Source organism: Vibrio genomosp. F10 str. ZF-129 (assembly GCF_000287055.2).
Lineage (GTDB): Bacteria > Pseudomonadota > Gammaproteobacteria > Enterobacterales > Vibrionaceae > Vibrio.
Genome location: NZ_AJYQ02000089.1, coordinates 57,672 through 115,342, shown reverse-complemented (window position 1 = coordinate 115,342; position 57,671 = coordinate 57,672). Strand labels below are relative to the sequence as shown.

General features: G+C 42.9%; 50 protein-coding genes (2 of these 50 cut by a window edge). 33 read left to right on the top strand and 17 right to left on the bottom strand.

Annotation, left to right across the window (positions count from 1 at the left end; all coding sequences use genetic code 11):
• The 3 genes from A1QO_RS09350 to A1QO_RS09340 all read right to left on the bottom strand — a co-directional run.
• A protein-coding gene (locus tag A1QO_RS09350) for a PqiB family protein (protein ID WP_017041218.1) crosses the window boundary here: on the bottom strand, positions 1-1,632 show its 5' portion. It extends 999 nt beyond the left edge of the window; the window shows 1,632 of its 2,631 coding nt (coding positions 1-1,632); the start codon lies at positions 1,630-1,632; its stop codon lies beyond the left edge, outside the window.
• A complete protein-coding gene (locus A1QO_RS09345; RefSeq protein ID WP_017041217.1) occupies positions 1,625-2,872 on the bottom strand; it encodes a paraquat-inducible protein A in 1,248 nt (415 codons plus the stop codon). The genes A1QO_RS09350 and A1QO_RS09345 overlap by 8 nt, the downstream gene beginning before the upstream one ends.
• A 78-nt stretch (positions 2,873-2,950) precedes the next feature.
• On the bottom strand, positions 2,951-4,753 hold the full coding sequence (locus tag A1QO_RS09340; RefSeq protein WP_017041216.1) for an ABC transporter ATP-binding protein: 1,803 nt from the start codon (positions 4,751-4,753) through the stop codon (positions 2,951-2,953).
• Positions 4,754-4,870: 117 nt separating this feature from the next.
• On the opposite strand from A1QO_RS09340, the gene A1QO_RS09335 reads away from it, so the two are divergent.
• The 14 genes from A1QO_RS09335 (at position 4,871) to rmf (ending at position 25,664) form a co-directional block, all read left to right on the top strand.
• Complete coding sequence (locus A1QO_RS09335; RefSeq protein WP_017034245.1) at positions 4,871-5,344, top strand: GAF domain-containing protein; 474 nt, start codon at positions 4,871-4,873, stop codon at positions 5,342-5,344.
• A gap of 98 nt (positions 5,345-5,442) precedes the next feature.
• Positions 5,443-6,069 (top strand): RNA chaperone ProQ, encoded by a 627-nt coding sequence (gene proQ, locus A1QO_RS09330; RefSeq protein WP_017034246.1) that lies wholly within the window; start codon positions 5,443-5,445, stop codon positions 6,067-6,069.
• Between the two features lie 17 nt (positions 6,070-6,086).
• Complete coding sequence (gene prc / locus A1QO_RS09325; protein ID WP_017034247.1) at positions 6,087-8,081, top strand: carboxy terminal-processing peptidase; 1,995 nt, start codon at positions 6,087-6,089, stop codon at positions 8,079-8,081.
• Between the two features lie 175 nt (positions 8,082-8,256).
• Positions 8,257-8,919 carry a hypothetical protein gene (locus A1QO_RS09320; RefSeq protein WP_017034248.1) on the top strand — a complete coding sequence of 221 codons (663 nt, stop codon included), beginning with the start codon at positions 8,257-8,259 and terminating at the stop codon, positions 8,917-8,919.
• Between the two features lie 230 nt (positions 8,920-9,149).
• Positions 9,150-11,756: an aminopeptidase N gene (pepN, locus tag A1QO_RS09315; RefSeq protein WP_017041215.1), complete on the top strand. Its 2,607-nt coding sequence runs from the start codon at positions 9,150-9,152 to the stop codon at positions 11,754-11,756.
• Between the two features lie 104 nt (positions 11,757-11,860).
• On the top strand, positions 11,861-12,079 hold the full coding sequence (locus A1QO_RS09310) for a DUF2835 domain-containing protein (protein ID WP_017034250.1): 219 nt from the start codon (positions 11,861-11,863) through the stop codon (positions 12,077-12,079).
• A gap of 188 nt (positions 12,080-12,267) precedes the next feature.
• Positions 12,268-17,109, top strand: coding sequence for an NAD-glutamate dehydrogenase (locus A1QO_RS09305; RefSeq protein WP_017038611.1), 4,842 nt, complete (start codon positions 12,268-12,270; stop codon positions 17,107-17,109).
• A 48-nt stretch (positions 17,110-17,157) separates the two neighbouring features.
• On the top strand, positions 17,158-18,168 hold the full coding sequence (pyrD, locus tag A1QO_RS09300; protein ID WP_017034252.1) for a quinone-dependent dihydroorotate dehydrogenase: 1,011 nt from the start codon (positions 17,158-17,160) through the stop codon (positions 18,166-18,168).
• Between the two features lie 216 nt (positions 18,169-18,384).
• On the top strand, positions 18,385-18,927 hold the full coding sequence (locus tag A1QO_RS09295) for a cell division protein ZapC (protein WP_026026720.1): 543 nt from the start codon (positions 18,385-18,387) through the stop codon (positions 18,925-18,927).
• A gap of 469 nt (positions 18,928-19,396) precedes the next feature.
• Positions 19,397-21,523, top strand: coding sequence for a bifunctional 23S rRNA (guanine(2069)-N(7))-methyltransferase RlmK/23S rRNA (guanine(2445)-N(2))-methyltransferase RlmL (gene rlmKL, locus A1QO_RS09290; protein ID WP_017034254.1), 2,127 nt, complete (start codon positions 19,397-19,399; stop codon positions 21,521-21,523).
• Positions 21,524-21,537: 14 nt separating this feature from the next.
• On the top strand, positions 21,538-21,780 hold the full coding sequence (locus A1QO_RS09285; RefSeq protein WP_017034255.1) for a glutaredoxin family protein: 243 nt from the start codon (positions 21,538-21,540) through the stop codon (positions 21,778-21,780).
• Entirely contained in the window at positions 21,758-23,674 is a 1,917-nt protein-coding gene (locus tag A1QO_RS09280; RefSeq protein WP_017034256.1) for an ABC transporter ATP-binding protein, read from the top strand. Before A1QO_RS09285 ends, A1QO_RS09280 begins: the two co-directional genes overlap by 23 nt.
• Positions 23,675-23,680: 6 nt before the next feature.
• Positions 23,681-25,324 (top strand): DUF3466 family protein, encoded by a 1,644-nt coding sequence (locus A1QO_RS09275; protein ID WP_017039970.1) that lies wholly within the window; start codon positions 23,681-23,683, stop codon positions 25,322-25,324.
• Positions 25,325-25,490: 166 nt separating this feature from the next.
• Positions 25,491-25,664 carry a ribosome modulation factor gene (gene rmf / locus A1QO_RS09270; RefSeq protein ID WP_017034258.1) on the top strand — a complete coding sequence of 58 codons (174 nt, stop codon included), beginning with the start codon at positions 25,491-25,493 and terminating at the stop codon, positions 25,662-25,664.
• Between the two features lie 134 nt (positions 25,665-25,798).
• Here rmf and fabA read toward each other — a convergent pair whose 3' ends face one another.
• Entirely contained in the window at positions 25,799-26,317 is a 519-nt protein-coding gene (gene fabA, locus A1QO_RS09265) for a bifunctional 3-hydroxydecanoyl-ACP dehydratase/trans-2-decenoyl-ACP isomerase (RefSeq protein ID WP_026026719.1), read from the bottom strand.
• 72 nt (positions 26,318-26,389) lie between these two features.
• The gene (locus A1QO_RS09260) at positions 26,390-28,036 is read right to left on the bottom strand and encodes a S16 family serine protease (RefSeq protein ID WP_017038605.1); all 1,647 of its coding nucleotides are present in this window, start codon (positions 28,034-28,036) and stop codon (positions 26,390-26,392) included.
• A 158-nt stretch (positions 28,037-28,194) separates the two neighbouring features.
• Between A1QO_RS09260 and matP the strand changes: the two genes are divergently transcribed.
• From matP to A1QO_RS09245, 3 genes are all read left to right on the top strand, one after another.
• Positions 28,195-28,644, top strand: coding sequence for a macrodomain Ter protein MatP (gene matP, locus A1QO_RS09255; protein WP_017034261.1), 450 nt, complete (start codon positions 28,195-28,197; stop codon positions 28,642-28,644).
• A 22-nt stretch (positions 28,645-28,666) separates the two neighbouring features.
• On the top strand, positions 28,667-28,978 hold the full coding sequence (locus A1QO_RS09250; RefSeq protein WP_017034262.1) for a DUF3634 family protein: 312 nt from the start codon (positions 28,667-28,669) through the stop codon (positions 28,976-28,978).
• Between the two features lie 123 nt (positions 28,979-29,101).
• Complete coding sequence (locus A1QO_RS09245) at positions 29,102-29,428, top strand: hypothetical protein (RefSeq protein WP_017034263.1); 327 nt, start codon at positions 29,102-29,104, stop codon at positions 29,426-29,428.
• 324 nt (positions 29,429-29,752) lie between these two features.
• Here A1QO_RS09245 and A1QO_RS09240 read toward each other — a convergent pair whose 3' ends face one another.
• Positions 29,753-31,483, bottom strand: a complete 1,731-nt coding sequence (locus A1QO_RS09240; RefSeq protein WP_017041214.1) for a response regulator — start codon at positions 31,481-31,483, stop codon at positions 29,753-29,755.
• Positions 31,484-31,487: 4 nt separating this feature from the next.
• Positions 31,488-32,606, bottom strand: a complete 1,119-nt coding sequence (locus tag A1QO_RS09235) for an FIST signal transduction protein (protein ID WP_026027058.1) — start codon at positions 32,604-32,606, stop codon at positions 31,488-31,490.
• A 778-nt stretch (positions 32,607-33,384) separates the two neighbouring features.
• Here A1QO_RS09235 and ccoN point away from each other — a divergent pair.
• From ccoN to ttcA, 11 genes are all read left to right on the top strand, one after another.
• Entirely contained in the window at positions 33,385-34,812 is a 1,428-nt protein-coding gene (gene ccoN / locus A1QO_RS09225; RefSeq protein WP_017034267.1) for a cytochrome-c oxidase, cbb3-type subunit I, read from the top strand.
• Positions 34,813-34,824: 12 nt separating this feature from the next.
• Positions 34,825-35,445 (top strand): cytochrome-c oxidase, cbb3-type subunit II, encoded by a 621-nt coding sequence (ccoO, locus tag A1QO_RS09220; protein ID WP_017034268.1) that lies wholly within the window; start codon positions 34,825-34,827, stop codon positions 35,443-35,445.
• Positions 35,446-35,456: 11 nt separating this feature from the next.
• The gene (locus tag A1QO_RS09215; RefSeq protein WP_017034269.1) at positions 35,457-35,633 is read left to right on the top strand and encodes a cbb3-type cytochrome oxidase subunit 3; all 177 of its coding nucleotides are present in this window, start codon (positions 35,457-35,459) and stop codon (positions 35,631-35,633) included.
• Positions 35,630-36,610, top strand: a complete 981-nt coding sequence (ccoP, locus tag A1QO_RS09210; RefSeq protein WP_017034270.1) for a cytochrome-c oxidase, cbb3-type subunit III — start codon at positions 35,630-35,632, stop codon at positions 36,608-36,610. Before A1QO_RS09215 ends, ccoP begins: the two co-directional genes overlap by 4 nt.
• 84 nt (positions 36,611-36,694) lie before the next feature.
• Positions 36,695-37,174 carry a FixH family protein gene (locus A1QO_RS09205; protein ID WP_017034271.1) on the top strand — a complete coding sequence of 160 codons (480 nt, stop codon included), beginning with the start codon at positions 36,695-36,697 and terminating at the stop codon, positions 37,172-37,174.
• A 4-nt stretch (positions 37,175-37,178) separates the two neighbouring features.
• Positions 37,179-39,551 (top strand): heavy metal translocating P-type ATPase, encoded by a 2,373-nt coding sequence (locus A1QO_RS09200; protein ID WP_017041213.1) that lies wholly within the window; start codon positions 37,179-37,181, stop codon positions 39,549-39,551.
• Positions 39,551-39,745, top strand: coding sequence for a cbb3-type cytochrome oxidase assembly protein CcoS (ccoS, locus tag A1QO_RS09195; RefSeq protein WP_017039974.1), 195 nt, complete (start codon positions 39,551-39,553; stop codon positions 39,743-39,745). The genes A1QO_RS09200 and ccoS overlap by 1 nt, the downstream gene beginning before the upstream one ends.
• Positions 39,745-40,419 (top strand): sulfite exporter TauE/SafE family protein, encoded by a 675-nt coding sequence (locus A1QO_RS09190; protein ID WP_017034274.1) that lies wholly within the window; start codon positions 39,745-39,747, stop codon positions 40,417-40,419. The genes ccoS and A1QO_RS09190 overlap by 1 nt, the downstream gene beginning before the upstream one ends.
• An 88-nt stretch (positions 40,420-40,507) precedes the next feature.
• Positions 40,508-41,254, top strand: a complete 747-nt coding sequence (locus A1QO_RS09185; protein ID WP_017034275.1) for an FNR family transcription factor — start codon at positions 40,508-40,510, stop codon at positions 41,252-41,254.
• A 133-nt stretch (positions 41,255-41,387) separates the two neighbouring features.
• Positions 41,388-42,335: a universal stress protein UspE gene (gene uspE / locus A1QO_RS09180; protein ID WP_017034276.1), complete on the top strand. Its 948-nt coding sequence runs from the start codon at positions 41,388-41,390 to the stop codon at positions 42,333-42,335.
• A 177-nt stretch (positions 42,336-42,512) separates the two neighbouring features.
• Positions 42,513-43,445, top strand: a complete 933-nt coding sequence (gene ttcA, locus A1QO_RS09175; protein WP_017041212.1) for a tRNA 2-thiocytidine(32) synthetase TtcA — start codon at positions 42,513-42,515, stop codon at positions 43,443-43,445.
• A 116-nt stretch (positions 43,446-43,561) separates the two neighbouring features.
• Here ttcA and A1QO_RS09170 read toward each other — a convergent pair whose 3' ends face one another.
• Genes A1QO_RS09170 through A1QO_RS09160 form a run of 3 tightly spaced genes read right to left on the bottom strand, consistent with a single transcriptional unit; the run spans position 43,562 to position 45,874 of the window.
• A complete protein-coding gene (locus A1QO_RS09170) occupies positions 43,562-44,218 on the bottom strand; it encodes a DUF2987 domain-containing protein (RefSeq protein ID WP_017041211.1) in 657 nt (218 codons plus the stop codon).
• A gap of 11 nt (positions 44,219-44,229) precedes the next feature.
• Positions 44,230-45,066, bottom strand: coding sequence for a glucosaminidase domain-containing protein (locus A1QO_RS09165; RefSeq protein ID WP_017041210.1), 837 nt, complete (start codon positions 45,064-45,066; stop codon positions 44,230-44,232).
• Positions 45,059-45,874 carry a membrane protein gene (locus A1QO_RS09160; RefSeq protein WP_026027057.1) on the bottom strand — a complete coding sequence of 272 codons (816 nt, stop codon included), beginning with the start codon at positions 45,872-45,874 and terminating at the stop codon, positions 45,059-45,061. The genes A1QO_RS09165 and A1QO_RS09160 overlap by 8 nt, the downstream gene beginning before the upstream one ends.
• 300 nt (positions 45,875-46,174) lie before the next feature.
• On the opposite strand from A1QO_RS09160, the gene potA reads away from it, so the two are divergent.
• From potA to A1QO_RS09135, 5 genes are all read left to right on the top strand, one after another.
• On the top strand, positions 46,175-47,317 hold the full coding sequence (gene potA, locus A1QO_RS09155; protein ID WP_017034281.1) for a spermidine/putrescine ABC transporter ATP-binding protein PotA: 1,143 nt from the start codon (positions 46,175-46,177) through the stop codon (positions 47,315-47,317).
• Positions 47,301-48,158, top strand: a complete 858-nt coding sequence (gene potB / locus A1QO_RS09150) for a spermidine/putrescine ABC transporter permease PotB (RefSeq protein ID WP_017038596.1) — start codon at positions 47,301-47,303, stop codon at positions 48,156-48,158. Before potA ends, potB begins: the two co-directional genes overlap by 17 nt.
• Positions 48,158-48,937: a spermidine/putrescine ABC transporter permease PotC gene (gene potC, locus A1QO_RS09145; RefSeq protein ID WP_017034283.1), complete on the top strand. Its 780-nt coding sequence runs from the start codon at positions 48,158-48,160 to the stop codon at positions 48,935-48,937. The genes potB and potC overlap by 1 nt, the downstream gene beginning before the upstream one ends.
• Positions 48,938-49,104: 167 nt before the next feature.
• Entirely contained in the window at positions 49,105-50,142 is a 1,038-nt protein-coding gene (locus A1QO_RS09140) for an extracellular solute-binding protein (protein WP_017041208.1), read from the top strand.
• A 119-nt stretch (positions 50,143-50,261) separates the two neighbouring features.
• The gene (locus tag A1QO_RS09135; protein WP_017041207.1) at positions 50,262-51,002 is read left to right on the top strand and encodes a GGDEF domain-containing protein; all 741 of its coding nucleotides are present in this window, start codon (positions 50,262-50,264) and stop codon (positions 51,000-51,002) included.
• Between the two features lie 46 nt (positions 51,003-51,048).
• On the opposite strand, the gene cobB is transcribed toward A1QO_RS09135, so the two are convergent.
• The 7 genes from cobB to A1QO_RS09100 all read right to left on the bottom strand — a co-directional run.
• Positions 51,049-51,780 (bottom strand): Sir2 family NAD+-dependent deacetylase, encoded by a 732-nt coding sequence (cobB, locus tag A1QO_RS09130; RefSeq protein WP_017034286.1) that lies wholly within the window; start codon positions 51,778-51,780, stop codon positions 51,049-51,051.
• 262 nt (positions 51,781-52,042) lie between these two features.
• Positions 52,043-52,459 carry a hypothetical protein gene (locus A1QO_RS09125; protein WP_017034287.1) on the bottom strand — a complete coding sequence of 139 codons (417 nt, stop codon included), beginning with the start codon at positions 52,457-52,459 and terminating at the stop codon, positions 52,043-52,045.
• Entirely contained in the window at positions 52,443-53,483 is a 1,041-nt protein-coding gene (locus A1QO_RS09120) for a formate dehydrogenase subunit gamma (protein WP_017041206.1), read from the bottom strand. The genes A1QO_RS09125 and A1QO_RS09120 overlap by 17 nt, the downstream gene beginning before the upstream one ends.
• A gap of 12 nt (positions 53,484-53,495) precedes the next feature.
• Entirely contained in the window at positions 53,496-54,104 is a 609-nt protein-coding gene (gene fdh3B / locus A1QO_RS09115; protein WP_017034289.1) for a formate dehydrogenase FDH3 subunit beta, read from the bottom strand.
• An 11-nt stretch (positions 54,105-54,115) separates the two neighbouring features.
• Positions 54,116-56,971: a formate dehydrogenase subunit alpha gene (locus tag A1QO_RS09110; protein ID WP_017041205.1), complete on the bottom strand. Its 2,856-nt coding sequence runs from the start codon at positions 56,969-56,971 to the stop codon at positions 54,116-54,118.
• Between the two features lie 10 nt (positions 56,972-56,981).
• Complete coding sequence (locus tag A1QO_RS09105; RefSeq protein ID WP_017038589.1) at positions 56,982-57,188, bottom strand: twin-arginine translocation signal domain-containing protein; 207 nt, start codon at positions 57,186-57,188, stop codon at positions 56,982-56,984.
• Between the two features lie 76 nt (positions 57,189-57,264).
• A protein-coding gene (locus A1QO_RS09100) for a TorD/DmsD family molecular chaperone (protein WP_017038588.1) crosses the window boundary here: on the bottom strand, positions 57,265-57,671 show its 3' portion. The gene runs 226 nt beyond the window's last position; only the last 407 of its 633 coding nucleotides appear in the window; its start codon lies off the right edge, out of view; it ends in the stop codon at positions 57,265-57,267.

Genomic DNA, 57,671 nt, shown 5'->3' with positions numbered 1-57,671 from the left:
AACTTGTAGGTTTCGATAGAGGAGTGGACTGCCTTTTGAAATAGGTGGTAGCTCTTCTGCAAACAGAGTAATACTTTTAGAACCAGACAAATTATATTTGGCAAGTTCGGCGAGCGATTGGCTTGCGTACAAGGTGTAATTTTTGTTCGCTCTACTCTTTCCTTCACTGACAAAGCTAATGGAGCCCGTTAACAATTGCTTGGCAGGGGGAACTGAAATATTAAGCCCAGATTCTGTAAGCTCTGCCGTCGCACTTCCTGTGACATAAAAACGATTATTAGCGCGAATAAGGTGAGCATAACTGTTGTCGATTAATGCACCTAGGTGGACACGGTCGTTCACCAGTTGAACATGGGTAATCGAGCCGACTTCAATGCCTTTATAGAGTATGCCGGCCCCCACATCGAGACCAAAAGATTGGTCGGCAATAAGGTTGATTGTGACAGAGCGGGATTGAAGTTTATTAAACTCGTTTTTACGTACTGCCGTAAAGCTACGAGCTCGGCTGCCTTCTTCAGGTACAACCGAGAGGTAGTTCCCTTTCACTAAGTTGGCAATGTTCTGTACACCACTTAAAGAGACCTTCGCTTCTTCTAATAGGAATGCGGTATTCGTGGTCAACATATCACTGAAAGCAGGTTGAATAGCGGCTGATGCGATGATTTTTTCTCTCCCATCACTCAGTTGCAGGCGAGTAATTTGCCCAACTTCGAGACCGCGATACATGATAGGTGCACCAGAAGCACTGATGTCGCTGTTATCGGGTAATTCAATTTTAATGGGTATTCCGCGGCCCGCGGTTTTCAGATCTCTATAAAGCTTAAACTCCGTCGTTTCAGTGATGGGCTCCCCTCCATCCGGTGAGTCTACGGCGATGGAACCTGAGAGTAGGGCACTGAAGCTTTCCAGTCTCACATCGACCCCTTGAAAGCCGATATTGGCGCCCACACCACTTACATTCCAGAAACGGCTTTCATTGGTAATGATGTGCCTATAATTATCTTGGATAGACGCTTTGATGATGACGTTTTTAGACGCTTCATCGAGTTGATAATTGTAGACTTCACCAATGGGTATTTTTTTATACACAATTTGAGAGCCAATTGAAATTCCACCTAAGTCTCTGGCTTTGAGTCGGATATTGAGTCCAGTATGAGTCATCAGGTCTGAAGGCGGGCGATCAAGAGCGGTGAACGTTGTTTCTTCTTCACTTGACGCCTCACTTGGATAAATGGATATGTAGTTACCCGATACCAGCGCATCCAAACCAGACACACCCGTTAGGCTAGCCGTTGGTTTAACCAGCCAAAAACGCGTCTCTTTCGACAACAACTTCGTCGCTTCTGGGTAGATATCGGCATCCACATAAATGCTTTCTAAATCCTCAGTGAGATTGATATCCCTCACCATACCGACTTCAAGCCCTTGATAGCGGATGGTGGTTCGCCCGGAAACCAACCCTTGCGCATCAGAAAAATAAATTTGGATACGTTGCCCTGCATCCTGAACGGATTTAAAGACAAGCCAGCCCGCCAAAGCAAACGTTAGGATTGGGAGTAGCCAAAGGGGAGAGATTCCTTTGTTACGTTTAACATTGGGTGAAAACGAGGGTTGTGTTGAACCATTACTCATTATTTGACTCTTTTCGTTTTGACTCTGGGAAATTGTCCCATATTAATCTGGGGTCTAAGCTTTCTGCTGCGAGCATCGTCATAACAACAACCAAACCAAAAGCAACAGCACCGAATCCTGGGGTGAAATTAAGTATTTGTCCTCTGTCCACCAAGGTTAACATGATGGAGATAACGAACAAATCGAGAACCGACCATTTGCCAATCCATTTTACGGCAAAATAAATCATCATACGTTGTCGGTGAAAGATGCGTCGTTTGAAATGAATGGCCAATAATAAATACGCGATACCGAATATCTTTGCGATCGGAACCACGATACTGGCGATAAAAATGATGGCAGCAATGCCCCACATATCGCTTTCAACCAAAGAAATAACACCGGACATGATAGTGTCTTCTTGGAGCAATCCATTGGTGATAACAATGGAAATAGGGACCAAATTAGCAGGAAATAGGGCGATGGTGGCCGCGATCAAATACGCCCAAGTTTTTTGGATGGATTTTGGCTTACGGTGATAAATCGGTTTATGGCATCGGATGCATTGTTCTGATTCATCTTGTGACAAATGGCAATGGTGGCAATGCATGGTCTTCTCGGCAAAATCATACGTTTTTTCTTGTTTCCATATTTCCCAGTAGCGTCTAACACTGACTCTACTCAAAAGTAGCACAGTAAAAAGCTGCAGTAAGATTAAAGCGAAAAGGCCTGGGCCCACATGAATATCCGAATAGTCTTGAAGCTTAAAACATGACACTGCGACGCTAAAGAGAAACACATCGATCATAACCCAATGCTTTAATCCTTGAATCACGGAAAGCGAAAACTTCAGTAACCCAAACATTCGAAATGCTGTCGCTGCATGCGCCATAACGACGGATAAGCAGACGGCAAGGGGCGCTAATGAACTGCAAAAGAAAATCAACAGCCCTAACAAAGGAAAGCCTTCATCAAATAGAAGGAAAATACCAGAAGGTAGGGTTGCTGGAATCATGACGCCAACGAGCCTAATGCTGATATAGTCGAAAAAGTGGGAAGGGATGAACAACAATAGACAAGTGACCGCTAAGGCGAAATTGCCCGATAGCGAAGGGGTTCCGCCCCGATAGAGTCGGGTACCGCATCTTGGGCAATAAGCGGAGCTTCCTTGTTTAACAGGGACAATGTCGACAGGCAGCTCACAGCCTGGACAGAGGCGAATGTCCGTTTGTTCTGAAGGGTGTCCAGTTAGCGATGCCACTTTGTGCCTATTTCCTTAATTATCATTTCCTTGATTGCTATTTCCCTTGTTCGTAATGCACAACAAATTGTGACGCCGTCACAAGGTGGCGTGGGTTTGTGCGGTACCATACAGTGTTTGATACAACCCTTGTTGTGTTAAAAGCTCACCGTGAGTACCGGTTTGACTGACTTGACCATCTTCAAGTACGTAAATTAGATCGGCTTGCTTCACGGCAGAGAGCCTGTGAGCGACGATCAGTGTCGTGCGGCCAGCCAAAAATGTATTGAGCGCTTTATGCAAGGCTGCCTCGGTAGCCGTATCAAGAGCCGATGTTGCTTCGTCTAAAATGACAAACTTAGGGTTACTCAATACCATGCGCGCAATAGCGAGCCGTTGGCGTTGTCCCCCAGAAAGACGAATACCGTTACGGCCCACTTGTGTCTCGAGCCCTTGATCAAGTGTCTCTATGACATCTTGTAGCTGAGCAACGTCGAGCGCCCGCCACAAAGACAAATCATCAACATCACTGCCAAGAGTCAGATTATGCCTCAACGTGTCATTAAAGAGTATAGGTTGTTGTAAAACAACAGCAATATGTTCGCGGATGATCTCATAACTGATATCGGTAGCAGAGGCACCGTTGAATCGAATGATTCCCGATGATTGCTGATATGCTCCAATCAGCAATTGAATCAATGTCGACTTACCACCGCCACTTGCACCCACCAACGCCACCTTCTTTCCTGCAGGTATGGTAAGAGACAAGTTGTTAAGTACTTGGTTTTCTTCGTTATACGAGAAATTGATGTTGCTTATCTCGACGTCTACCTCTCGGTCAGCCGTGAATGGATCGATTTTACTTTGTGGCCTGTCTTCTTCTTCCAAAGAAAGTAATGCATTGATTCTAATCAACGCTGCTTTCGCACTGTACCAGGAAAACTGAATACTCAGCAGTTCTTGTACTGGCCCAAGCATAAACCAGAGATAAGAAAAGACGGCAAATATCTGTCCAATAGTAAGGTCACTAAACAGCACCATTAACATAGCCATGGCTCTAAATAACTCAAACCCAAGTAAAAACAGCAAGAAAGAGAAACGACCTGCCGCTTCAGACTGCCAAGCGTACTTGTCTGCGTCGATACGAATTTGATTGGCGTCTTTTTTTAGTTCCTCTAAGAACAACTTCTCTTTGTTGGCCGCGCGCAATTGATAAATACCATCGAGCGTTTCAATCAGCCGATTTTGAAACCGTTCAAACGATTGGTTCTCATATTTCTTTAAATGTTTAACTCGGTTACCCAGTTTACGAGAGAAATAGATAACAATGGGGTTCACTAATAGAATAAACAGGCCTAAGCGCCATTCCAGCCAAAGTAAAACCAGCGCGGTTCCAAGCACGGTGAGCAGACTGACAATAAACTTACTTAAGGTGCCACCAATAAATTTATCGATGGTCTCAATATCTGTCACTAAATGGGAATTTATCCCACCGCTTCCTTTGGTTTCATATTGTTGAATACTTATTCGGCCCAGTTTATCGATCATCCGAGTCCGGATGTTATATGTGATGGTTTTTGAGGCCAACGTAAACTGACGGCTTTGCAGAATATTGAGTGCCTGACTTAGGGTACGCATCACGATTACCGCCAGCAGAGTCAGAACGATGTAACCAGTGGGCGTTTGAAATTCTGTCGGTAAGAACTGATTCATTATGGCTAAGCCAGAACCCGGTTGTTCAAGCAGCACTTCATCAACCATCAGTGGCATTAACAATGGGATAGGGACACTAATTAGCGCGGCGACGATAGCAATAGAATTTGCAAAGATGAGCAAGGACTTATGCTTTTTTACTTGAATTAACAGCCAAGAGCGGCTAATAGTATCGTTTGATGTTGTCATAGAGTCGAAATATCCCTATTTCAGTATTGAAAAACTCGCACTATTTAAAACCAAGCAGTCTAGAAAACCTAGCGTATTTTGTTGAGTTCATGCTCAAATTTCCAATTGGAACCATTAATGAAAATAGAACATTACCACCGACTAACCAAACAAGCAGTATCACTTTTAGAGTCAGAAACCGATCTCGTCGCCAATTTAGCGAATCTTAGTGCTTTATTGAACATGGAATTGGCTGACATAAATTGGGTTGGATTCTACCTACTAAAAGATGAAGAATTGGTGTTGGGGCCATTTCAAGGTAATCCAGCTTGTGTAAGAATTCCAATCGGTAAAGGTGTGTGTGGCACTTCGGTGGCAACAAACAGTGTCCAACGTATTTACGATGTGCACCAATTTGAAGGTCACATTGCTTGCGACGCCGCCAGTAACTCAGAACTGGTCATTCCATTTTCGATAAATGGAGAAATAGTCGGAATACTCGATATTGATAGCCCAAGTATTGGCCGCTTTAGTGAAATCGATGAACAAGGATTAACTTTTTTAATGCAAGAAGTGGAAAACCTGCTCAATTCGCACGCTAACAAAGCATAAATTATCTATCTGGTGTGGTTTTTCCTTTTTAGGTCACTATAATACCACCCATATTTACCTTATTGCTTGCGGAAAGACCGCAATAACCAGGAACCCTCATGGAAAATACTGAAAAGTTAAAAAACAGCAAAGAAGTTATCGCATATATTGCTGAATGTTTCCCTAAGTGCTTTACTTTAGAAGGTGAAGCAAAACCTTTGAAAATTGGTATTTTTCAAGATCTTGCAGAACGCTTGAATGAAGATGAAAAAGTAAGCAAGACTCAGCTTCGTGCAGCATTAAGACAGTACACGTCTTCTTGGCGCTATTTACACGGAGCCAAAACAGGCGCTACGCGTGTTGACCTAGATGGCAATGCATGTGGTGAGTTAGAAGAAGAACATGTAGAGCACGCGAAAACGGCATTAGCAGAAAGCAAAGCTCGAGTTCAAGCTCGTCGTAAAGAACAAGCGCAGAAAGCGCGTGAAGAAGGTAAAGCGGCTAAGCCAAAAGCGAAGAAGCCTCAAGCTCGTCGTCCTGCGCCTAAAGCACAAAAAACAGAAAGTAAGCCTGTAGAAACGCGCGCTTTAGTCGCTGACGATATGATCGTTGGTAACAATGTGAACGTAAATATGGGTAAAGGAAACATGGCAGCGACCATTGTTGAAATTAATAAGGAAGACGTGCGAGTTCAACTAGCAAACGGCCTGCAAATGGTTGTGAAAGCGGAGCACTTGCGCGCATAAAGGAGATACTCCTACGCATGAAATGCCGTTCAAAATTGACTCTGATTGCTGCTGGCCTTTGGCTAGCAGTGTCATCAGCTCAGGCTCTTGAAGCCAAATTAAGCAAAGAGGACTTACCCGTTCTCGCTCCTGAAGTTCAGCATGAAACCGCTAGCAAGCGCGTCACCTCACGCTTTACTCGTTCTCATTATAATCACTTCACTTTAGACGATCAGTTCTCCCAAGCGATATTCGCTCGTTACATTGAAATGCTCGATTACAATCGAAATATTTTCACGCAGGCAGACATAAACTCGTTTAATCACTGGTCTGCGGGTCTTGATGAGCAGCTAAAAGCGGGTAACAATCAAATAGCGTTTGATGTCTATAATATTTCGTTGAAGAAACGTTATGAACTGTTTCAATACGCGCTAACCCTTCTTGATACAGAAATGAAGTTCGATGTTGATGAATTTATCGAACTTGATCGCTCAGACGCCGCTTGGCCGGTAGATGACGCCGAAGTGAAAGAGCTGTGGCGAAAACGTGTTAAATACGATGCCCTTAATCTTAAAATGACGGATAAAGAGTGGCCTGAAATCAAAGAGGTATTGGGTAAACGTTATAACAACGCGATTAAACGCTTGAGTCAAACCAACAACGAAGATGCTTTTCAGCTATACATGAATGCATTTGCCAGAGAAGTTGATCCTCATACCAGTTACCTTTCTCCACGTAACGCTGAACAATTCCAATCTGAAATGAACCTTTCGTTAGAAGGGATAGGCGCTGTACTTCAAATGACCGATGACTATACCGTTATTCGCTCTTTAGTCGCGGGTGGGCCTGCTTCTAATAGCAAGCAGCTGGGTGAAGGTGATCGAATTGTTGGGGTGGGTCAAGATGGCAAAGATATCGTCGATGTTATTGGATGGCGACTTGATGATGTCGTACAACTGATTAAAGGACCTAAGGGTACCAAGGTTAACTTGCAGATTTTACCCGAAGGTAAGGATGCAAAAAGTCACGTTGTAACAATTGTTCGAGATACGATTCGCCTTGAAGATAGAGCGGTTAAATCTGAGGTAATCGAGAAAGATGGTAAGAAAATTGGTGTACTAGAAGTCCCAAGTTTCTATGTTGGTCTTTCTAAAGATACCGATAAACTGATCTCTGAGTTAGTGGCTGACGGTGTCGATGGCATTATTGTTGATTTGCGTAACAATGGCGGGGGCGCGTTAACAGAAGCGACCGCACTGTCTGGCTTGTTTATAGAGAGTGGCCCGGTCGTTCAGGTTCGTGATAGTTATGGCCGTGTTAATGTCAACAGTGATACTGATGGAAAAATCAGTTATCAAGGGCCACTAACCGTCTTAGTGAACCGATACAGCGCTTCTGCATCAGAAATTTTTGCTGCGGCACTGCAAGATTATGGTCGCGCGATCATTTTAGGGGAAAACTCATTTGGTAAAGGCACAGTTCAGCAACATCGGTCTTTGAATCATATCTATGATTTATTTGAGAAGGAGCTGGGTTATGTCCAATACACCATTCAAAAATTTTACCGAATTAACGGCGGAAGTACTCAGAACAAAGGTGTGATTCCCGATATTCCTTACCCGACACCGATTGATCCTGCAGAAACAGGTGAGAGCGTTGAAGATAATGCATTACCTTGGGATCAGATTGATCCAGTGAAATTTGATTCTTTGCAGGATAACGCTGCATTGATTGGCAAGTTAACCGCCAAGCATGATGTACGTATCGCGAAAGACATGGAGTTTCAGTTTATTGCTGAGGATATTGAAAGATATTTGGCTGAAAAAGACGATAATGCGATTTCTTTGAATGAGAAAGTAAGGCAAGAACAAAGTGATAAAAATGACGATCTTCGTTTAGCCCGCGTTAATCTGCGCCAAAAAGCAAGTGGTGACGAGCTCTTTGCTACTTTAGACGATATTCCTAAAGATTATGATCTTCCAGATGCTTACCTAGATGAATCTGTCGCTATAATGGTCGATATGTTGCGTTAGTAAGTCTATTGCTTAGCGTGAAAAACACAAAAAACGAGTACATTCAGTGCTCGTTTTTTTTGCTTAAATTACTTTTCACTCGGTGCTTTGTTGATATTTTTGTGTAATGAAAATCAAAATAATGGCGATTTTTGTGATGTGTGCCTAAACTTTAATAAAAGTAAGGGGGCGTATTATGAGATGGATAATCGTTTTAGCAATGTGTGTAAGTTTTTCTGTATTTGGCCAAGACAACAATCAAGGGTCTGATCTCTCACAGTTTGACCAGCCCTTTTTATTAGGGGACTGGTACTTAATCAACTCAGACCCAGAAAACGCCAACGATAACTTCATGGCAATAAAACTTTCGCTCGATTCAAATTACTCATTCCAGATCGATATTCAAAAGAAAGATTACAGCGTCGACCATTGGGAAGGCCTTTATGCGGCCAATGACGATACGATTATTCTCGGTCTTAATACCTCCGACCCTCAAGTCTACAAGTACTCGGGTAACCATAACCTGCTGAGCATGAATGGCGTTATGTTTACAAAAGGTTTGTCTAACGCGCTTGCGGGAATGTGGTCGAGTGAACAACTTGCAGGGCATGATTTACTGGCGAGTAATGTGAGCAAGATGGACCTGGTGTTGCAGCCTGATTTTGTGTTCATGTTTAAAGCAAGCAACCTTGAAGGCATGGAAACGGTGCATCAAGGTGTCTACTACACAGAGGGTGATCAATTGGTTCTTCTGTATGAAAAGGGTGAACATGAAACTCGATACACACTTAAGAACGATAGGCTAACGCTTGAAGCAGAAGAAGGTGGGATGTATGCCGTGCTCAATAGGATACGTTGATGGGAATACGAGAATACGCTAACGGTTTCTACTGAATGAGATCCCATAGCCCAGATAAGTATGTCACTAAAGTTAAATTCAGTAGCGTTATCTAACAAATGTGCTGCATAAATCGGCACTTAAACGAGGTATTTAAATTAAATACCTCGTTTTTTTTCAATAGGGGTTGTAACTCGTGGCGACACATCGTAGAAATAGAGCAGATGTTTTCAGTCATAAGGACAAAGACAATGGCGCATACTCCTCAAGCCAAATACCGTAAAGATTACCAGTCACCTTCTTTCACGATCAGCGATCTAGACCTTACTTTCGATTTATTCGATACCCAAACCGTTGTAACCGCAACGTCATCGTTGAAAAAACTGTCAGACAGCACAAGTCTTTACCTAGATGGTGAAGGGTTAACGCTGAAAGAAATCAAGATAGACGGTAAAACTTGGAACGACTTTGAGCAGAATGACACGGGATTAACGATTCACTCTATTACTCGCGATTGCGAACTGATGATCGTGACTCAATTGAACCCTGAAGAGAATACGGCTCTTGAAGGTCTGTATAAGTCGGGAGGCGCATTTTGCACTCAGTGTGAAGCAGAAGGGTTCCGTCGCATTACCTATTATCTAGATAGACCGGACGTTCTTGCGAAATTTACGACCACAGTGATCGCGGATAAAGCACAATACCCGTTTTTATTGAGTAATGGTAACCGTATTGATCAAGGTGATAGCGCAAATGGCCGTCACTGGGTTAAATGGCAAGACCCGCATCCTAAACCTGCGTATCTCTTTGCTTTAGTAGCCGGAGATTTTGATGTTCTACGCGATAATTACACGACACAATCGGGTCGAAACGTAGAATTAGAAATCTTTGTGGATAAGGGGAATCTGAACAGAGCCACTCATGCGATGGTTTCACTTATTAACTCAATGAAATGGGACGAAGAGCGATTCAATCTTGAGTACGATCTAGACATCTATATGATTGTTGCCGTCGATTTTTTCAATATGGGCGCAATGGAGAATAAAGGGCTGAACGTCTTTAACTCTAAGTACGTCTTGGCGAACGATCAAACCGCAACGGATACTGATTACCTTGGCATTGAAGCAGTGATTGGTCATGAGTATTTTCACAACTGGACCGGCAACCGAGTGACTTGTCGAGATTGGTTTCAACTGAGCTTGAAAGAAGGCTTAACTGTTTTCCGCGATCAAGAATTCTCGTCTGATTTAGGGACTCGATCCGTTAATCGGATCAACAACGTCCGTATTATCCGTGGCCCGCAATTTGCGGAAGACGCAAGCCCAATGTCACATCCTATTCGCCCAGATAAAGTGATTGAAATGAATAACTTTTATACGCTAACCGTGTATGAAAAAGGCAGTGAAGTTATTCGAATGATGCATACATTACTCGGTGAGAAGGCGTTCCAACAAGGTATGGCTTTGTACTTTGAACGACATGACGGTACGGCCGCAACGTGTGAAGACTTTGTGTCAGCGATGGAAGATGCATCTGGCGTTGATCTTAAACAATTCCGTCTGTGGTATAGCCAATCCGGAACACCAACACTCACTGTGAGCAGTCATTTTGACCAACAGGCTAAGACATATGCGTTAACGGTAGAACAATGCACCCCAGCGACAACGGATCAAACAGAGAAACAAGCGCTGCACATTCCGTTTGATATTGAACTATACGATCAAAATGGTGACGTCATACCTTTGCAGGTGAATGGTGCTAGTGTGCCAAATGTACTTAATGTGACAGCAACCAAGCAAACTTTTGTGTTTGACCATGTAGATTCTCAGCCGATACCATCACTACTTCGCGAGTTTTCTGCCCCTGTTATTCTTAAGTATGACTACACAGACGAAGAACTTATTTTCCTGATGAGCCACGCTCGCAATGAGTTTGCACGTTGGGATGCTGGGCAGATGTTGCTGGCAAAATACATCAAGAGTAATGTGGCTCACGTAGAACAAAATCAAAAAGTGGCCATTGATATGCCCGTTATTGATGCATTCCGTGGTGTATTGCTGAGTAAAACGTTAGACCCTGCATTCATTGCTGAAATGCTGGTTTTGCCAAGTCACAACGAAATATCAGGTTGGTATGAGCAAGTCAACGTTGATGCGATTGCTCTCGTGTTGAAGCATATTAAAGCAATTTTGGCTGAAGAGTTAAAAGATGAATTAAGTGCGATGTATCATGCGATGGCTCAAAAGACTTACACCATTGCTCATAGTGCCATTGGGCAACGCGCGCTTCGTAACACATGTTTAAGCTATTTGTCACATACGGATATTGGTGAGCAACTTGTTATCGCTCAGTACCAAGATTCCGATAATATGACCGATACCATTGCCGCGATGACTTGTGCCAATAATGCGCAGCTAGCTTGTCGTGAGAGATTGATGTCAGATTACAGCGAGAAGTGGAGCCATGATGGCTTGGTAATGGATAAATGGTTTGCACTGCAAGGGACCAACCCTTCTTCTGGTGCGCTTGAAGTGATCAAGCAAACCATGGAACATGCGGCATTTAGCATTAAAAACCCTAACCGTACACGCAGTTTAATCGGCGCATTCTTAAATAATAACCCGGTACAGTTCCACGATAAATCTGGATTAGGTTACCAATTTGCAGGAGAGATCATTGCTAAGTTAAACAGCAGTAATCCACAAGTGGCCTCGCGTCTCATTGATCCACTGCTTAAATTTAAAAAGTACGATCAACAAAGACAAGCTTTGATAAAAGAACAGCTTCTTTCTTTACAGTCTTTAGACAACTTAGCCAAAGATCTGTATGAAAAAGTCACCAAAGCTTTAGACTGCTAATATCTTTAGGCTGATTTTGAAGTTGAAGTGGCGGACATCGCCACTTCAACTTATGTCAATACCTAAGGTTAACGATTGAGATTAAGTATTTAGAACCATTACCGATGAAACACTACACCTTTTCCTTAAACATAACATACCAAGCATTTTTGGATCACTATTCCGGTGCGGCTAGTGTCGTCCATGTGGTCACCGATACTGGTTTAAGACTTCAATTACCGGCTGTAAAGTTTCGCGGCTTTCTCAGTCAAATAGGCGTGAAAGGGCGATTTAGACTAACAACCGACCAAAACAACAAGTTTTTAAAGTTAGAAATGCTATGAATAACTAATTTGTTAGCGGTTTAAACAGAACGCCTATCACATTATCAAACATTCCTGCTGTTACATGAACAAATCCATTAACTATTTGCTAATAAAACTTTTACAATAAAATCATGCATTACCTGCTTTAAGCACTATGCTTACAGCATTCCCTATAAAAATGACAATTCTAATTGTGGAGCGTGATTATGACCGTGCGTGATACTTTAATGCCGGTTCTTCTTGAAAAGGTATATAAGCTAATTCAAGACAAACTAGAGCTTGCCCATCAACCCTTAGTGACTCAACTTGCCCAGCATCTTTTTAGCAATATTGCTCAAGAAGATCTGATCGAAAGGAACGAATCCGATTTGTACGGTGCTGTCGTGAGTTTATGGCACCACATTAATGAAAAGAAACCGGAAGATATCTCGGTTCGTGTATTTAACCCTACTGTCAGTCGCCAGGGTTGGCAATCAACACACACCATTGTCGAAATGGTGGTTCCAGATAGCCCGTTCTTAGTGGATTCTGTAAAAATGGCATTAAGCCGTTTAGATCTCTCTTCCCACTTTATGCTCCATGGGCCGACTCAAGTAGAGCGTGATAAGAAAGGGAAAACGATAGGAATTAACAGTGGCGATGGTGTGTTCCAATCCCTGTTCCATATCGAGGTAGACAGACTCAGCAGTAAGCAAACCATGACGTCACTCAAAAATGAGTTATTGACCATTGTGACGGATGCCGGCCATGTTGTTCGAGATTGGTTGTTGATGGTTGAAAAGCTTGAAGAAGTGACCAATCAAGTGATCAACCAAAAAGAGAGCATCGCATTAAAGGATGATCGTTACGAAGACACGGTTAAATTCCTGCGTTGGTTAGGGGATCATAACTTTACCTTCATGGGGTATAAAGAATATGATTTGGTTAACGTTGATGGCGATAAAGTCCTGACGCCAACCGAAGATATTGGATTAGGTCTGTTTTCTGAGGCGAAGCGTGTTCGAGCCGTAAAACTGTCTGATTTTACTGATTCAGCCAGACTAGAAGCAATGAAAGCATTCTTACTCATTGTGACGAAAGGCAATGCCCAGTCTCGTATTCACCGACCTGCCTATACGGATTACATCGGCATTAAAAAATTCGATAAGAACGGCAAAGTGATCGGTGAGCATCGATTCACGGGCCTGTATACTTCTGCCGTTTACAATCAAAGCGTCGAAAGCATTCCTTTAATCCGTGAAAAAGTAGAGCGAATCCTAGATTCGAGTGGTTACCGTGACGGTTCATACTCTTACAAAGCTCTGCACAATATATTAGAAAATTATCCTCGTGACGAACTGCTTCAAGCCAAAGAAAATGAATTACTTGAAGTCGGAATGGGCGTTGTACAAATGCAAGATAGAGATATGTTGCGCCTTTTTGTACGTAAAGACCCATTTGGCCGTTTCTTTAGCTGCATGGTTTATGTCACCAAAGAACGATATAACACTGAGCTGAGACGTCAGACACAACGTATTCTTAAACAGTACTTTGGCTGTGAGCAAGAAGTGGAGTTCACGACTTACTTCTCAGAAAGCCCGTTGGCAAGAACCCATTACATTGTGCGTGTAGATAATAATAATATGGATGTAGATGTTAAAACGATAGAACATAACTTGATGGAAGCATCATCAACGTGGGACGATCGACTCTCTGATGCGATCGTAGCAAACTTTGGCGAAAGCAATGGGCTTCCTTTGTCGAAAGAGTATATGCGCGCGTTCCCGCGTTCGTATAAAGAAGACATGATGCCAGGATCCGCCGTAGCGGATATAGAAAGGCTTGAAGCACTGAGCGATGACAACAAACTCGGTATGCTGTTCTATCGCCCACAAGAAGAGTCAGCAGATTCTAAAGCCGTTCGGTTGAAACTCTACCATAGAGATGAGCCCATCCATCTTTCTGATGTGATGCCTATGCTGGAAAACCTAGGATTGCGTGTCATTGGTGAATCGCCTTATGAAGTTCGAAAGGTCAACGGTCAAAATTATTGGATCCTAGATTTCTCAATGCTTCATAAGAGTGACAAATCGGTTGATCTTCGTGAAGCCAGTGAGCGTTTCCAACAAGCGTTTGCCGAAATTTGGTCAGGTGAACTCGAAAGTGATGGGTTTAATAGGCTGGTATTGGGTGCGTCATTATCGGGTAGAGAAATTTCTATTTTAAGAGCCTATGCCCGTTACATGCGTCAGGTTGGGTTTCCATTCAGTCAACAATATATCGAAGAAACGCTCAGTCATTATCCTCAAATCGCGAAAGGTCTTGTTGATCTATTTAAGAAGCGCTTTGATCCAAAATCTAAGGGCAGCCAAAAAGGGCAAAATGATCTTGTTACTAAGTTAACGGCGCAATTGGATCATGTTGATAGCCTAGATGACGATCGTATTATTCGTCGTTATATGGAGATGATCACAGCAACACTGAGAACCAACTACTACCAGTTAGATGAAAATAAGCAGGTCAAGCCTTGGCTGTCTCTGAAAATGAAACCCAGTGACATCCCTGAAATTCCTCAACCGGTACCCGCATTTGAAATCTTTGTTTATGCGCCAGATATTGAAGGTGTTCATTTACGTGGTGGCAAGGTTGCTCGTGGCGGCCTACGTTGGTCTGACAGACAAGAAGATTTCCGTACCGAGATTCTTGGCCTAGTTAAAGCACAACAAGTGAAAAATACCGTTATTGTTCCTGTAGGAGCAAAAGGCGGATTTGTTTGTAAACGCCAGCACAATTTCACTGAACGAGATGAGATTTTTGCAGAAGGCCAACGCTGTTATAAACGTTTTATTCGTGCATTACTTGATGTATCAGACAATGTCATCGATGGTGAGGTAATTCCGCCTAAAAATGTGGTTCGCCATGATGAAGATGATCCGTATTTAGTCGTTGCCGCAGATAAAGGAACAGCAACGTTCTCGGATCTGGCAAACTCCGTATCTGAAGAATATAACTTCTGGCTAGGTGATGCGTTTGCGTCGGGTGGCTCGAATGGTTATGACCATAAAGCGATGGGCATCACGGCGAAAGGCGGTTGGGAATCGGTTAAGCGCCACTTCAGAGAGATGGGAATTAACTGTCAAACCACGGACTTCACAGCCATCGGTGTGGGTGACATGGCAGGAGATGTATTTGGTAACGGTATGCTGTTATCTCAACACATACGTCTAAAAGCCGCCTTTAACCACATGCACATTTTTATCGATCCTAATCCAGATTCAGCGAGTTCATGGGAAGAGCGTGATCGTCTATTTAAATTGCCACGTTCAGGTTGGGACGACTATAACGAAAAGTTAATTTCTAAAGGTGGAGGCATTTTCTCACGCCGTGCAAAATCCATTGCGCTCACGCCAGAAATTCAAAAAATGCTTGGGACAAAAAAGGCCTCAATGGCACCCAATGATTTGATCAAAAAGATCTTATCGATGGAAGTGGATCTACTTTGGAATGGTGGTATTGGTACTTATGTGAAAGCATCGACCGAGACTCATACTGATGTTGGAGACCGTGCTAACGACACGTTACGTATCGATGGTAAAGACCTCAAAGCGAAAGTTGTTGGAGAAGGCGGCAACCTTGGTATGACTCAGTTAGGGCGGATTGAATTTGCGCTAGCAGGCGGGCGTGTGAATACCGACTTTGTTGATAATGTTGGTGGTGTTGATTGTTCAGATAACGAAGTTAACATTAAGATCTTCCTTAACGGTTTAGTGACTCACGGTGATCTTACCGTGAAGCAAAGAAACAAGATCTTAGAATCAATGGAAGACGAAGTCGGCGACATTGTGCTTGATGACGCTTATTGCCAAGCGGAATCTATTTCTATTACTGAACAGCAAGGCGTTTCGTTAGTTAAAGAGCAAATACGCTTTATTCATGCGATGGAAAAATCAGGGCATCTGGATAGAGCACTGGAATACATTCCAGATGATGAAACTCTGCTGGAACGAGAAAAGAAAGGAATGGCGTTAACGCGTCCTGAGTTATCGGTGCTTATTGCCTACGGCAAAATGACACTTAAAGAAGAGTTAGTTCATGAGGATATTGCCAAAGATGAGTTTCATGCGCAAAACCTAGTGTCTTACTTCCCAGAGGAGTTACGCCGTAACTATTCTGCACATATGGATAGCCATCCACTTCGAGCTGAAATTATTGCTACCGTTCTTGCAAACCAAATGGTGAACGAGATGGGTTGTAATTTTGTGACTCGTTTGCAAGAAGAAACGGGCTCGAGCACGGTCGATATTGCTAATGCTTATGCGGCAGCAAGAGAGATCTATGGATTAGGGGATGTTCTTTCGCAAACTCGTGCGCTTGATAATCAAGCGGAAGCCTCTGCTCAATACGATGTCATTTATTATGTGCGCCGCACGTTACGAAGACTATCGCGTTGGATCTTAAGAAACCGTCCTGGTAAAAAATCAGTGAAAGAAATGATTGCGCTTTACCAAGATGATGTTCATGCCATTACCAATCAACTTGATACCATGTTAGTGAGTGAGGAAGTCCAAGAGCATGAACAAATGGCGAAAGAGTGGATAGATAAAGGTATTTCGACCGAACTAGCAAGTTACGTTTCAAGACTATCAAGTCTTTACTCAGCACTGGATATATCCACAGTGGCTCGAGAAAAGGGTAAAACAGTCGAACAAACGGCCAAACTGTACTATAACCTCGGCGATCGCTTATCTCTTCACTGGTTCTTGAAACAGATTAATGGTCAAGCTGTTGATAATAATTGGCAAGCTCTTGCTCGTGCAGCATTTAGAGAAGACTTAGATTGGCAGCAACGACAGCTAACAGGTCAGGTACTCAGCTGCAGTTGTGATCCTGATAAATTGGATGTCATTAAAGCTTTAGAAGACTGGATAGTGAGTAATGAGGTCTCATTGCATCGATGGGAAAATATACTGAATGAGTTTAAAGTCGGCTCTGTTCATGAATTTGCAAAATTTTCAGTCGCTTTGAGAGAATTAATGCTATTAAATTTGAATTGTGCAGCAAATGAGTAAATAATAACGCCCCGTTCATACGGGGCTTTTTATTCTTTCGGAGGCACAATGCTCTACCGTCTAGCCAGAACTGGCTTTTTCCAACTTGATGCCGAAAAGGCACATGATCTTGCAATTCAAAATTTCAAACGTTTCACGGGAACACCGTTCGATCTTTTCTACCGCCAGCAATTACCTGCGCGACCTGTTGAATGTATGGGGCTGACTTTTAGAAATCCTGTCGGTTTAGCGGCCGGGCTTGATAAAAATGGCGAATGTATCGAAGCTTTCGATGCGATGGGTTTTGGATTCGTTGAAGTAGGTACTGTTACTCCTCGTCCACAATCTGGCAATGATAAGCCTCGACTGTTCCGCTTAGTTGAAGCCGAAGGCATTATAAATCGCATGGGCTTTAACAACCTTGGGGTTGATAACCTGATTGACAATGTTAAGAAAGCCAATTACAGCTGTGTATTGGGTATTAACATTGGTAAAAATAAAGACACACCGATTGAAAAGGGCGCTGAAGATTACCTAATTTGTATGGAAAAGGTATACCAATACGCAGGCTATATTGCGGTTAACATTTCCTCTCCTAACACACCGGGACTGCGTAGCCTTCAATATGGTGATGCTCTAGATGAACTGCTCGCGGAACTTAAAGCGAAACAAGGTGAGCTTGAAGCGAAACACAACAAATATGTGCCGTTAGCATTAAAGATCGCACCGGATCTGAGTGATGACGAGATTGCACAAATTTGTGAATCATTGATCAAAAATAAGATCGATGGTGTGATCGCAACGAACACGACATTAGATCGCTCTATTGTTGAAGGAATGAAGTTTGCCAATGAAGCGGGTGGTTTAAGCGGTCGTCCTGTTCAAGCACGCAGTACGGAAGTTGTTCGTCGACTTCACGAGGAATTGGGTGACAAATTACCAATCATTGGTGTTGGTGGTGTTGATTCTTATGTATCAGCGAAAGAAAAACTGATGGCAGGTGCGCAGCTTGTTCAAGTTTATTCTGGTTTTATTTACCATGGGCCTAAATTGGTTCAGAATATTGTTAAAAATCTATAACAGAAAACTGAGCTAGAATCGCACTACAATGTCTGACGTTTTGCGACACTGTCACGCTTTAAATGAGTGTTATTTGAAAGCGATCGAAGAGGGAATGAGAAATCATTTCCTCTTTTTTTTTAAATTGGCACTCGTAGAATTACTTTATTCAGCAGCAAAAGGTAAGTAAGCATTCTACCTAATGGCTTGATAATTCGGAAATTTGAGAGTGATACAATGCTTAAACCCAGCGACAAATGGACTTGGTACTACGATGACAAGGAAAGCACACTGATGCTGGACCTTGGTGACGATATTGTATTCAAAACAAATCTACCTAGAAAACTCTTAGTGGATTGCGCTGTTGGAATCAATGAATTCTCTGTTGACGATGCTTCAGCATTTCAAACGTTCAAAGAACAGATCTCTTTACTCCCATTAAATGAACCGCGCCAGGCTGAGCTAGCACTGTATTGCGTGGCCGCAAAGCGTTTTCATAAGCCTGTACAGCCTAAAAGTTGGTTCTTTGATAGTCAGCACGGTGAATGCTTTCCACAAGAAGGTGACCTAGTGCGGTTAACCAATCAATTCAGTGACCGATGTTTTATTACGCTGGAAGTAGGAGAGTCTGCCAGTTTGGTAGCGTTAATTGATATTGAACCTTTTGAGCTTTCTTCGACTAAGCAACTTGTATTTGGCCAGGCGATTAAAGTGATGCACGATAGAATGTCACTGGCTAACGACATGTTCCAAAACCAGCCCATAGCGCTCGTTAGCTAAACCCGTTTTAGTTCCTTTACGTTTTTATCGGCCTATGGCCGATTTTTTTTGCTCTAAATCTATTGGTCGCCTTTATTGTCCCTTGCATTGTGTCTCAAATAACGTGAAATCCCTCCACTAATCTGAATTAATTTGCTTCTATCCAGTTGCCCAAACAGGGCAAAAACACTCGGAAACCAACCAATAATTCCCATTTTAACTCAATGTGTAATAAAATTTCACCCTTAAACCCGGCCTGGTATAGACCAAAATTGGTGTGAATAAGTATTCACTTCGGCTTTGAGCCTTTCATTGTGTTGATTTAACGGGAAGCAGATTGATGAAGGGATGAAAAGCAATAACCGCTTAACTTTGGCGAACAAGTGAGCAGTTAAATGAGTGAAGAGTAAGAAAAATAACCGATCAACTTACTTAATAAATAGATAGTCAGGTATAATACCGGGTCATTTTTTATTACTTAAAGAGCACTATGCATCAATATCTAGCGGTTACCTCAAACGGCCTTGAAAACTTATTGGTTGAAGAACTGATCAAACTTGGCATTCAGAACCCAAAACCAGTCCAAGCGGGGGTGAAGTTTAAGGCATCAACTGAGCAAATTTATCGTTGCTGTTTATGGAGTCGTTTGGCTTCTAGATTTGTACGTGTTCTTTCTGAATTTACTTGTAACGATGATATGGACCTCTATTTATCTGCAACCGCAGTGAATTGGGTGAACCACTTCCACAGTTCGAAGAAGTTTGTGGTGGATTTCAACGGTACGAATAACGAAATACGCAATAGCCAATACGGTGCAATGAAAGTTAAAGATGCGATCGTTGATTGCTTTACCAAGAGAAGCTTACCTAGGCCGTCGATCAGTAAAGATCATGCGGATCTTCGTATTCACGTCCGACTTCATCGCGATAAAGCGCTTCTTGGCATAGATATGGTTGGCGGAGGCTTGCACCAACGTGGTTATCGTCCAGAAGCGGGCAGAGCACCGTTACGTGAGACATTAGCTGCAGCGATCATCTTAAGAAGCGGCTGGGATGCGACGAAACCTTTCTTAGACCCTATGTGTGGCTCTGGTACCTTAGTGATTGAGGCGGCCATGATGGCAGCAAACGTTGCTCCTGGCATCAAACGTCAGAAGTGGGGCTTTGAATCTCTTGAAGACTTCGAATCTGAGCTTTGGACGGAAGTAAAAGCAGAAGCATCGGTACAATCTCGTCGCGGTGTCAATAAAGTTGACTGCAAGTTTTTTGGCTTTGATAACGATGAAAGAGTGTTAAAAACCGCACGAGATAACGCCCGTCGCGCAGGTGTCGAAAGCCTGATTCAGTTTGAAGTGAGTGATGCGGCTCAGCTTAAACGTCCAACTGAATTTGAAAATGGTGTCATAGTGTCAAACCCACCGTATGGTGAACGACTTGGTACTCACCCTGGTTTAATCGCGCTCTATACTGCGTTTGGTGCGCAGTTGAAGTCTGAGTTCGGTGGCAATACCGCGTCGATATTCTCAAGCTCTGACGAATTACTCAGCTGTTTGCGCATGCGAGCGGATAAACAGTACAAATTGAATAATGGCGCGTTACCGTGTCACCAAAAAAATTACTCTATATCGAGTCGACGTGCTGATTCTACTGGAGAATCTTCTCCTGGCGCAGTTGTGGCTCCAGACTTCTCTAATCGTTTGAAAAAGAACATAGCCAAAATTGGTAAGTGGGCGCGTAAAGAGCATTTAGAGTGTTACCGTATCTACGATGCTGATTTGCCAGAGTATAACGTGGCTATCGACGTTTATTTGGATAATCTTGTCATTCAAGAGTACGCTGCACCGAAAGATGTGCCAGAAGAGACGGCGAAACGTCGTCTTACTGATATTATTCGTGCAGCTATCGATGTTACTGGTACGGAAGCGAATAAAGTTGTGCTAAAAGTTCGCGAGAAACAGAAAGGTCGTTCTCAATATCAAAAACTCGGGCAGCAGTCAGAGCGTTTAGAAGTGCATGAGTACGGTGTGAAGTTAATTGTTAACCTGCATGACTATCTTGATACAGGGCTTTTCCTCGACCACAAAATTACCCGTCGTAAGATTGGTGAAATGGCCAGCGGGAAAGACTTCTTGAACTTGTTTGCTTACACCGGTTCAGCGACGGTTCACGCTGCGTGTGGTGGTGCGAAATCAACGACGACAGTCGATATGTCTAACACCTACCTAGACTGGGCAAAAGACAACATGACGCTCAATGGTAAAGTAGGGCGTGAGCATCAGTTCGAGCAAGCGGATTGTCTTAAATGGCTAAGCAATACAGACAAACAATACGATCTGATTTTTATTGACCCTCCGACATTTTCTAACTCAAAGCGTATGGATCAATCGTTTGACATTCAACGCGATCATATTCAGTTAATGACTGAATTAAAGCGTTTACTCAGAGAAGAAGGGACGATTGTATTTTCAAATAACAAACGTCATTTTAAAATGGATTTAGAAGCGCTTAAAGAACTGGGTTTGAAGGCGAAGAATATCTCTTCTACCACGCTACCATTAGATTTCTCAAGAAATAAGCACATTCATAACTGCTGGTTGCTTAGTCACGACAGTCAGTAAAATAAGGCAATGATGTGATCACATTATACAGTACCGAAGGCTGCCATCTTTGTGAGATGGCCCTAGAGCTACTTAAAGCAAAAGAGATAACTCAAGAGTTAGACATTGTAGACATTGCTTTTGATGACACTCTATTTTCACGTTACGGGGTCACTATTCCAGTTGTAAAATTCGAACAATCCGAATTGAATTGGCCTTTTAACTCACAAGAATTACAAAGTTGGTTGGATAAAAATGGCATTACTTACCATTCATAATGGTTTACTCGCATTTGGTGATCACCCGTTACTCGATCATTCCGATTTTGCGTTACAAGAGAATGAAAGAGTCTGTTTGGTCGGGCGAAACGGTGCCGGTAAGTCGACGCTGATGAAAGTTCTATCTGGCAACGTGATAATGGACGATGGAAAACTAACGATTACCCAAGATGTGGTTGTTTCTCGTTTGGAGCAAGATCCACCGCGAAATGAGCAAGGCACTGTTTTTGATTATGTGTCTGGCGGTCTTGCCGAAGTCGGTGAATCTTTAAAGATCTACCATGATCTTCTCGATCTTATTGCTGTGGACCCAAGTGAGTCAAACATCAATAAGTTGGCTCGTGTTCAAGATAAGCTTGATCATACGAATGCGTGGCGTTTTGAAGATCGAATTACCAATGTGCTTGCTTCACTAAAGCTAGAAGCGTCGACTAAGTTGACCGATTTATCTGGTGGCTGGCAACGTAAAGCTGCGCTCGCAAGGGCATTGGTTTGTGATCCTGACGTGCTTTTACTTGATGAGCCTACTAACCACTTGGATGTTGCTACTATCGAGTGGCTAGAAAACTATCTGAAAGATTTTCGCGGTTCCATTATCTTCATCTCCCATGACCGTGCGTTTATTAAAGCGATGGCGACTCGTATCGTTGATCTCGATAGAGGAAAGTTGAATTCATTCCCAGGTGATTATGAAAACTACCTGGTAGAGAAAGAAGAACTCCTCCGTGTTGAAGAAATGCAAAACGCAGAATTCGACAAAAAGCTCGCTCAAGAAGAAGTTTGGATTAGGCAGGGGATTAAAGCGCGTAGAACCCGCAATGAAGGGCGTGTACGTGCACTTAAGAAGCTTCGTGAAGAACGAAGTGACAGAAGAGAAGTACAGGGCAAGGTTAACCTTCAAATTGATGGTGCGGCACGCTCTGGAAAAATCGTATTTGAAGCGGAAAACCTCAATTATTCCATTGAAGGTAAGACGATTGTGTCTAACTTTAACTTCAATATCATGCGCGGCGATCGTATTGCCCTTATTGGCCCTAATGGCTGTGGTAAGAGTACGCTGCTTAAATTGTTGTTAAATGATCTTCAGCCTGATTCTGGCCGTTTGCACTGTGGAACAAAGCTCGAAGTCGCCTACTTTGACCAATACAGAGAAATACTGGATCCGGAAAAGTCGGTTATCGATAACCTTGCCGATGGTAAGCAAGAAGTGATGGTCGGTGGCAGAGAACGCCATGCGCTGAGTTATTTACAAGATTTCTTGTTTGCGCCTAAACGTGCTCGCACCCCCGTTAAAGCGTTGTCTGGCGGTGAAAAGAACCGTTTGTTGCTGGCTCGAATCTTCTTAAAGCAAAACAATTTGCTGATTCTCGATGAACCGACCAATGATTTAGATATCGAAACATTGGAACTTTTGGAGGATTTGCTTGCCAACTATCAGGGTACATTGCTTCTCGTCAGTCACGATCGTCAGTTTGTTGATAACACAGTAACCACGAGTTGGATATTCGAAGGGAATGGTGTGATTGAGGAGTTTGTTGGTGGCTATCATGATGCGCAACAACAGCGTGCTCAGGTAAACAAAGCTCGGTTGGCGCAAAAACCAGCAGAAGTGAAGAAAGTAGTTGAGGAAACTCCCAAAACGACAGCGCCAAAGGCTAAACCTAAGAAATTATCTTATAAGCTGCAACGAGAGTTGGAATCATTGCCGCTGCGATTAGAAGAACTAGAGCAAGAAATTGAAGCTCTACAGACAGTAGTGAACGATCCAGAGTTTTTCGCTAAGTCTATAGAGGAAACTCAAATTACATTAGATAAGCTCTCTGCGACTGAGCAAGAGTTGGAATCTGCTTTCGAGCGCTGGGAAGAGCTGGAAGCTATGCAACAGGAAAGTTAAATTTTTATGAGTAGTACAGTTTTTAAATTATCGACGATTGCAGCTACTGTATTAGCGGCAACAAGCGCACACGCTGCGTTATATACTGTTGTAGAAGTCAGCCCTGAAGGGATTGGTGCTAGTGAATATACAGAGGTGCATGGCGTAGCAATTCAACCTGGCGATAATGGCGATCCACTAGGCTGCTTCGGTACAACTTGTTCAAGTGGTACCTATAAGCTCGCCGGTGAGACAAGAACCAGTGTTGACGGCATCGGCTATCGAGAAGAGCTGCCGTTTGCCATGGACAGAAGTTTTGTTTATATCCAGGATCAAGATGACTTTGAGTCTTATTGCTATCGCGAACTTTTGTATGCCACCTGTGATAAATGGGCTAAAGAGCAATGGGATGTATGGAAGGCGGAGCTTGATGGCAATACGACATCGAATGCCCTCGCTTTTGTAGAAAATGGCTCTTTCAATAATCAGTATAACAACGTGATTAATAGCTTGACTGATTCATCTTTACCAGTCGGTAACCAGAGTATTGTGGGCGGAACTCGTAATCAGATTGTCTCACCGATTTCCCCATTGGGGAGCGCTTCGGCGAATGATTGGAAGCAAGGCAGAGCGTGGGCGGTAGATTCGAGTAATACTTACTCAGTTGGCAGTATTGCGAGAACAGCAACCAATGACCAAGGTGCGCACCATACGTCAAAAGCAGCGATTTGGACAAACGCAGCAGTACCGGTAGAGTTAAATTGGCAGTCTGGAGTGCCAGCAAGAGACGGTGAACGTTTAGCACAGGGTAGTATGAGAGATATTGTAGTATCGGGTACCGACGTTTATGCCGTGGGTTACAATACGTATACCGATGATAATTATGTCGATGCGTCTATCTTTGTCGCGAATACCTCTTTTACTACCGCTGGAGATTGGACGACAAGACGCATCTCTGGCGCTGAATCTCGCATCAATGGGGATACCATCCACAGTAATTCAGTAGCAACAGGTATTAACAATAATCTGCTTGTGATTGGTGAAGCAAAGCGAAGTGGTTTCTACCCTCAAAACGGTGCAGCAGGTAATTTATTGTTTGTGAGTGATGCAAGTAAATCATCACCATCTGCAACTTTCCTGTCTGGTGGGATTTTCTTTTCTGGTGCTGGTGGTAAAGCGGGCGCAGTCAATAACTACAACGAAATTGTAGGGCAGATAGATGCCGAAGATACTCGTGAGAACGACGGTAAACCTCGTCGCTTACGCGGATTCATCTACCCATATAGTTTTGACGGAACGAATACAGAACGACGCGCTATTTTGGGTAATAAAGCCCAGTATCTTGATAACTTAACTAACGACAATAACCCTAATGGTCATGCGAACCAGTACCGTATTATCGATGCGACAGATATCAATGATGCCGGTGTTATTTCAGCAACGGCCATAAAATGTGTTGGGGGGTACGATAATACGACCCACAACTCATACTGCGGTGGTGGTAATCAGACCGAAAAAACGGTAGCGGTTAAGCTAATACCAAAGCAAGGTGCTAAGGTTGGTGACATTGTAACGCGTGGTGTTGAAGAGCCGGTTGTTGAGCGACAAGGTGGAAGCATAGGCTGGGCCATGTTTGCACTTATTGGGCTGTTCGGGTTCCGTAGGAAATAGGTTAATTTGTAATCTAGAGCACAGCATCACATTTTTGGTGCTGTGCTTTTTTTTAACTTGAGAAAACTCAGATTTTGATCGAATCTTAATATTGGAGTCACATTAACTCCATTTAGATTTAATAGTAGTACGTTAAGAAACCATGTATATGTAAGAGGACGACACTATGAAGAGACAAAAGCGTGACCGCCTAGAAAGAGCACAATCTCAAGGTTACAAAGCGGGGCTAAACGGACGTTCTTCCGAAAATTGCCCGTATCAACAAATGGATGCGAAATCATATTGGTTAGGCGGTTGGCGTGATGCCAGAGATGACAAACAAGCGGGTCTCTATAAATAACTTCCTTCTGCATACAATGTAAAAAGGAACATTAGCCCCGAAAGGGGCTATATATGCAGCCATTGACGCACTATAACTAAATTTATAGTTAGAAATAAAGCGACTCAATGAGTCGCTTACTAATACATTCGTACTTAAAAAGCTGACGTATCTTGGAAAAGACCCACTTTAAGATCTTTTGCTACGTAAATTTCTTTTCCATCAACAAGAACACGACCATCAGCGACACCCATTACTAAACGTCGGTTAACGACACGTTTTAGATGAATTTCGTAGGTTACTTTTTTCGCGGTTGGAAGAACTTGTCCAGTGAACTTAACTTCACCCACACCCAGTGCACGGCCTTTACCTTTACCGCCAACCCAGCCAAGGTAGAAACCAACAAGTTGCCACATGGCATCTAGGCCTAGACAACCTGGCATTACAGGGTCGCCAGGGAAGTGGCAATCAAAGAACCAAAGGTCTGGAGTAATATCAAGCTCAGCTAATACTAGTCCTTTTCCGTTATCGCCTTCTGTTTCAGACATCTTCGTAACGCGGTCCATCATTAACATATTTGGCGCAGGAAGCTGCGGGTATCCAGGACCAAATAGTTCTCCTCGGCTAGAGGCTAGAAGATCATCACGGTCGTAAGAATCACGTTTATTTTGCATTATATCAATCACTCCAATTTCTGATAGGTGCATCTTAGTGAACAGGTGTACGCTAAACAACTCCGATCAGTTTTATGAGAACCAGTTTTTCAACCGCTCAATAATCCCAGGCGGATGTTCAAGTCTTTCATAGTTTTCAATGCGTTCAGCGATTTTACTAACGACACTGCTGTCGTCATCACCTCTAAAAGGTTTGTTAATTAAAATAGGGACGGCTTCATCAACGTTTGATACGGGCCAAATATGAAATTCGCCTGTTTTGATGCTCTCTATTACCGCTTTGTCTAGAGCCAAATGTTTCAGGTTTGAACGCGGTAAAATGACCCCTTGATTGCCAGTGAACCCTTGGTGTTTGCATACGTGGTAAAAACCTTCAATCTTTTCATTCAGGCCGCCAACCGCTTGCACTCGGCCAAATTGGTCAACCGCTCCAGTTACTGAGATTTCCTGTGTAATAGGGTAGCCAGACAGTGCACTGACAAAACAGCACAACTCAGCAAGTGAGGCGCTGTCGCCATCCACTTCACAATAAGACTGTTCGAATACCAACGAAGCAGAGTAAGGGAGAGGCTCATCAAAATTTAAGGCACTGCTAACAAAAGCTTGCATGATCATCATACCTTTTGCGTGCAGGTTACCGGCTAGGTCGACTTTTCGTTCTACGTCAGAGACATCACCGTCACCGAAGTGGAGAACACACGATATTCTCGCAGGCTCGCCATAAGAAATAGGGTGTCCCGCTACATCAACGACGGTTAATGCGTTAACTTGACCAACTTGTTCGCCCTTTGTTTCAATAATGACTTGACCATTCAAAATATCAGATAGAGCTCGCTCTGGAAGATAGGACTCTCGGTACTTCTTGTTATCAATCGCTTTATCTATGTCTTCAAAACGAATACTTTGATTATTTGAGACTAGCGTTGCTTCCTGTAAAAGAGCCAGGTGCCACATCAAACAGACAGGAACGTAACCTTGATCTTCCGTGTAACGAGCACCAGCAAGCAGCAAACGTTTAATAGATGAGGGTTCAATAAAAGGAAGCGAGTAGGTTGTTGTGATCCAGTTAAGGTAGCCTAGATAAAGTTCAATGGTCGAGTCTGACAACGGAAGCTCAAGTTCCAACTCACTAAATAGGCACAAACCGGTATGGATGTCGGCATCTAAATAGTCTATTTCAGCGAGTTGCTCGCGGTCTCCGACGATAACAATTTTGAGGTTGTAATAGTTTTCGATCGCCTGATCTAATTCGTGTTTGGGATCAAGATTAATCGGTGACGTATTTTGCCCTAAAACAACGGACTTCAATTTTAACCAGCTAGCTGGGTTCGCCAATAAGAACGTCGCGCTAAGAATCAGATACCCATTGTTTGCATGATCTAATAGGCCAGGGACATGCTGTTTGAGCTCGCCATCTTCAGCTTTGTATTGGCCAAAGACCTTTGTTGAATCTAAAGTTTCGCTGTAGATCACCGAAGTGGGAGCGCCGACACACGATTTAACTTTTTCAGAGATCAGGTTTCGATATAGAGCGTTGTCAGGCGCATTAATCATCATGACTCTTGAAACGCCAGAAAGTCCAACAAATTGATCAATTGCTCCAGAAAGGCGGGTTTGAGTTGCCATAAACGCTTTAGGTGGGATTGAAGTAATACCTTCAATTGATTGATTAAAAGCGTCGTATTGAGGCGTGACCGCGCGCCAGATTTCTTGATTCATTCATTATCATCATAGACATATTAAGGACTGAAAATTGTAACGTAAAAGGGCATTTGGGCATAGATAAAATGATCTTTCTCTATTTTTTTAACTAAGATAATTGTTATATAACAGGCGTAGAGTTACGCTGTCACCATAGACAGTCAATGGATAGAGAAATGAAGTATCAACAGCTTGAAAATTTAGAATGTGGGTGGAAGTGGCAATATTTGATTAAAAAATGGAAAGAAGGTGATGAAATAACCCGCCATATTGATTCTAGTGAAGCTGACTCTGCGGTTAAAGCGCTGCAAAGTTTGGAGCACGAGCCCACATTAGTCCTTGACTGGATTGAAGAACACATGGCTTTAAATTTAGATAACAAAATGAAACAGGCGATACGAGCAAAACGTAAACGTCACTTCAACGCAGAGCAGATACACACTAAAAAGAAATCCATCGACCTCGATTATAGAGTTTGGGAAAAACTCTCTTATCGCGCTAATGAGCTAGGTTGTACCTTGTCTGACGCGATTGAATATCTTCTTACTGAAGCATCGAGAAGTGAAAAGGCCAGCCAGACAGTGAATGATCTCAAGCAAGATCTGAGTAAGCTGCTTTCCAATTAATTACTAGATATGAGGTTAAGTCATGTTATATGTCATTCTCATCGGTGCCATCATTGTCTTTTGGCTTGTTGCTGTAGACCGGCCAGTACTGAAAGTAACGTTTGTTGCAGGGAAGATTTCGAAAGTAAAAGGGCATTTCCCTGCAAAATTTCGAACAAGTGTTGAAGATATAGCCAGCATTGTACCTTTTGATGGCACTTTTAAAGTATATCAACAGCGTACCGGGCCTAAATTGGTGTTTTCGGAGGCCGTGCCCAAAAAGGTTCAGCAAAGAATACGGAATGTTTTTCCACATCAAGGTTTTAAAAATAAGTCGAGCAATAAAAGAGCCTAGTCCATTGTTAAACAATGTTATTCAACAACGTTATTACACATAGACAGGCCGTGCCTCGATAATTTTAACCTCACTTAAGGCGTTTTAATCTGCAGTTGTTAAGCTACTTCGTAGGAGGTACTTATGATTGTACGACTAATAGTGTTAACGGTGCTCTTATCTGGCTCTGCGTGGGGTCAAGACGATACGGATTACAACGCGACGGCAAAGAAGATCAAAAAGCATCTAAGTAAGCAGCTGAGAAAACTCGAATTTGAAGATAACGATTTCTGCGATCTAATGTTAGAAATGAAGTTGAAGCAGAGCTATGCCACTGTTCGAAGAGTTCATGGCACGGGTGGAAGCAAAATGTGCCGAGAAAGTAAAAAAATACTTAAGAAACAGAAAAAATTCCGATTTACCGAGCCTGAAAAATACATACGTATTCATGTTTCAACTAAAGATTTGTGAAGTTTCTTCCGTCAAATCACGAACTATAAGAGACAATGGAACGAGTGATGGAGTTGCGACTAACAAACCTTAGCCGTAACAAGCTTTAGAACGGATGAATACGCTAGAATCAGCCCAAATAACCCATACAATTAAGTGCGTATTATGTATATTATGGTAAATTAAAATCGGGTGTAGCCTGGTTCACGTCTATTCACTTGTCACATCTCTTCTTTGCCACCTATCTATTGAACATAAAGCTATTTACCATAAAGTACCTAATAATCATTTATTTATCTGGCGATAATAAGTGATTATTAGTTTAGAACGTTACTCATGTAACCTTTAGTTAATCTGTATTTTGGCAACTTCATAGAGTGCTTGAAGTATTTCTTGGCGTCTTATTGGTTTAGAGACAAACATATTCATTCCCGCTTCTAGGCAATCTTGTTTGTCTTTCTCCATCGCATGCGCGGTTAGCGCTATGACGGGGATTGTCTCATTAAATGTGCGTAGTTCTTTGGTGGCCGTCAACCCATCCATGATAGGCATCGAAATATCCATAATAACAACGTCTATTTTGTTGAAGCTGTCATTTTTTAAGTATTCCACCGCTTCCCGACCATTAGATAGTGTTGTTACATTGTAACCATATTTTTCTAGTAAGAGTCGGATGACCATTTGGTTGGATTTCGTATCCTCGACGACCAAGACATTTTCTATTTCCGGAGAAAAGTCTGGGATCGATGTTTTTTTCTTAGCGTTACTACTCTGTTTTTTCTTATTGACTGGGATGAGCACTGTAAAGCAAGATCCTTTACCTAAGGTACTTTCGACGTGAATCTGCCCGTTCATTAATTCAACGAGATGCTTAGTTATGGTGAGCCCTAGCCCTGTTCCCCCATATTTTCGGGTGATTGAACTATCTGCTTGTGTAAAGGGAGAAAATAGAGTGGGTATTCTACCGTTTTCAATGCCTATTCCGGTATCTATGATCACTATTTCTAGTCGTTTATCTTGCACTTTAGCGGAAACAGAAATCGTCCCTTTTGTGGTAAATTTAATCGCGTTACCAACTAGGTTAAATACAATCTGGGATAGACGCGTAGGATCGATCCAGTATAAGTCTCGATCAATAGTATCGAAGTCAACCTTCAGGTCTAATCCCTTTTTTTCTGCCTGACTAACATAGTTTTCGAGGGTCTTTTTCAGTTGCTCTCGCAGCTTAATCCACTGATATTCCGTAGAGAATTTACCCGATTCGATTTTGGTCAGATCTAGAATGTCATTGATCAATACTAGCAATAGTTCTGCAGAAGACTCTATTTTACTCAGTGTCTCTAGCTGCGAGCGGTCAACAAGCTCACACTCCAGAATGTCAATAAGACCAAGCACCGAGTTCAACGGTGTTCTTAATTCATGACTCATCATTGCCAAGAATTGAGTTTTCGCCTTACTGGCCTCTTCAGCTTTTTCTCTTGCCAGTTTAAGTTCTTCTGTTCGGATCAGCACTAATTCTTGGAGGCTCTCTTTGTGCTCTATATCAATGAGCGCTCGCTCCAATAGCGGTTCAAAACGTGACAACGTATCGCGTGAGGAAATTGGGAACTGACCTTTTCTTTGCCCCAATAATAAGATAACTGATTGAGAGATTGTCGTGTTTATCCCAGTAATGATCGCTGCGTTAATCTGGTCTTTAACAAATTGATTTAAATGAGAGAATTCAGAGAGAATGGTTGGCTCAAAAAGAATAATTCGGTCTCCATTTAGGACTCGAGTAAACTTTTCCCCTACTGGCCAATTGACGTTAACGAAAGCCGAGTTCGATGTTAAAAATGTCCTAAATTCCGAATCACTTTGTGTTTTACTTAAAACGACAAAATCATCAAAATCGATGTATAAAGCCAATATTCGCTTCAGCTCGTGGAAAATTTGGTGTCGATTTTGAGCCCCTGTAATGGCGGATATTGCGTCAAGAATCGCCCTGTTTTCTATAGCTAGGTTCGCCTCGCGCTGTTGGCTTCGTTTAAGCTCTAGCAGGATTTCGTTTAATTCTTCTTTCGCTTTAAATTCCATATTGCTACCAAGAGGAATGAAAGACAGCAGATGACACCATTAAATTACCATGGGCATTCTCGCCACCAATGAATCGTCCTTGTTCTCCATAGGTAAATGGGCAGATAAACGGGTTGTTGCTGAGTTCAGCTCTTATTCGTCTATTTACCTCGTGAATATCTTCTTCTAAGTAAAGCATGGGTCCTGCACACATGATACAGATAGCGCCAATGACCAGTTGTTCTGAGTGGATGTTTCGTTTGGTTTCTTTAAGAATTCGCGCGGCACGAGAAATAAGTTGCTCTCGGTCACCGGACATTAAGGTAACTTCATCCCCAACCGCTACGTTAGTAAACAGTAATAATCCTTTGTTTATGCTTATATTTATGGGGTGAGATAACTTGTAGTAAGGTGTGGTGTAAACTTCTCCGACCATTCGCCCTAAAGGATATTCGGTCACGAGTTCAAAAGAAAAATGTGTGGGTACTTCTACTCCCGCATGATCGCTGATCCATTCCAGGTAGACGTCCTGCGCTGATTGGTGGTCAATCTCTAATATTTCTCTGTCGTTACATTTCGTGATTGTACCTTTGAACTCTGTTGGCGTGTACCCTGCACTCAATCCTGCGGTGACTTTTTGTGAAGGGTAAAAGAGTTGTAGTGCAAATCCGGTGTTTGTTGCCCCTGATTCTGTAAAAATGGACCACTGCTGCTTTATGTTGTTGTCCGCAGCGCTTCCGCCAATGATGGGTACTTTGGTATGAAAAACATTATCAATTTCTTGAATTATCGATTCTTCAATACCTGGTGTTGCATGTAAGATAATAAACCCTGGTACTTCTCCAACACGCTTAGCATTATTAAGAGCGGTATTTAGTGCATTAGATGTCGCCTGCTTTATATTACAATCGCTTGCTAATTCGATCAGACCTGAGCCATAAGCACTTGTATCAATATCATAGATAGCCAAAATGCCGACCACATTGCCAAAATGTACTCCCTTTTCTGTCATTATTCCCTGACAACTTGAGCAGCCAATGATAGAGATATTTCTTAGAGACGAGTTAAAAGCGTGTCGTAACTCATGGGGATCGTATTTTTCTGTGTAATAGCAGATTATGCTTGCAAGGTCCTCACGATCCAACCCGCTCAATAATTCTTCTATGGCAGTGTGTTCATCTTCAATATGTGTGACTCGGGTAATAAACTGCATAACATGTATTAAATGAGCTAAATCGTGACGTTATTTATACAATAGATTTGCCCTTGGACCTATTAGTTCAAGCTATGAATGATTCATTGTTTGAAATTTATAATGTTAACTTGATATATGTCGTTATTTTCGAGGGTTACATTTAACATTATCTCGGTATTTTGTCCCTTCTTGGGCAATGTCCATACGAACAGTCCATCGGTCTCAATAGGTATTAAGTCACTCGAAACAGTGACCTTCTCACTGTTGAAATCTAGCTTTAATTTACCTTGGTTAAATCTGGCCTCCAAAGTGTTGTTTTTTACATCAAATAAACACAGTTCTTGGTAGTTGCAATCCACTAATTGAATTTGTGAATGGGTTATCGTGCGCCACGTAAATACACCTACCAGTATAGACAACGTGATGATTATTTGAACAAATCGTCCTTTAGTTAGGGGTTGAGCTGCCATTGTTTTTATGCCTCCATGTAATTAAGTTCAAATTTTTAAAAAAAACCCTCAAAACCTGACCATTAGCAAGGTTACTAAGCTGTCATTAAATTGTTAATTCAAGTATAGTTTCGTCCTGAAAGTGCCACTTTTTTAAAAGTTGATAATGGAACTGAAACGCCGATATAAGGCTTATATTTCCAAAGGATTTGGGTGGCATTACGACACTAGTCGTGTTGGAAGTAAAGTGTAGTTAATAAAAAAATGGAAGCATGCAAATGAGCCAAGAACAGCAGCTTGAGCAAAACTATAACTATACAGTCGTTCGCCAGTTTACCCTTGTAACTATTCTTTGGGGTATTGTTGGTATGGCTGTTGGTTGTTTGATTGCCGCTCAACTAGTTTGGCCACAGCTAAACTTTGATACGCCGTGGTTGACATACAGTCGCCTACGTCCTCTGCATACTAATGCGGTTATTTTTGCGTTTGGTACAAGCGCGCTATTCGCAGCATCTTATTATGTTGTGCAGCGTACTTGTCAAACTCGTTTATTTGGTGGCCCTCTCGTCGCATTCACCTTTTGGGGATGGCAGGCGATAATTTTAGCCGCTGCAATTACTCTACCTTTGGGGCTTACCTCAGGTAAAGAATACGCAGAACTAGAATGGCCAATCGATATTGCTATTACATTGGTATGGGTCGCTTACGCAGTCGTGTTCTTTGGAACACTGATCACGCGTAAAACCTCACACATTTATGTAGCAAACTGGTTCTTTGGAGCCTTTATCATCACCGTTGCCGTTTTACATATTGTAAACAGTATGGCGATACCAGTGTCAGCAGGAAAATCCTACTCGATTTACGCGGGTGCGATAGATGCGATGATACAGTGGTGGTACGGACACAATGCGGTTGGATTCCTTCTAACTGCCGGTTTCTTAGGTATGATGTATTACTTCGTCCCTAAGCAGGCAGAACGTCCAGTTTATTCTTACCGTTTATCCATCGTTCACTTTTGGGCGCTTGTTTCGCTCTATATTTGGGCGGGTCCTCACCATTTACACTACACCGCGCTACCTGACTGGACACAGTCGCTAGGTATGGTTATGTCTTTGGTTTTATTTGCTCCGTCATGGGGTGGTATGATCAACGGTATTATGACGCTGTCTGGTGCTTGGCATAAACTTCGCTATGATCCAATCCTACGTTTCTTAGTGGTTTCTCTATCCTTCTACGGCATGTCTACATTTGAAGGCCCAATGATGTCGATTAAGACGGTTAATGCCCTATCCCACTATACTGATTGGACGGTTGGTCACGTTCACTCTGGTGCATTAGGTTGGGTTGCAATGGTCACGATTGGTACGGTTTATCACCTTATTCCTCGCCTATTTAATCAAGAACGCATGTACTCAGTTGGCTTGATCAATGTGCATTTCTGGTTGGCGACGATTGGTACGGTTCTTTATATCGTAGCCATGTGGATATCAGGTGTTATGCAAGGTCTAATGTGGCGCGCGGTCAATTCAGACGGTACGCTAACGTATAGTTTCGTTGAATCAGTCCAAGCTTCATACCCTTACTATACTGTTCGTTTCATTGGTGGCTTTATCTTCCTTGCTGGTATGTTCTTAATGGCATACAACGCATACAAGACAATCGCCGCGCCAAAAGATAGCCTAAAAGCTATCCAGCAACCGGCTTAAGGAGATTATAGAATGAGCTCTAATTCGAACAATCGCCATGAAATTGTTGAACGCAATGTCGGCTTGCTTGCCATACTGATTGTGATAGCGATCAGTTTGGGTGCTTTAGTGGAAATTACGCCACTTATATTCCAAAAGCAGACAACCGAGCCTGTAGAAAACTTGCGCCCTTACACGGCACTAGAGATGGAAGGTCGTGATATCTATATCCGTGAAGGGTGTAATGTTTGTCACAGCCAAATGATTCGTCCATTCCGTTCTGAAACTGAACGTTACGGTCATTATTCTGTTGCTGGTGAGCACGTATGGGAACATCCATTCCTATGGGGTTCTAAGCGTACAGGTCCCGATCTTGCCCGTGTTGGCGGTCGTTATTCTGATGAATGGCATCGTGTACACCTAATTGATCCTCGTGAACTTGTTCCTGAGTCAAACATGCCTGGTTTTCCTTGGCTTGAGGAGAATACCCTTGACGGTAAGCACACTCAGAATAAGTTATTGATCTTTAAGAATCAGTTTGGTGTTCCATACACTGATGAGCAGATCGCCAGTGCTGAAAAAGATGTTGAAGGAAAAACAGAGATGGATGCCATCATTGCTTATCTTCAATCTCTTGGCCATGCAATGAAATAAGGGGAATAGTTATGGATATTGGTACTATTCACAGTATATGGACCGTCGTGTTGTTTTCTAGCTTCATTGGAATTGTATGGTGGGCGTACGGCAAAAACCGTAAAGCTCGCTTCGATGAAGACGCAAATTTAGTGTTTGCTGACGAACAAAACACGGAACCTAAAGAACAGGGAGTGACGAAGCAATGACTACATTTTGGAGTCTTTGGATAATCATCATTACTATCGGTACGTTGGTTGGATGTGCGGCCGTACTTATTTGGTGCCTGAAAGATAAAATGGGCGTTGAAGACGGTGCTGACATGGGCCATGAGTATGATGGTATTCGAGAATTGAATAACCCTCTACCTAAGTGGTGGACTTACTTATTCATTAGTACGTTCATATTTGCCGCCGTTTACCTTGCTCTTTACCCAGGTCTGGGTAACTTCAAAGGGGTTTTAGGTTGGCAAAGTTCGGATCAAACCGTTCGCTCTTTGGAAGAGTCAAAAGCATCGATAGCGAATGCGCAGAGTAGTAAGCAGCTCGTCCAGTACGCAAAAGAACTCGATGATGCTGATGCGTACTTTGGAGAAGCATTTAAGCGCTTGGCATACGATGCGAATGGCACAGACTTGCGTTCAATCCCGGATATTGCTGGCGATGAGGAAGCGGTTAAAGTCGGACAACGTCTGTTTTTGCAAAACTGTTCTCAATGTCACGGTTCAGATGCTCGTGGTCAAAAAGGCTTCCCTAACCTAACTGACGATGCTTGGTTGTACGGCGGTGAACCTGCTGCTATTGTCACGACATTGATGAATGGCCGTATTGGTCAAATGCCAGCTTGGAAAGATGCGTTAGGCGAAGACGGTGTGAAAGAAGTGGTTTCATACACTTTAAGTCTTTCTGGTCGTTCAGTGAATGCTCGTGAAGCGGAAGCGGGTAAAGCTAGGTTTGTTGTCTGTGCTGCATGTCATGGTACAGATGGTAAAGGTAACCCTGCTGTTGGTGCACCTGACCTAACGGATCAAGTTTGGCTATACGGTGGTTCACGTGCTGACGTAACAGAAACACTAATGAATGGTCGTTCTGGCGTAATGCCTGCTTGGAAGGATATTCTAGGCGAGGACAAAATTCAGCTTGTGTCTGCGTATGTTTGGAGTCTGACAAACTCAGATAATAAGTAACAATTCAATAACAGCCCCTTTATAAGGGGCTGTCTTTTCTATAGTTTTACATTCTTATTTCTTTTTGTTGTAGAGAATTTTTTTATGGTACTTCCTTGGTATAAACAGTTTTGGCCGTGGTTTCTAATCATACTACCGGCTACCGTCGTGGTTTGGACTATCGCAACAGTGGTTGTTTTTTCTCAGAACTCTGTTTCTTTGGTGACAGAGGATTACTATAAAAAAGGCAAAGGCATCAACATCGATATTTCAAAAGTTCGAGTGGCTAAAGAGCTTGGGCTTTCTGCGACTGTCCAGTCTCAAGGTAATACGGTAGTGTTTCAGGTCGATAAGGGCTCGTTAGAACATTACCCTGCAATTACCGCTATGTTCGCACACAGAACGTTAGCCGATCGTGATTTTAGCCGTTTGGTGACGTCAGATGCTAACGGTACATATCGATTACAGCTAGATACGGAGCTTCAGGGGCCTTGGTTTATCGAGCTTTCACCTCATGATAAACAATGGCTTATTCAAGGCCGCGTTGGCTTTCCTTCAGACGCTACAATCCCATTAATGAATTAATACTATGTGCAAATCGTGTTATCACTGCGGTGAAGAAGTACCAGTCAACACGGATTTTAAGGTTGAGATCTTAGATGAGATTCGTCCAATGTGTTGTCCGGGTTGTGAAACCGTAGCGCAAACTATTGTTGATAGTGGATTAATTTCTTATTACCAATTCCGTACCGCACCTGCCGACAAAGTTGACTTGGTTCCGGAACAATTATTAAGCTTAATACATTATGACAACGAAGAAGTTCAATCTGAGTTTGTTCGACATAATGAAAACAGTTCGGAAGTGACACTGTCTATAGATGGTGTTTCTTGTGCAGCCTGCGCTTGGTTGATCGAAAAGCATCTGACCAAAGTGAAAGGCGTTCAATCGATCAGGGTGAACACGACAACGAACCGAGCGTTGCTGGTGTGGGACAAGTCTCTCGTCAAGCTCAGTGAACTGATCTCAAGCATTCATACTTTAGGATATAAAGCCGCGCCTTTTGAGGCCGATCAACATGAAGCTTCCTATCACCAGTCAATGAAACAATACCTCTATCGATTAGGTATTGCGGGTATTGCTACCATGCAGGTTATGATGCTAGCGGTCGCACTATACCTAGAAGTGTTTGGTGATTTAGAGCCTGAGTTTAAGAACTATTTTCGCTGGGTAAGCTTAATTTTCGCTACTCCCGTCCTACTCTATTCTGCCCTTCCTTTTTACCTTAACGCTTGGCGTAGTATTCGTGGTAAAACATTGGGAATGGATGTCCCTGTTTCCATCGCTCTAATTTTTGCTTATGTAGCAAGTTTAATTGCAACGGTGACTGAGCAAGGTGAAGTATTCTTCGAATCGATTTCGATGTTTACTTTCTTCCTATTAGTTGGGCGGTTTCTTGAAATGCGTGCTCGTCGAAAAGCAGCGGCTGCCAGTGGTAATTTACTGAAGCTGATACCTGCAGTAGCGACAACGCTAGACGGTGAACAGATTCCTGTTAAATCTTTAACTATTGGCGACATCATCAGAGTGCTTCCCGGAGAGCATATTCCTGCGGATGGTAAGATTTGCGCTGGTAGAGTTCATATTGATGAATCGATGCTGACGGGTGAATCGCTCCCTGTAGTTAAGTCCCAGGGTGATATGGTTTTTGCGGGTACTTTAAATGGAGACGACTCTTTTGAACTCGAAGTGTCTGCATCCAAAGCGAATTCCGTTATTTCAAGCATTGTTCGTTTACAAGACGAAGCTCAAATGTCGAAGCCGAAAATCGCTGAAATAGCTGACATCGTCGCTCGTTACTTTGTTGCTGTTATTCTTATTGTCGCAGCTTGCACATGGTATTTCTGGCAACAGTCGCGTCCGGATGATGCGTTTTGGATAATGTTATCGGTGTTGGTTGCGACGTGTCCTTGTGCTTTATCTCTTGCAACCCCTACAGCACTCACGTGTGCAACATCAAGAATGGGCAATTTTGGTATTTTGTTACGCAAAAGCCATGTATTTGAAACGCTCTGTAAAGTGAACCATCTTGTCGTTGATAAAACGGGCACATTAACGTGTGGCAATGTTGAGATTACCGACGTTGATGTTGTCGCCGATATCGATAAAGACACATGCATTGCTTTGGCCTCTGAGCTAGAGTCCCATGCCAATCACCCTATTGCTCGCGCCTTTAAGCAGCTCTCAGCTCCATTTGTCACAGAAATAGCTGATGTTGAGAACATCATTGGTTCTGGTATCCAGGGGTGTTACCAAGGACAACACGTTAAGATTGGAAGTGCTGAGTTTATCTTAAGTGGGGATCACCAGGCCGAAGCGAACAGCGTCTATCTTTCTTTGAATGATGTCCATATCGCCACGTTCAGCTATAGCGATCCTATTCGAAAAGAAAGTGCGGACTTTATTCAACGCTTTCGAGATGCGGGCATCAAAGTCACGCTTCTAACCGGTGATACTCAGGCCAACGCTCAGTTAGTTGCAAGTAAAATTGGTATCGATAACGTTATTGCCTCAGCTAAGCCTCAAGACAAGCTCAGTTATTTAAACCAGTTAGATGGGGATATCACCATGATGGTCGGTGATGGGATCAATGACGCCCCTACTCTTGCTGGCGCCCATATATCGGTTGCAATGGGTGGAGGTACAGATGTTGCTAAGGCGTCTGCAGATATGGTGCTCCTTGGGGATAGATTAGATCGTTTGTTGGAGGCTCGTGAACTCGCACTATCTACGCGTAAGATCATTCGCGAAAATTTAGCATGGTCTCTTGGGTACAATGTGTTGATTCTGCCGTTAGCGGTGGCCGGGTTAGTTGCACCTTACATTGCTGTGCTTGGAATGTCCGGAAGTTCAATCATCGTAGTATCCAATTCATTGCGCTTACTAAAAGAGCATAAGAAATAATGGAAAGTTTGTATTTGCTTATCCCTATCGCCATCGTCCTTGTTTGTATTGCCGTGGCGGTTTTTCTTTGGGCTGTGAAAAGTGATCAGTTTGAAGATCTAGAAAGACAGGGTCACAATATTTTGTTTGATGATGATAAGTCAGAAAACGACAAAAAAATTCGAGACAAAACCCTTAGTAAGGGTGAGAAATAATGTCTATCGACTGGATTGGCGCCTTCTTTATTGGTCTCGTTGGTGCGGGTCATTGTATGGGCATGTGTGGTGGCCTAGCCTCTGCGCTTAGTATTGGTCAGCAGAGGCCTTCAGCTATCATTCCCTTGTATTACAATATCGGTAGATTATTGAGCTACTCGGTTATTGGTGCGCTCATTGGTAGTGCTGTTTCTTCCTTGGTTGAGTTTAGCCAGCTTAACCAGGCCCTTGCTTGGTTACGACTTGTTGCTGCTCTATTCATGATTATACTCGCGTTGTATGTGGGTCGATGGTGGTTTGGATTGTTGGCCTTTGAGAAGTTAGGGCAACATTTTTGGAAGTACATATCACCTCTTGGTAAATCTTTATTACCGTTAAAAAAACCACTTCATGCTCTGCCCTTCGGATTTGTCTGGGGGTGGTTACCCTGTGGTCTCGTTTACTCTATGTTGACATGGGCAGCGGTGTCCGGCAGCGCAATGAATGGAGCATTAATCATGCTTTGTTTTGGGCTCGGAACATTGCCTGCCATGCTCTTAATTGGTTACAGCGCAAGTCACTTGAAAAGAATACAACAATCGACATTATTTCGTAGCGTTGGAGCCGGGCTTATTCTCGGTTATGGCGTGTACACGGGTTATGGCGCATTAATGATTTTATCATTTAGTTTTTAAGCGTGTGATTTAGTTTGTTTTTTTTAACTACCCTTTAATGTTAAGCGGTGGTAAAATATTGATGTATATCAAATTGTGAAAGGTTGTTATGATTTCTGAAAAGCCAGCTACAAAGCGCATTCAATCTGGCGGTTGTGCTATCCACTGTCAAGATTGCAGTATTAGCCAGCTGTGTATTCCATTTACACTGAGCGAATCAGAGCTTGATCAGCTCGACCAAATCATCGAACGGAAAAAGCCTATCCAAAAAGGACAGGAACTTTTTAAAGCCGGTGACGAGTTGAAGTCTTTGTATGCTATTCGTTCTGGAACGATAAAGAGTTATACAATTACAGAGCAAGGTGATGAACAAATTACAGCGTTTCATTTGGCGGGTGATTTAGTGGGTTTTGATGCCATTACTGATGATTGCCATCCAAGCTTTGCTCAGGCACTTGAAACCTCAATGGTGTGTGAAATACCTTACGATATCCTTGATGACCTTTCCGGGAAAATGCCAAAGCTTCGCCAACAAATCATGCGTTTGATGAGCAATGAGATTAAAGGCGATCAAGAAATGATTCTTCTGCTCTCAAAGAAGAACGCAGAAGAAAGGTTAGCCGCTTTTTTATACAACCTATCTACCCGCTTTTCACAACGTGGATTTAGCCCAAGAGAGTTCCGACTAACCATGACTCGCGGTGATATCGGTAACTACTTAGGTTTAACCGTTGAAACAATTAGTCGTCTATTGGGCCGTTTTCAGAAGGCTGATATTTTAAGTGTTAAAGGCAAATACATTACTATTGTTGATCACGATGCACTAATGAAGCTTGCTGGCGTAACAACAGAATAGTAAGTAACTTCAATGACGTAGCTAATTGATGAGCTGCGTCATACTTCCACAACCTTTCCTCTTTTTTTCTCATACCTCTCCTCATATCTGCGCTACATTAGTTATATAGTCGAAAACAAATTAGGGTGTCCGTATGAGTATCTACAATAAGATTTTGGTGGTTGCCGACATCAATAACGACCAGCAACCAGCGCTAGCAAGAGCCATACAGCTGGCTTCAAAAAGTACCTCTACAAGCCACGTTATGTTTTTCTTATCTATCTATGATTTTTCATACGATATGACGTCTATGCTCTCATCTGACGAACGCGATGCAATGAGAAAAGGCGTCATCCATCAACGTGAACAGTGGATGAAAAAAGTGGCTGAGCCTTATCTTGAAAACGATATCGAATTTGAGATTAAAGTGGTGTGGCATAACCGACCTTATGAAGCGATCATTGCGGAAGTATTTGCTGGCTCTCATGATATCCTTATTAAAGGAACGCGAACGCACGATATTCTTGAATCTGTTATTTTCACGCCAACCGACTGGCACTTACTAAGAAAATGCCCTTCCCCTGTGTTGCTGGTTAAAAATGAGTTTTGGCCTGATGACGCGAATATTATCGCCTCAGTTCATGTAGGGTCCGAAAATGAAGCGCATAGTGATCTCAATGACAGAATGGTTAAGCAACTTCAAAATCTTTCTGAGCGACTCAATACGAATTCTTACCTTGTTAATGCCTACCCGATCACGCCCGCAAACATTACCATCGAATTGCCAGAGTTTGATCCAAGTACTTACACCGATGCGGTGCGAGGCCATCACTTAACCTCAATGAAAGCACTGCGACAAAAACATGGTATGGATGAAGAACAAACGATTGTCGAACAAGGACTACCTGAAGACATCATTCCAGAGGTCGCTAATAGGCTAAATGCTGCCATGGTTATTTTAGGGACTACGGGCAGAACAGGCTTGTCGGCTGTTTTTATCGGCAATACCGCGGAGCATGTTATTGATAAGATCAATTGCGATGTGCTTGCGTTGAAACCCCATGGCTACATCAGCCCTCTTGACCCACAAACATCGATCTAAACTGAGTTTATTTCTGACAAAGAGTAGATTGACTAACAACGCCTTCTGATTTTGCAAAGTGACAAATGGCATAATCTGCTAGGCGTTTTTCTTGGTTGATTCAATCAGAATTACTAGCATCTATCCAATTTATCCGTATCATACGCACTTCATTTTGGTTTTGAGATTTTACAGCAGATGCCTGAACAGACCCAAGAGCTTACACCAGCTCAGAGAAACAACTTCAATAAATTACAAAAACGTATTCGCCGAAATACAGGTCAGGCCATTGCTGACTTTAATATGATTGAAGATGGCGACCGAATCATGGTTTGCCTATCAGGCGGGAAAGACAGCTTTACTATGCTCGATATTTTGATGAGCTTAAAAAAAAGCGCCCCTGTTAATTTTGAGCTGATTGCTGTTAATTTAGACCAAAAACAACCCGGTTTTCCAGGCCATATTCTTCCTGAGTATTTAGAGAATCTGAGTGTAGAGTATAAAATTGTTGAAGAAGATACCTACTCCATTGTTAAAGATAAAGTACCAGAGGGCAAAACGACATGTTCTCTCTGCTCTCGTCTTCGTCGTGGTATTTTGTATAAAACAGCAAAAGAGTTAGGGGCAACCAAGATAGCACTAGGCCACCATAGAGATGACATCATCGAAACGCTATTTTTGAACATGTTTCACGGTGGTAAATTGAAATCCATGCCTCCAAAGCTGGTTTCAGACAACGGTGAGCATGTCGTTATTCGCCCATTAGCGTACTGTCGTGAAAAGGATATTATCAAGTACTCAATGATGTGTGATTACCCTATCATACCGTGTAATTTGTGTGGCTCTCAGCCTAATTTGCAACGTCAGAATATTAAACAGATGCTCAATGCCTGGGATAAGCAGTTCCCTGGTAGAATTGAAACCATGTTCACCGCTATGCAAAATGTCGTTCCTAGCCATCTTGCTGATCATCAACTGTTTGATTTCAAATCTATCGACCGAGATTCAGGGGTTATTAATGGTGGTGACATCGGTTTTGACAAGCCTGAGATCCCAAGTATGGCCTTGGAAGACAGCGATATTGTCACTGAATTTGATCCAAGCCTAGCGCTTAAAGTCACCAATATTTAAATGACTAAGTGATACAGATAAAAAAATAGCGGCTATTTAGCCGCTATTTTTTTAATCAGAAACGAATTTTATCAGCAGTTCGTATCTTTTAGACACCGGTTATTTGAAAATGAACATTATTTGGCTGATGGAATAAATGGAAGTACCCGCATCGTTTCTTGCGGCAGTGACATTGATCCTCCCTTTTGGATATCATCAAGCGTGACGGTCGCTATGCCGTTCACAATCGGAATGATTTCTCCGTGTGAAAGTTCAATGTTTCCAGTGAGCTGGTTTGCAAACTCGAGAGTTAGGCCCTCGACATCAGGAGAGAACCAGCTGGAAAACATGCCACCTAAGTCATCGAGCATCGATTTCATTTGTGGGAGATATTGAGCCACTTCTTCATAACCCACTACGCCTTTCAACGGCTCTTTAGATAGAACAACCATGGAAAAGTCGCATTGCATGTCTTCGGGCGTATGAACGAACACTAACGGGTTGGCTTGTTTTAAATTGTCGTCAAGTGGAATTATCAGTTCTCGATTCGACGCGACTTTCAAAACTTCATAATGTTCATCTTTTTCCATCCACGCTTTGTCAATACTGCACAATTGCTTGGTTTCTGCGTTCACAAAAAAGAAGCCTACTTTTACGTCGTCGTGCCCTTCATTCAAGTTGTTTTTCATTTGCGTGAACAGCTTTGAATAGGTGAATCGGTACTCTTCAGCGACCGAAGGAAAGGCTGAAAACAGTACCGTTGTCGCCAGTAATAGTGTCGATAATTTGTTCATGGTTCTTCTTATTATTTTGACCAAAATGGTTGGTTAAAGCGAATCATACCTTGCAGTTCAGTCACGTAAGGTTGCCCACGTTCTGAATAACGCACTAATCCGTTTGTTAACGCAATAGCCGTTTCGCTGTTAAGTAAGTCTTTGTTTTCCGAATGCAATCCAAAGCGTATATCTCTCAGTTCTTGATAGGCTTGATTGCGATTCACATTCATAAAGTAGTGATGGATAGATTCCTGTACAGAATCAAACTTTGCAACCTCATGAGTCATGCCATCAGTTCTTTGTTGTGGAACGACACCACAGCCAGAGCTGTAACACCACTGACCAAAGTAATTATTTGCTTGAGTAGCGAAACGAGATGTCCCCCAACCCGATTCTTTCGCCGCTTGAGTTAACACTAATGCCTCTGGTAAAACGTCAACTCGGTGAAGCATCGACTTTAGCCAATCGACAGTGACATCATTTTCTGAAAGCGCCACATTATATAGGCGAGCAAGACGTTTTGCATATGAGATGTCTTCTGATGTGAGAGCATTAGACTGAAGATGTTCTAACATCGATTCCAATCGGGCCCTTTCTTTTATGATGCGTTTGTTTTCAAGAGCAACGCCCGGCTTTAAATACTCAAAAAACGCCTTCTTTTTTTGTTTGATATCAGAAATAGCAGCGAAGTCTGGTGCATCACTGATTTGTTTGCCTTCAATGCTTGTTTCTCTTTGGCTATCTTCGAACACGTTGACGTTTTTATCCGTGACATCTACGTCTTGCTTGGTCAAAAATAAACTCGACACCAAAGCGGTCGAGGCGAGCCCTAGTCCAACAATTAACCCGCTCCATTTTTTAGGCATCGAAGAACCTCGAGTCTTTATTGTGATGGTCATCGTTTGGCGTATCGTCATTTGATTTTTCTGACGCATAAACCTTCAACTTAATGCCAAACATGTTTCGGTAAATAATCCCCTTTACGTGGAAGAAAAACGGTAAAACAAAGATAAGGCCAATGCCGTAAAATACCGCCGCCGCAACAAACAACATAGTCACGACTGAGTAAATGGCGGCAATAGACAGGATCTTCTTATTCACCGCTCTCAATGACATCCACAACGATTGAAACGGGCTGACTCTTTTCTCACATACTAGGAGAATAGAATTACTAAAAGCTAGTGAAAGGTATAAAGACACGAATGGTAAGAATGTCCCTGCGATACCTTGTAAAACCAACGAAAAAAGCGTTGCTATAATGACTGGCACTGTGAACTGTAGCCCTTTACCTATATGGCGAAGTTTTGTATTCAACCCGGCAGCGTGGCTCATGGCCATCAAACTCAGCCCCGCAAAAAATGGAGCACTGACCACTTCATAACTAAAGTTTGCGACAAAAATTGCCTGAACGATAGATTGGTTAAAGTTTTCTGGGTTTTCAAAGATATCAAGAACAATTGAAGGGTCACCAATTTGTAGCTTTAACGCGATGTAAAAGATGGCGAGTTGCAGCACGAGCAAAATCATTACCGCTGGAGAGAACGAAAGAAAATGCTTAACAGTCATGCTGCCCGCTTCTTTTAAAACCTCACCTACTTTTAAATCGTATTGACCGGACAGCGCTTTGTCTACGCTCCCCCCTAGGTTGAAGTCTTTTTCAATGTCATTGTTCATTCTAACGTCCGTCGCAATGGCGCTTGCTTTAAGTGGCTTTAAATAGCTGATTGAAGAAATTAGCCGCATTATACTTAAAAGGTAATTATACGAAAATCTGTTCCGTAGTTTATCCTCATTTTCTTACATATTCGTCTACTATTTCTACTTACACAGGCTCGCGGCCCTCTCGCCTAAAATTTGAATAGGCTCCGAATAGCGATTTTGCACGAATTCAGTGTAAAAATACTTTAAATTCACTAGATTGATGATTATCATCCGCCCATTATTTGATCTTGTATTAAACTCGATCATACGTCCATGAGTTCTATTGGGAGCCAGACAGCCTTGAATACTCATCCAACGAAATCCACACCCATAGTTCAATTATCGGCAGTAAGTAAAAGCTTCGACGGTCAGAAAGTGATTAATGAGTTTTCTATCGACGTCAATCACGGGGAGTTCCTCACTATTTTGGGCCCTTCTGGTTGCGGTAAAACAACCGTTCTGCGCTTGATTGCCGGGTTTGAAATGGCCGATGTGGGTAGTATTACGCTCGATGGTGTCGATATTACCGAGCTCCCAGCAGAGCAAAGACATGTGAATACTGTCTTTCAAAGCTATGCATTATTCCCTCACATGACGATTTTTGAGAATGTTGCGTTTGGGCTTCGCATGCAGAAAGTCCCTAATGATGAAATTAAAACACGCGTGATCGATGCCCTGTCTATGGTTCGACTAACAGAACACGCAAGCCGTATGCCTCATCAACTCTCTGGTGGTCAGCAGCAGCGCGTCGCCATTGCTAGAGCTGTGGTTAATAAGCCCAAAGTACTGTTGTTAGATGAATCCCTGTCTGCATTGGATTATAAGCTTAGAAAGCAGATGCAAATTGAATTGAAGCAGCTGCAACGTCAGCTTGGCATCACCTTTATCTTTGTTACTCATGATCAAGAAGAAGCGCTGTCTATGTCTGACCGAATCATTGTCATGCGTGATGGGGTGGTTGAACAAGATGGTACGCCACGACAAATCTATGAAGAGCCTCAAAACTTATTTGTTGCGCAGTTTATAGGTGAAATTAATGTCTTTAATGCAAAAGTACTTTCTCGAATAGACGATGAAAAGATATTGGTTTCGATAGAGAATTCAGACAGCGTGGTTCATTACAAAGCGCCCGTTGAAACCGACGATGTTCTTCAAGTACTGTTACGCCCAGAAGATTTAAGAGTGACTGAAATCATAGAATCAGAAAACACAGGAATCATTGGTCATGTTATCGATCGTACCTATAAAGGAATGACTCTCGATTCTGTCATTGAATTGCCTTCTGGAATGAAAGTGATGACGAGTGAGTTCTTTAATGAAGACGATCCAGATGTGGATCACTCATTGGGCCAAAAAGTGGCGATCTCTTGGGTAGAAACTTGGGAAGTGGTACTGACTGATGCACAAATGGTTTAACTTCAAAAACACGATTTTAACGGTAATCATTAGTTGGTTGGCCCTATTTGTGCTGATTCCTAACATTATGATTATCGCGACGAGTTTTCTGACACGTGATGAGGCGAACCTAATCGACCTGACATTCACGCTACATAACTACGCTCGCTTAATGGATCCACTCTACCTCAAAGTGCTTTGGCATTCATTTTATATGGCGATTATGGCGACCGGGCTCTGTTTGTTTATTGGGTACCCTTTCGCCTACCTAGTGACTAAAATGCCTGTGAACGTAAGACCCCTAATGCTGTTTCTGGTAATTGTTCCGTTTTGGACTAATTCACTGATTCGTACTTATGGGTTGAAAATTGTTCTTGGTACTCAAGGTGTATTGAACAAAGGGTTACTCGCGTTAGACATTATTGATAAACCGCTACGCCTTATGTATACAGAAACTGCGGTAATGATTGGTTTAGTCTACGTTTTGCTGCCGTTTATGATACTGCCACTCTATTCAACCATCGAAAAACTGGACGGTTCCTATATCGAGGCTGCGAAAGATTTGGGTGCGAACAAGTTTCAAACCTTTGTTCGTGTCATCTTACCGCTAACGATGCCCGGGATCATCGGTGGGTGCTTATTGGTGTTGTTGCCTGCTCTTGGAATGTTCTATGTGGCCGATTTGTTAGGAGGCGCGAAAAACTTACTGATTGGTAATGTGATTAAGAGTCAGGTGCTTAATGCCAGAGACTGGCCTTTTGGCGCAGCAACGAGCATTGCGCTTACCGGAGCGATGGCCATATTACTGTACGGCTACTATAGAGCTGGAAAGCTTCTTAACCGAACCACGGAGTTAAGCTAATGGGGCGCTTTTCTAAATACAGTTTCATTTCCTTTGTTTACGCGTTTCTGTATCTGCCAATCATTGTATTGATCGTTAATTCGTTTAATAGCAATAAATTTGGAATGAAATGGGGTGAGTTCACTTTTAAGTGGTATCACTCTTTAGTGAACAATGACAGTCTCATGCAGGCTGCGTGGCACTCGATCAATATTGCAGTTTTCTCCGCAACAGCGGCTGCAGCTATTGGTAGTTTAACGGCTGTAGCCTTATTTCGGTATCAATTCAAAGGAAAGCCCGCCGTCAATGGCATGCTTTTTATTGTCATGATGTCTCCAGATATCGTGATGGCAATTTCATTGCTTGCCTTGTTTCTACTCATCGGCGTGCAGCTTGGATTTTTAACTTTACTGATCGCACATATTACATTTTGTTTGCCTTTTGTGGTTGTCACCGTATACAGCCGCCTAAAAGGCTTTGATGTGAAAATGCTCGAAGCCGCTAAAGATCTTGGCGCAAGTGAATGGACGATCTTGAAAAAAATCATTCTACCCATTGCCAAGCCCGCTATTGCCGCAGGTTGGTTATTGAGTTTTACACTCTCGTTGGATGACGTAATCATCAGTTCTTTTGTGACAGGTCCAAGCTATGAAATACTGCCACTCAAAATTTATTCTATGGTTAAGGTGGGCATTTCTCCTGAAGTGAACGCACTCGCCACTATTATGCTCGTCGTTTCGTTGTTTTTAGTCTTGCTCTCTCAATGGGTAGGCAAAGACAGATTGACAGCACAGCAATAAAGATTACTTATATGGATATCAGGCATATTTCGTAACACAACACGCCCTAGAAATGGGCTAATTATTTGTTGGCATATCCTTGAAATATGCGATCTTTTTTCTAAACTTACCCTATGCTTGTTATACAGGCATTTCACGTTAAGTACGCAACATAAGATGGATGTAAAATGAAAACAAAACTAAGCGTCGCAGCACTATTTGCCGCTACTTTATTCTCTCAATCAGTCTTCGCTGACGACAAAGAGCTGTATTTTTATAATTGGTCTGAATACATCCCTGCTGATGTACTAGAAAGTTTCACCGAAGAAACGGGTATCAAGGTGATTTACTCGACGTACGAGTCTAACGAGAGTATGTACGCCAAGTTAAAAACGCAGGGTTCCGGTTATGACTTAGTTGTTCCATCGACGTATTTTGTTTCAAAAATGCATAAAGAAAACATGCTGCAAGAGATTGATAAGACCAAACTCTCTCACTTTGCGGACCTCGACCCTAATTATCTAAACAAACCTTTCGATCCTGGTAACACCTACTCTATTCCTTATATTTGGGGCGCGACGGGCATTGGTGTGAATTCAGATATGCTGGATGGCAGCTCACTAACAAAATGGGGAGACTTTTGGGACAGCAAATGGGAAGGTCAACTTATGCTAATGGACGACTCTCGTGAAGTCTTTCATATAGCATTAACGAAGTTAGGCTATTCACCGAATACGACTAACCCTGAAGAAATTGAACAAGCCTATCAAGAGTTACGTAAGCTAATGCCAAATGTGTTGGTGTTCAATTCGGATTTCCCTGCCAACCCATACCTTGCTGGCGAGGTTTCTTTAGGCATGTTGTGGAATGGCTCTGCTTACATGGCACGCCAGGAAGGGGCTTCCATCGATATTGTGTGGCCAGAGAAAGGCGCTATTTTCTGGATGGACAGCTTAGCGATCCCTACAGGGGCTAAAAATACAGAGGCTGCGCACAAGATGATCGATTTTCTTTTACGCCCAGAAAACGCCGCGAAGATCGCTTTAGAGATCGGTTACCCAACCCCTGTTAAGACCGCTTATCCATTGTTACCAACCGAGTTTGCTAATGATCCAAGCATTTTCCCACCGCAATACATTATGGACTCTGGCGTATGGCAAGACGAAGTTGGTGAAGCAAGTGCACTTTATGAAGAGTACTTCCAACGTCTCAAAGTAGGCAACTAAGCAGTGAGGTGTCTCGAGTAATGATTCATAAAATCTATTCGAGACACTTTTTTTCAATAAGGAAATAGGCAATCAAATATGAAATAAGGCACTCTAGTGCACTGGTTTTAATCACATTTATGCTTTTAGTTTCAATTTCTATGAAAATGCTCAGCCATTTAGTCGAAGTTGATTCTCACTACGACTTTATCTTTGAAAGCAACTCTCTCTTCATCACGGCTTATATCTATTTTATTTCTAGAAAAGTTCTTCACTCCAATCGCATATTGAAAATAGGCTTGCTCATGCTGGTATTCAATATGTTTTATGATGTTATCACCGAAATCAAAGTACTTGATGAACTCGCTGATAAGTATGAACTCATCGATACATTCTTAGAAGATGGGATTCTTCAGATTTCATATTTGATAATAGCGATTGGTGTAACTCGCCTTCTTAACAAAGTCTATTATGAGAATACTATTGATGAGTTAACGGGTCTTTATAATCGAAAGAAACTTAACGCTATCTCAAAACCTGAATTCGATATCGTCTATCTTGATATCAATGACTTAAAATCCGTAAACGATACCAAAGGTCATGCTGTCGGTGACTTACTCATTATTCGGTTTTCTCAAGCACTGCTTAATGCCAAACACCGTGGAGAAAAAGCATTTCGAATCGGCGGTGATGAGTTTGTCGTGATTGTAGACCCTGGAAGAGCTCAGGAGTATGTGGACTCTGTCATTCGAGTTTTGAAAGGCGAACCCATAACATTCAGTTATGGGTTTGAAACGACAACATTAGACAACATGGAGCAGGCGTTAAACCAGGCTGACTTGGCCATGTACAAAATGAAAAAGAAAAAACGCTCAGTATGATGAGCGCTCAAATCAAAAGGTTAACTGACTGCTCCTGAAGCTCATGTTAGGCTGACTTTTGGCTCTCCAGCGTAAGCAGCTCTTCTACAAGTTTAGGCACTTCTACACTGGCTTTACCATAACGCTTCTCTGCAAATTCACTTTCCACTGCACTCGGTTCTAGATTAATCTCGATTGAATGCGCCCCGTGCATTTTTGCATCGTGAACAAATCCAGCCGCCGGGTAAACAACGCCTGACGTACCAATAGAAATGAAAAGATCGGTTTGTTCTAGAGCGGAATAAATATCCCCCATTCTAAGCGGCATCTCGCCAAACCAAACGATATGTGGTCGCATCTGAGCGGGGATTTGGCAACAGTGGCACAAGTCTCCAGTCTGAATATCACCAGTGTGTTCAATAACTTGGTTTGATTCACTACAGCGAGACTTTAAAAGCTCCCCATGCATGTGGATAATGTTTTTGCTCCCGCCTTTTTCATGGAGGTTATCAATATTTTGAGTAATGATCGTGACGGTGCCTTCTAACTCTCTTTCAAGTTTACCGAGCGCTATATGTGCAGCGTTGGGGCTGATAGCATCAGATTGAAGTTTTTTACGTCGTTGATTATAGAAGTCTTGTACAAGGTCGGGATCTTTTTGAAAGCCTTCAGGCGTAGCCACATCTTCAATGCGGTGATTTTCCCACAGGCCATCTTGAGTTCTGAATGTTTTAATTCCGGACTCAGCAGATATGCCCGCCCCCGTTAAGATTACAATGTTTTTGTAAGGAAACTTCATGCTATATCCTTTTAGCGCTAACTTTAAATAAAGACTAGCACTGTTCGATACGCTTCAGAAGTGTATGTCGTTAGACCATAGTATTATTTCCCTGACTTTACTGTGGGTTCTGTGAGCCAAAACAGAAAATAGGATAAGAACAACAAGATAAGAACAACAATAGAATTTCTTCTATTAAGCAAAAAATGAGGATGGTGTTGTAGCAAACACCATCCTCATTTTTTCATCTCAGTCAGTCGATCAGCGAGAAAGACGAACAATCTTATAAGTTGGGGCCTTTCATTGTCTGTAGAGGAAGATTAGCTTTTAGCTGCTTCATTCCTTTAAACATGCGCACGAACCAAATTAATATGGCGATGGCCGCTAAGGCAATCCCCACAATAGGTATGAAATAGGCGACAGAATCAATGATCGTACTGTTATACCAGTAGTCGTTGATGCCGATTAGGACCCCATTCGATGTTGCAATCGTCACGATCAGCACAACAAAAAACGTCAGATTTAAAAAGAAGCTACGAATTAACCCATAATAATGAGAAATCACCACCTCTGAATCTTCACCTTTATCAAGACGGTAACCTGCATAGATGATGGCGATAACACCCGAGAGTAAACAGGTTAACGGCGTGAATAAGCTTGCAACATAGGCAAACCAAATCCCCTTATGATGCTTGTTCATTGCTCATCTCCTTGACGTTTGCTTGCTTCTGCTCGCTTTTCTGTTCTTCTAGCATCACGTCTTCGTACCACAGATCATGGTGCTCTTTTGCCCATGTTTCATCAACTTCACCGGTGACCATCGCCTCTAACGCGCCTTCCATGCCAAACAAGCCTATGTAAATGTGGAAGACGAAGCCACAGATCAAAATAAGTGCTGATAACATATGGATAAGGTTAGACAGCTCCATATCGCGACGGGTTTGACCAAAAATTGGAAAGTCTAAGACCAGCCCACTAAAAGCGACCACTGCTCCAACGACAATAAGCAGCCAAAAAAGTGCCTTTTCTCCAGCGTTTGAAAATTCAGCCGATGGGTGGCTGCCTTTGTGTTTTCCTGCCATTCCACCGAACTTCATAAACCAGGTGACATCAACTTTGCGGAAAATCGATTTCCGCCACCACTTGAATAGGATTAGGATCAGCAACACACCAAACAGTGGACCCAAGTAGTTGTGGTACTGTTTGGCGAGCATAATCACGAAGCCCCAAAGTTCAGTTGGTACATAGGGTTTCAAAAAATGCTTACCGTAAACAAGCATTAGGCCACTAAATGCAAGGGTAAGAAATGTGAAGGCCATACTCCAGTGCAAAGCGCGATCTAAGCGAGTCCAACGTTTAATTTTTCTTCCAGTTCGTGGCTTACTTAACATGACTGGTCCAACAATAAGATAGGCAAGTGCAACCACTGAAATACTGCCAAAAATAGCAACAGCTCCAGCAGGAGACATCCACTTCTCTTTAAGGATGTACCAAGTCTGTCCAGGCGCACTAATCAGCACACCATGTTCTGGGAATTGTGACGTCGTAACGCCCTCTTCCCCAGCTCGAACTTGGCGCCAGAACTCAGCACCAGCCAGTTGAGTTATCTCGCGTTCTGAGACTGCTGGCTCCGTGTTGGCAAAAGCTTGAAATGATAACGAAGCGAGTATTGCGCCCACTAGAGACAGCAATACAAGAGACTTTCGTATTAAATCTAATCGCATACCTGGTCCCTGTTAGCTTTTGGTCGCATCAAAAGAGAGGTCTTCACCATTGGTCCAGCCTGCGTCTTTCGCCCCACGCTCAACAACCCTTTGACGGAAAATATCAGAGACCTTTTCAGCATCTCCGGCAAGCAGTGCTTTGGTCGAACATAAAGATGCGCACATCGGTAGTTTGCCTTCTGCAATACGATTTGCACCGTATTTTTGCTGTTCCTCTACGGAGCCAGATTCCGTTTCTGGGCCACCTGCACAGAACGTACACTTATCCATTTTCCCACGTTCACCAAACGCCGCTTGCTTAGGAAACTGGGGCGCACCAAATGGACACGCAAATAAACAGTAACCACAACCAATACAGAGATCTTTATTGTGAAGAACAATGCCATCTTCTGTATGCTCAAAACAGTCCGCTGGACAGACGGCTTTACACGGCGCATCGGTACAGTGCATACAGGCAACTGAAATCGAGTTTTCACCGGGTTCACCATCATTCAACGTAACTACACGTCGACGCTGAATACCCCATTCCAAGGCATCATCATTTTCATTTTTACACGCGGTGACACAGCCGTTACATTCGATGCAGCGCTTGGTGTCACAAAGGAATTTCATTTTAGCCATCTTTATTACTCCTAAGCTTTTCGAATGTTACAAAGGGTCACTTTTGTTTCCTGCATCTGTGTAACAGGATCATAACCGTAAGTGGTTGCAATATTTGCGGACTCACCAATCACATAAGGATCTGTGCCTTCTGGGTACTTGTCTCTCAGATCTTCGCCTTGGAACTTACCCCCGAAGTGGAAAGGAATAAATGCCAGACCTGGTTTTACTCTACGTGTCACCATCGCTTTCACATGAATACGGCCTTTTTCAGCGCCTTCAACCCACACCATGTCACCATCTTTAAATCCAATGTCGTTGGCATCTTTCGGGTTAACTTCTACAAACATTTCTTGCTGAAGTTCAGCTAACCAAGGGTTTGAGCGGGTCTCTTCTCCCCCACCTTCATACTCGACTAAACGGCCTGACGTTAAGATAATTGGATACTCTTGAGACTTATCTTGATCTTGGATTGATTTGTACATGGTTGGTAAACGGTAGATAGACTCACTGTCATCCCATGTTGGGTAATCGGCGACGAGATCTCGACGAGGTGTGTACAGTGGTTCCCGATGCAGTGGTACGCGGTCTGGGAAGGTCCACACAATTGCGCGTGCTTTCGCATTGCCAAACGGCATGCAACCATGCTTAATTGCAACGCGTTGGATTCCGCCTGAAACATCTGTTTTCCAGTTTTTACCTTCAGCAGCGAGTTTTTCTGCATCGGTAAGATCGTCCCACCAGCCTAAGCGTTTTAACAATTTGTCGGTAAATTCTGGATAGCCGTCTTGGAGTTCGCAATCTTTAGAATAGCTGTCCTCGGCAAGTAAATTTTTGCCCTCATATTCCACACCAAATCGAGCGCGGAAATTTCCTCCCCCCAACGCAACAGGCTTAGATGTGTCGTACAAAATATGCGTACCTGGGTGTTTCATGTCTGGAGTTCCCCAGCATGGCCAAGGTAACCCGTAAGTTTCTCCATGCGCTGGACCGCCCTCAGCTTCAAGAGAGGTTTTATGGAACGTATGCCAGTTCATGGTATGCGCTTTAATTCGCTCAGGGCTTTGACCGGTATAGCCAATGGTCCACATGCCGCGGTTGAATTCTTTTGTGATGTCTTCAATAACGGGCTGATTATTGTCAATTCTCACATTCTTAAATAGCTCATTCGCAATCCCGAGTTTCTTACTTAGCAGATACATGATTTCATGGTCAGGCTTGGATTCAAACAACGGCGGAATCACCTGCTCTCGCCATTGAAGAGAGCGATTAGAGGCGGTGACAGACCCCGTTGTTTCAAATTGCGTGGTTGCAGGAAGAAGGTAGACACCATCGGTTCGATCATTCATCACTGCAGCAACGGTTGGGTATGGGTCAACAATCACCATCATGTCCAGCTTTTTCATGGCCGTTCGCATTTCGACGCCACGGGTTTGTGAGTTGACCGCGTGGCCCCAATAGAACATGGCGCGGATATTGTCTTTTTGCTCAATATTTTCTTTATTTTCTAAAACGCCATCGATCCAACGAGAAACGGGAATTCCCATATTGTTCATTGGCAGCTTTCCTCGGTATTTGCCTTGGTCGAATCGGTTTTTCACCCATTCATACTCAAGGCCCCATACGCCCGCCCAATGCTTCCACGCGCCATCAGAAAGGCCGTAATAACCAGGTAACGTGTGCGAAAGAACACCAAGATCCGTTGCACCCTGTACATTGTCGTGACCACGGAAGATGTTGGCACCACCGCCAGACTTACCCATGTTGCCAAGCGCTAGTTCGAGAATACAATAAGCACGAGTGTTGTTGTTACCTGTCGTATGTTGGGTTCCGCCCATGCACCATACAATACAACCAGGGCGATTTTCAGACAGTAGTTTTGCGGTTTTGTATACTTCTTCTTCTGTTATGCCGGTCACTCGCTCTACTTCTTCAGGCGGCCACTTGGCGACTTCTTCACGAACCTCATCCATACCAAACACACGTTGGCGGATAAACTCTTTATCTTCCCACTGATTTTTAAACACATGCCATAACACGCCCCAGATAAACGCCACGTCTGAGCCAGGTCTTAATGATACATAGTGATCCGCTTTGGCAGCTGTTCTCGTACGGCGAGGATCGGCCACGACAATCTTACAGCTGTTTTTCTCTTTGGCGATTAGGATATGTTGCATCGCAACTGGATGCGCTTCAGCAGGGTTAGAACCAATAAAGAGCGCAGACTTACAATTGTGCATGTCATTAAAGGAGTTGGTCATCGCGCCATAGCCCCAGGTGTTTGCAACACCCGCTACGGTAGTTGAATGGCAAATTCGCGCTTGGTGATCGACATTATTTGTTCCCCATAACGAGGCCATTTTACGGAACATATACGCTTGTTCGTTGCTGTGCTTGGCACTTCCTAGCCAATAAACAGAATCGGGCCCTGACTCTTTACGAATCTCTAACGCTTTATCACCAATTTCATTAATCGCTTGTTCCCATGACAGCTTTTTCCACTTACCATTTTCAAGTTTCATTGGGTATTTGAGTCGACGTTCACCGTGTCCGTGCTCACGCAGTGCTGCCCCTTTGGCACAGTGCCCACCTGCATTAAATGGGTGATCAAACGCTGGCTCTTGCCCTGTCCATACTCCGTTTTGAACCTCCGCGTAGATACCACAACCAACGGAACAGTGGGAACAAATCGTTCGTTTAATCTCTGTTTTGGCATCGCTAGGGACTGATTTCGCTTCTGCTTTTTTCATCATTCCCGGTGCGAACAGACAAGCGCTTGCGACCGCGCCCCCCGCAGCCAAAGAGGAATTTTTCATAAAGGCACGACGACTCACACCAAATTGATTCTCTTTTTTAGTCACGCTATCTGAGCGTTTTGTTAATTTCATTGGTTTGCTCCTATAGCGAGTCGTAATAATCACGGATGTGCTGAGTTTCGTGGTACCCATCTGTTTCTTTTTGTTGGGGCGTTAACACCGCTTCTTCAGCCGATACTTTAGTGCTAACACCGGCGGCGACGGCACCCGCAACCGCAGCTGTTGTTAAGCCTTTCAAAAGGTCTCGTCGACCGGTGTCTAATGTGTCAGTGTCTTTTTTGTTGTTCATGTATTGCTTCCTTACCATGTTAGGGCGACTGAACGCTTTGGCGCTTCTTATAGGAGTTCGAATTAAGTTGATTGAATTAGGTTGATTGAATTAGGTTACTGGTATTATTGACATTAATAGTTAGTTTGCTTTTTGACCCCGCCCGCTTTTGACTGAATCGAACTTGTTCTACATGCAAAAACGCCTCAAGTAGCTGTGCGGCTTGAACGTAAAATTGGGCATGATTCGCTTGCTTTATTTGTTGCGAAAGAGAGGAATACCAAGGTGCTAGATGTGCATTAAAAAATGCCTGTTGCTCTGGGTCTTTTTGATTAATGAGTAGAGCCATCACTTCACATAATGCGGAAATATGGTCTTCAGGCTCTTTAACGCTTTCTTCACGTTCAAATCCCAATGCTTTTAGATCTTGGCGAAGTTGTGCGAGTGGCTTTTCCATTAATGACCCTGTCATATGCCAAGAACCGAATGGGACCACTTCGCCAC

Coding starts and splice junctions, on each gene's coding strand:
- prc (WP_017034247.1), top strand. CDS start 6,087: ATGAAATGCCGTTCAAAATTGACTCTGATTGCTGCTGGCCTTTGGCTA.
- pyrD (WP_017034252.1), top strand. CDS start 17,158: ATGCTCTACCGTCTAGCCAGAACTGGCTTTTTCCAACTTGATGCCGAA.
- potA (WP_017034281.1), top strand. CDS start 46,175: ATGAGTTCTATTGGGAGCCAGACAGCCTTGAATACTCATCCAACGAAA.
- A1QO_RS09260 (WP_017038605.1), bottom strand. CDS start 28,036: ATGAATCAAGAAATCTGGCGCGCGGTCACGCCTCAATACGACGCTTTT.
- A1QO_RS09110 (WP_017041205.1), bottom strand. CDS start 56,971: ATGAAATTAACAAAACGCTCAGATAGCGTGACTAAAAAAGAGAATCAA.
- A1QO_RS09215 (WP_017034269.1), top strand. CDS start 35,457: ATGGATATTGGTACTATTCACAGTATATGGACCGTCGTGTTGTTTTCT.
- A1QO_RS09190 (WP_017034274.1), top strand. CDS start 39,745: ATGTCTATCGACTGGATTGGCGCCTTCTTTATTGGTCTCGTTGGTGCG.
- uspE (WP_017034276.1), top strand. CDS start 41,388: ATGAGTATCTACAATAAGATTTTGGTGGTTGCCGACATCAATAACGAC.
- A1QO_RS09280 (WP_017034256.1), top strand. CDS start 21,758: ATGGCATTACTTACCATTCATAATGGTTTACTCGCATTTGGTGATCAC.
- A1QO_RS09340 (WP_017041216.1), bottom strand. CDS start 4,753: ATGACAACATCAAACGATACTATTAGCCGCTCTTGGCTGTTAATTCAA.
- A1QO_RS09275 (WP_017039970.1), top strand. CDS start 23,681: ATGAGTAGTACAGTTTTTAAATTATCGACGATTGCAGCTACTGTATTA.
- A1QO_RS09105 (WP_017038589.1), bottom strand. CDS start 57,188: ATGAACAACAAAAAAGACACTGACACATTAGACACCGGTCGACGAGAC.
- fdh3B (WP_017034289.1), bottom strand. CDS start 54,104: ATGGCTAAAATGAAATTCCTTTGTGACACCAAGCGCTGCATCGAATGT.
- A1QO_RS09310 (WP_017034250.1), top strand. CDS start 11,861: ATGAAACACTACACCTTTTCCTTAAACATAACATACCAAGCATTTTTG.
- potB (WP_017038596.1), top strand. CDS start 47,301: ATGCACAAATGGTTTAACTTCAAAAACACGATTTTAACGGTAATCATT.
- A1QO_RS09135 (WP_017041207.1), top strand. CDS start 50,262: ATGCTTTTAGTTTCAATTTCTATGAAAATGCTCAGCCATTTAGTCGAA.
- cobB (WP_017034286.1), bottom strand. CDS start 51,780: ATGAAGTTTCCTTACAAAAACATTGTAATCTTAACGGGGGCGGGCATA.
- A1QO_RS09240 (WP_017041214.1), bottom strand. CDS start 31,483: ATGGAATTTAAAGCGAAAGAAGAATTAAACGAAATCCTGCTAGAGCTT.
- A1QO_RS09170 (WP_017041211.1), bottom strand. CDS start 44,218: ATGAACAAATTATCGACACTATTACTGGCGACAACGGTACTGTTTTCA.
- ccoS (WP_017039974.1), top strand. CDS start 39,551: ATGGAAAGTTTGTATTTGCTTATCCCTATCGCCATCGTCCTTGTTTGT.
- A1QO_RS09120 (WP_017041206.1), bottom strand. CDS start 53,483: ATGCGATTAGATTTAATACGAAAGTCTCTTGTATTGCTGTCTCTAGTG.
- A1QO_RS09205 (WP_017034271.1), top strand. CDS start 36,695: ATGGTACTTCCTTGGTATAAACAGTTTTGGCCGTGGTTTCTAATCATA.
- A1QO_RS09165 (WP_017041210.1), bottom strand. CDS start 45,066: ATGCCTAAAAAATGGAGCGGGTTAATTGTTGGACTAGGGCTCGCCTCG.
- rmf (WP_017034258.1), top strand. CDS start 25,491: ATGAAGAGACAAAAGCGTGACCGCCTAGAAAGAGCACAATCTCAAGGT.
- ccoP (WP_017034270.1), top strand. CDS start 35,630: ATGACTACATTTTGGAGTCTTTGGATAATCATCATTACTATCGGTACG.
- rlmKL (WP_017034254.1), top strand. CDS start 19,397: ATGCATCAATATCTAGCGGTTACCTCAAACGGCCTTGAAAACTTATTG.
- ccoN (WP_017034267.1), top strand. CDS start 33,385: ATGAGCCAAGAACAGCAGCTTGAGCAAAACTATAACTATACAGTCGTT.
- A1QO_RS09125 (WP_017034287.1), bottom strand. CDS start 52,459: ATGAACAAGCATCATAAGGGGATTTGGTTTGCCTATGTTGCAAGCTTA.
- pepN (WP_017041215.1), top strand. CDS start 9,150: ATGGCGCATACTCCTCAAGCCAAATACCGTAAAGATTACCAGTCACCT.
- A1QO_RS09200 (WP_017041213.1), top strand. CDS start 37,179: ATGTGCAAATCGTGTTATCACTGCGGTGAAGAAGTACCAGTCAACACG.
- A1QO_RS09335 (WP_017034245.1), top strand. CDS start 4,871: ATGAAAATAGAACATTACCACCGACTAACCAAACAAGCAGTATCACTT.
- matP (WP_017034261.1), top strand. CDS start 28,195: ATGAAGTATCAACAGCTTGAAAATTTAGAATGTGGGTGGAAGTGGCAA.
- fabA (WP_026026719.1), bottom strand. CDS start 26,317: ATGCAAAATAAACGTGATTCTTACGACCGTGATGATCTTCTAGCCTCT.
- proQ (WP_017034246.1), top strand. CDS start 5,443: ATGGAAAATACTGAAAAGTTAAAAAACAGCAAAGAAGTTATCGCATAT.
- ccoO (WP_017034268.1), top strand. CDS start 34,825: ATGAGCTCTAATTCGAACAATCGCCATGAAATTGTTGAACGCAATGTC.
- ttcA (WP_017041212.1), top strand. CDS start 42,513: ATGCCTGAACAGACCCAAGAGCTTACACCAGCTCAGAGAAACAACTTC.
- potC (WP_017034283.1), top strand. CDS start 48,158: ATGGGGCGCTTTTCTAAATACAGTTTCATTTCCTTTGTTTACGCGTTT.
- A1QO_RS09320 (WP_017034248.1), top strand. CDS start 8,257: ATGAGATGGATAATCGTTTTAGCAATGTGTGTAAGTTTTTCTGTATTT.
- A1QO_RS09295 (WP_026026720.1), top strand. CDS start 18,385: ATGCTTAAACCCAGCGACAAATGGACTTGGTACTACGATGACAAGGAA.
- A1QO_RS09185 (WP_017034275.1), top strand. CDS start 40,508: ATGATTTCTGAAAAGCCAGCTACAAAGCGCATTCAATCTGGCGGTTGT.
- A1QO_RS09305 (WP_017038611.1), top strand. CDS start 12,268: ATGACCGTGCGTGATACTTTAATGCCGGTTCTTCTTGAAAAGGTATAT.
- A1QO_RS09245 (WP_017034263.1), top strand. CDS start 29,102: ATGATTGTACGACTAATAGTGTTAACGGTGCTCTTATCTGGCTCTGCG.
- A1QO_RS09160 (WP_026027057.1), bottom strand. CDS start 45,874: ATGAACAATGACATTGAAAAAGACTTCAACCTAGGGGGGAGCGTAGAC.
- A1QO_RS09140 (WP_017041208.1), top strand. CDS start 49,105: ATGAAAACAAAACTAAGCGTCGCAGCACTATTTGCCGCTACTTTATTC.
- A1QO_RS09250 (WP_017034262.1), top strand. CDS start 28,667: ATGTTATATGTCATTCTCATCGGTGCCATCATTGTCTTTTGGCTTGTT.